Origin of the sequence: Brachybacterium sp. AOP25-B2-12 (genome assembly GCF_052378625.1) — a bacterium.
In the GTDB taxonomy this organism is placed as follows: domain Bacteria; phylum Actinomycetota; class Actinomycetes; order Actinomycetales; family Dermabacteraceae; genus Brachybacterium.
This window is the reverse complement of record NZ_JBQSXW010000007.1, coordinates 1-53,743: the sequence shown is the minus strand read 5'-3', so window position 1 is coordinate 53,743 and position 53,743 is coordinate 1. Positions and strand designations below refer to the sequence as shown.

Annotated in this window: 57 protein-coding genes, 1 tRNA gene and 2 pseudogenes (1 of these 60 cut by a window edge); 35 read left to right on the top strand and 25 right to left on the bottom strand. The window is 72.0% G+C overall.

Translation table 11 applies throughout. From position 1 onward, the window contains the following. Window positions 1-938, bottom strand: the 5' portion of a protein-coding gene (locus ACT3TZ_RS07045) for a permease prefix domain 1-containing protein (RefSeq protein WP_444582693.1). 130 nt of this gene lie to the left of the window's left edge; 938 of the gene's 1,068 nt are visible here — the first part of the coding sequence; the start codon lies at window positions 936-938; its stop codon lies beyond the left edge, outside the window. Next, window positions 935-1,270 (bottom strand): PadR family transcriptional regulator, encoded by a 336-nt coding sequence (locus ACT3TZ_RS07040; protein ID WP_444582692.1) that lies wholly within the window; start codon window positions 1,268-1,270, stop codon window positions 935-937. The genes ACT3TZ_RS07045 and ACT3TZ_RS07040 overlap by 4 nt, the downstream gene beginning before the upstream one ends. A 262-nt stretch (window positions 1,271-1,532) precedes the next feature. Between ACT3TZ_RS07040 and ACT3TZ_RS07035 the strand changes: the two genes are divergently transcribed. Both ACT3TZ_RS07035 and ACT3TZ_RS07030 read left to right on the top strand, forming a co-directional pair. Then, entirely contained in the window at window positions 1,533-1,898 is a 366-nt protein-coding gene (locus ACT3TZ_RS07035) for a DUF485 domain-containing protein (RefSeq protein ID WP_444582691.1), read from the top strand. Continuing rightward, window positions 1,895-3,481: a solute symporter family protein gene (locus ACT3TZ_RS07030; RefSeq protein ID WP_444582690.1), complete on the top strand. Its 1,587-nt coding sequence runs from the start codon at window positions 1,895-1,897 to the stop codon at window positions 3,479-3,481. Before ACT3TZ_RS07035 ends, ACT3TZ_RS07030 begins: the two co-directional genes overlap by 4 nt. 122 nt (window positions 3,482-3,603) lie before the next feature. Here ACT3TZ_RS07030 and ACT3TZ_RS07025 read toward each other — a convergent pair whose 3' ends face one another. The 3 genes and pseudogenes from ACT3TZ_RS07025 to ACT3TZ_RS07015 form a co-directional block, all read right to left on the bottom strand. Further along, window positions 3,604-4,923, bottom strand: coding sequence for a DUF418 domain-containing protein (locus ACT3TZ_RS07025; RefSeq protein WP_444582689.1), 1,320 nt, complete (start codon window positions 4,921-4,923; stop codon window positions 3,604-3,606). Between the two features lie 126 nt (window positions 4,924-5,049). Then, window positions 5,050-5,400, bottom strand: a pseudogene (locus ACT3TZ_RS07020) (NAD-binding protein); the annotation flags it as partial. 12 nt (window positions 5,401-5,412) lie between these two features. Next, window positions 5,413-5,976: an NAD(P)-dependent oxidoreductase gene (locus ACT3TZ_RS07015; RefSeq protein WP_444582688.1), complete on the bottom strand. Its 564-nt coding sequence runs from the start codon at window positions 5,974-5,976 to the stop codon at window positions 5,413-5,415. A gap of 112 nt (window positions 5,977-6,088) precedes the next feature. Here ACT3TZ_RS07015 and ACT3TZ_RS07010 point away from each other — a divergent pair, with 112 nt between their 5' ends. The 5 genes from ACT3TZ_RS07010 (at window position 6,089) to ACT3TZ_RS06990 (ending at window position 11,921) form a co-directional block, all read left to right on the top strand. Beyond that, window positions 6,089-7,183, top strand: coding sequence for a D-2-hydroxyacid dehydrogenase (locus ACT3TZ_RS07010; RefSeq protein WP_444582687.1), 1,095 nt, complete (start codon window positions 6,089-6,091; stop codon window positions 7,181-7,183). A 94-nt stretch (window positions 7,184-7,277) separates the two neighbouring features. Then, a complete protein-coding gene (locus tag ACT3TZ_RS07005) occupies window positions 7,278-8,090 on the top strand; it encodes an IclR family transcriptional regulator (protein ID WP_444582686.1) in 813 nt (270 codons plus the stop codon). A gap of 295 nt (window positions 8,091-8,385) precedes the next feature. Further along, window positions 8,386-9,837 (top strand): MFS transporter, encoded by a 1,452-nt coding sequence (locus tag ACT3TZ_RS07000; RefSeq protein ID WP_444582685.1) that lies wholly within the window; start codon window positions 8,386-8,388, stop codon window positions 9,835-9,837. Between the two features lie 2 nt (window positions 9,838-9,839). Next, a complete protein-coding gene (locus tag ACT3TZ_RS06995; RefSeq protein ID WP_444582684.1) occupies window positions 9,840-10,730 on the top strand; it encodes an SDR family oxidoreductase in 891 nt (296 codons plus the stop codon). A 102-nt stretch (window positions 10,731-10,832) separates the two neighbouring features. Continuing rightward, window positions 10,833-11,921, top strand: a complete 1,089-nt coding sequence (locus tag ACT3TZ_RS06990; RefSeq protein WP_444582683.1) for a zinc-binding dehydrogenase — start codon at window positions 10,833-10,835, stop codon at window positions 11,919-11,921. A gap of 10 nt (window positions 11,922-11,931) precedes the next feature. Here the strand turns inward: ACT3TZ_RS06990 and ACT3TZ_RS06985 are convergent, their stop codons facing one another. The 3 genes from ACT3TZ_RS06985 to ACT3TZ_RS06975 all read right to left on the bottom strand — a co-directional run bounded on the left by ACT3TZ_RS06985 (window position 11,932) and on the right by ACT3TZ_RS06975 (window position 14,644). Beyond that, window positions 11,932-12,327, bottom strand: coding sequence for a hypothetical protein (locus tag ACT3TZ_RS06985; RefSeq protein WP_444582682.1), 396 nt, complete (start codon window positions 12,325-12,327; stop codon window positions 11,932-11,934). 77 nt (window positions 12,328-12,404) lie between these two features. Beyond that, on the bottom strand, window positions 12,405-13,865 hold the full coding sequence (locus ACT3TZ_RS06980; RefSeq protein ID WP_444582681.1) for a PGAP1-like alpha/beta domain-containing protein: 1,461 nt from the start codon (window positions 13,863-13,865) through the stop codon (window positions 12,405-12,407). Next, complete coding sequence (locus ACT3TZ_RS06975) at window positions 13,862-14,644, bottom strand: hypothetical protein (protein WP_444582680.1); 783 nt, start codon at window positions 14,642-14,644, stop codon at window positions 13,862-13,864. The genes ACT3TZ_RS06980 and ACT3TZ_RS06975 overlap by 4 nt, the downstream gene beginning before the upstream one ends. A gap of 301 nt (window positions 14,645-14,945) precedes the next feature. On the opposite strand from ACT3TZ_RS06975, the gene nrdF reads away from it, so the two are divergent. The 5 genes from nrdF (at window position 14,946) to ACT3TZ_RS06950 (ending at window position 18,818) form a co-directional block, all read left to right on the top strand. After that, window positions 14,946-15,917 carry a class 1b ribonucleoside-diphosphate reductase subunit beta gene (gene nrdF, locus ACT3TZ_RS06970; RefSeq protein ID WP_444582679.1) on the top strand — a complete coding sequence of 324 codons (972 nt, stop codon included), beginning with the start codon at window positions 14,946-14,948 and terminating at the stop codon, window positions 15,915-15,917. Between the two features lie 218 nt (window positions 15,918-16,135). Then, window positions 16,136-16,717 (top strand): hypothetical protein, encoded by a 582-nt coding sequence (locus tag ACT3TZ_RS06965; protein ID WP_444582678.1) that lies wholly within the window; start codon window positions 16,136-16,138, stop codon window positions 16,715-16,717. 285 nt (window positions 16,718-17,002) lie between these two features. Further along, window positions 17,003-17,287 (top strand): GlsB/YeaQ/YmgE family stress response membrane protein, encoded by a 285-nt coding sequence (locus ACT3TZ_RS06960; protein WP_444582677.1) that lies wholly within the window; start codon window positions 17,003-17,005, stop codon window positions 17,285-17,287. A gap of 136 nt (window positions 17,288-17,423) precedes the next feature. Next, window positions 17,424-18,047, top strand: coding sequence for a hypothetical protein (locus ACT3TZ_RS06955; RefSeq protein ID WP_444582676.1), 624 nt, complete (start codon window positions 17,424-17,426; stop codon window positions 18,045-18,047). An 87-nt stretch (window positions 18,048-18,134) separates the two neighbouring features. Further along, on the top strand, window positions 18,135-18,818 hold the full coding sequence (locus ACT3TZ_RS06950) for a hypothetical protein (protein ID WP_444582675.1): 684 nt from the start codon (window positions 18,135-18,137) through the stop codon (window positions 18,816-18,818). Here ACT3TZ_RS06950 and ACT3TZ_RS06945 read toward each other — a convergent pair. From ACT3TZ_RS06945 to ACT3TZ_RS06930, 4 genes are all read right to left on the bottom strand, one after another. Next, window positions 18,728-19,432, bottom strand: a complete 705-nt coding sequence (locus tag ACT3TZ_RS06945) for a DUF3349 domain-containing protein (protein ID WP_444582674.1) — start codon at window positions 19,430-19,432, stop codon at window positions 18,728-18,730. The genes ACT3TZ_RS06950 and ACT3TZ_RS06945 overlap by 91 nt on opposite strands. 23 nt (window positions 19,433-19,455) lie before the next feature. Then, window positions 19,456-19,740, bottom strand: coding sequence for a hypothetical protein (locus ACT3TZ_RS06940; RefSeq protein WP_444582673.1), 285 nt, complete (start codon window positions 19,738-19,740; stop codon window positions 19,456-19,458). Between the two features lie 2 nt (window positions 19,741-19,742). Next, a complete protein-coding gene (locus tag ACT3TZ_RS06935; RefSeq protein WP_444582672.1) occupies window positions 19,743-20,960 on the bottom strand; it encodes an anion permease in 1,218 nt (405 codons plus the stop codon). A gap of 133 nt (window positions 20,961-21,093) precedes the next feature. After that, the gene (locus ACT3TZ_RS06930; protein ID WP_444582671.1) at window positions 21,094-21,753 is read right to left on the bottom strand and encodes an IMPACT family protein; all 660 of its coding nucleotides are present in this window, start codon (window positions 21,751-21,753) and stop codon (window positions 21,094-21,096) included. A gap of 100 nt (window positions 21,754-21,853) precedes the next feature. On the opposite strand from ACT3TZ_RS06930, the gene ACT3TZ_RS06925 reads away from it, so the two are divergent. From ACT3TZ_RS06925 to ACT3TZ_RS06915, 3 genes are all read left to right on the top strand, one after another. Next, window positions 21,854-21,926: transfer RNA gene (locus tag ACT3TZ_RS06925), tRNA-Lys, on the top strand. Between the two features lie 140 nt (window positions 21,927-22,066). Next, complete coding sequence (locus ACT3TZ_RS06920) at window positions 22,067-23,056, top strand: IS481 family transposase (protein ID WP_444582670.1); 990 nt, start codon at window positions 22,067-22,069, stop codon at window positions 23,054-23,056. Window positions 23,057-23,352: 296 nt separating this feature from the next. Next, window positions 23,353-24,135, top strand: coding sequence for a 4'-phosphopantetheinyl transferase family protein (locus ACT3TZ_RS06915; protein WP_444582669.1), 783 nt, complete (start codon window positions 23,353-23,355; stop codon window positions 24,133-24,135). Here ACT3TZ_RS06915 and ACT3TZ_RS06910 read toward each other — a convergent pair. The 3 genes from ACT3TZ_RS06910 to ACT3TZ_RS06900 all read right to left on the bottom strand — a co-directional run bounded on the left by ACT3TZ_RS06910 (window position 24,065) and on the right by ACT3TZ_RS06900 (window position 30,486). Beyond that, window positions 24,065-25,471, bottom strand: a complete 1,407-nt coding sequence (locus ACT3TZ_RS06910; RefSeq protein ID WP_444582668.1) for a M1 family metallopeptidase — start codon at window positions 25,469-25,471, stop codon at window positions 24,065-24,067. The genes ACT3TZ_RS06915 and ACT3TZ_RS06910 overlap by 71 nt on opposite strands. Then, window positions 25,468-29,460 carry a Pls/PosA family non-ribosomal peptide synthetase gene (locus tag ACT3TZ_RS06905; protein WP_444582667.1) on the bottom strand — a complete coding sequence of 1,331 codons (3,993 nt, stop codon included), beginning with the start codon at window positions 29,458-29,460 and terminating at the stop codon, window positions 25,468-25,470. Before ACT3TZ_RS06905 ends, ACT3TZ_RS06910 begins: the two co-directional genes overlap by 4 nt. 309 nt (window positions 29,461-29,769) lie before the next feature. After that, window positions 29,770-30,486 carry a MerR family transcriptional regulator gene (locus ACT3TZ_RS06900; protein WP_444582666.1) on the bottom strand — a complete coding sequence of 239 codons (717 nt, stop codon included), beginning with the start codon at window positions 30,484-30,486 and terminating at the stop codon, window positions 29,770-29,772. A gap of 163 nt (window positions 30,487-30,649) precedes the next feature. Between ACT3TZ_RS06900 and ACT3TZ_RS06895 the strand changes: the two genes are divergently transcribed. Beyond that, window positions 30,650-30,976, top strand: a complete 327-nt coding sequence (locus ACT3TZ_RS06895) for a hypothetical protein (RefSeq protein ID WP_444582665.1) — start codon at window positions 30,650-30,652, stop codon at window positions 30,974-30,976. Between the two features lie 192 nt (window positions 30,977-31,168). Then, a pseudogene (locus ACT3TZ_RS06890) lies at window positions 31,169-31,567 on the top strand (lysostaphin resistance A-like protein); the annotation flags it as partial. Window positions 31,568-31,594: 27 nt separating this feature from the next. On the opposite strand, the gene ACT3TZ_RS06885 reads toward ACT3TZ_RS06890, so the two are convergent. Then, entirely contained in the window at window positions 31,595-31,927 is a 333-nt protein-coding gene (locus ACT3TZ_RS06885) for a hypothetical protein (RefSeq protein ID WP_444582664.1), read from the bottom strand. Window positions 31,928-32,071: 144 nt separating this feature from the next. Between ACT3TZ_RS06885 and ACT3TZ_RS06880 the strand changes: the two genes are divergently transcribed. After that, window positions 32,072-32,881 carry a MerR family transcriptional regulator gene (locus tag ACT3TZ_RS06880; protein WP_444582663.1) on the top strand — a complete coding sequence of 270 codons (810 nt, stop codon included), beginning with the start codon at window positions 32,072-32,074 and terminating at the stop codon, window positions 32,879-32,881. A 47-nt stretch (window positions 32,882-32,928) separates the two neighbouring features. Next, a complete protein-coding gene (locus ACT3TZ_RS06875) occupies window positions 32,929-33,783 on the top strand; it encodes a lysostaphin resistance A-like protein (RefSeq protein WP_444582662.1) in 855 nt (284 codons plus the stop codon). Between the two features lie 60 nt (window positions 33,784-33,843). Here the strand turns inward: ACT3TZ_RS06875 and ACT3TZ_RS06870 are convergent, their stop codons facing one another. Together ACT3TZ_RS06870 and ACT3TZ_RS06865 are read right to left on the bottom strand one after the other, a co-directional pair. Beyond that, a complete protein-coding gene (locus tag ACT3TZ_RS06870) occupies window positions 33,844-34,320 on the bottom strand; it encodes a hypothetical protein (protein ID WP_444582661.1) in 477 nt (158 codons plus the stop codon). Between the two features lie 249 nt (window positions 34,321-34,569). After that, on the bottom strand, window positions 34,570-35,100 hold the full coding sequence (locus ACT3TZ_RS06865; protein WP_444582660.1) for a hypothetical protein: 531 nt from the start codon (window positions 35,098-35,100) through the stop codon (window positions 34,570-34,572). Between the two features lie 147 nt (window positions 35,101-35,247). Here ACT3TZ_RS06865 and ACT3TZ_RS06860 point away from each other — a divergent pair, with 147 nt between their 5' ends. Next, window positions 35,248-36,309, top strand: a complete 1,062-nt coding sequence (locus ACT3TZ_RS06860; RefSeq protein ID WP_444582659.1) for a WXG100 family type VII secretion target — start codon at window positions 35,248-35,250, stop codon at window positions 36,307-36,309. A gap of 19 nt (window positions 36,310-36,328) precedes the next feature. Here ACT3TZ_RS06860 and ACT3TZ_RS06855 read toward each other — a convergent pair whose 3' ends face one another. Continuing rightward, window positions 36,329-37,162, bottom strand: a complete 834-nt coding sequence (locus tag ACT3TZ_RS06855) for a hypothetical protein (protein WP_444582658.1) — start codon at window positions 37,160-37,162, stop codon at window positions 36,329-36,331. Window positions 37,163-37,391: 229 nt separating this feature from the next. Here ACT3TZ_RS06855 and ACT3TZ_RS06850 point away from each other — a divergent pair, with 229 nt between their 5' ends. From ACT3TZ_RS06850 to ACT3TZ_RS06840, 3 genes are read left to right on the top strand one after another with little or no spacing between them, the layout of a single operon-like run. Further along, window positions 37,392-38,606, top strand: coding sequence for an MFS transporter (locus tag ACT3TZ_RS06850; protein WP_444582657.1), 1,215 nt, complete (start codon window positions 37,392-37,394; stop codon window positions 38,604-38,606). A 47-nt stretch (window positions 38,607-38,653) separates the two neighbouring features. Next, window positions 38,654-39,286, top strand: coding sequence for an HAD family hydrolase (locus tag ACT3TZ_RS06845; RefSeq protein ID WP_444582656.1), 633 nt, complete (start codon window positions 38,654-38,656; stop codon window positions 39,284-39,286). A gap of 45 nt (window positions 39,287-39,331) precedes the next feature. Next, window positions 39,332-39,952, top strand: a complete 621-nt coding sequence (locus ACT3TZ_RS06840; protein ID WP_444582655.1) for a GNAT family N-acetyltransferase — start codon at window positions 39,332-39,334, stop codon at window positions 39,950-39,952. On the opposite strand, the gene ACT3TZ_RS06835 is transcribed toward ACT3TZ_RS06840, so the two are convergent. Continuing rightward, complete coding sequence (locus ACT3TZ_RS06835; RefSeq protein WP_444582654.1) at window positions 39,913-40,533, bottom strand: putative glycolipid-binding domain-containing protein; 621 nt, start codon at window positions 40,531-40,533, stop codon at window positions 39,913-39,915. The genes ACT3TZ_RS06840 and ACT3TZ_RS06835 overlap by 40 nt on opposite strands. Before the next feature lie 60 nt (window positions 40,534-40,593). On the opposite strand from ACT3TZ_RS06835, the gene ACT3TZ_RS06830 reads away from it, so the two are divergent. Genes ACT3TZ_RS06830 through ACT3TZ_RS06820 form a run of 3 tightly spaced genes read left to right on the top strand, consistent with a single transcriptional unit; the run spans window position 40,594 to window position 42,966 of the window. Further along, on the top strand, window positions 40,594-41,496 hold the full coding sequence (locus tag ACT3TZ_RS06830) for an SDR family oxidoreductase (protein ID WP_444582653.1): 903 nt from the start codon (window positions 40,594-40,596) through the stop codon (window positions 41,494-41,496). Window positions 41,497-41,536: 40 nt separating this feature from the next. After that, window positions 41,537-41,902 (top strand): PadR family transcriptional regulator, encoded by a 366-nt coding sequence (locus tag ACT3TZ_RS06825; RefSeq protein ID WP_444582652.1) that lies wholly within the window; start codon window positions 41,537-41,539, stop codon window positions 41,900-41,902. Beyond that, window positions 41,899-42,966, top strand: coding sequence for a hypothetical protein (locus ACT3TZ_RS06820; protein WP_444582651.1), 1,068 nt, complete (start codon window positions 41,899-41,901; stop codon window positions 42,964-42,966). The genes ACT3TZ_RS06825 and ACT3TZ_RS06820 overlap by 4 nt, the downstream gene beginning before the upstream one ends. Before the next feature lie 27 nt (window positions 42,967-42,993). Here ACT3TZ_RS06820 and ACT3TZ_RS06815 read toward each other — a convergent pair whose 3' ends face one another. Both ACT3TZ_RS06815 and ACT3TZ_RS06810 read right to left on the bottom strand, forming a co-directional pair. Further along, the gene (locus ACT3TZ_RS06815; protein ID WP_444582650.1) at window positions 42,994-43,320 is read right to left on the bottom strand and encodes a MazG nucleotide pyrophosphohydrolase domain-containing protein; all 327 of its coding nucleotides are present in this window, start codon (window positions 43,318-43,320) and stop codon (window positions 42,994-42,996) included. Window positions 43,321-43,526: 206 nt separating this feature from the next. Next, window positions 43,527-44,084, bottom strand: a complete 558-nt coding sequence (locus tag ACT3TZ_RS06810) for a GNAT family N-acetyltransferase (protein ID WP_444582649.1) — start codon at window positions 44,082-44,084, stop codon at window positions 43,527-43,529. 123 nt (window positions 44,085-44,207) lie between these two features. On the opposite strand from ACT3TZ_RS06810, the gene ACT3TZ_RS06805 reads away from it, so the two are divergent. After that, window positions 44,208-44,477, top strand: coding sequence for a DUF1272 domain-containing protein (locus tag ACT3TZ_RS06805; protein ID WP_444582648.1), 270 nt, complete (start codon window positions 44,208-44,210; stop codon window positions 44,475-44,477). A gap of 2 nt (window positions 44,478-44,479) precedes the next feature. Continuing rightward, entirely contained in the window at window positions 44,480-44,887 is a 408-nt protein-coding gene (locus tag ACT3TZ_RS06800; protein ID WP_444582777.1) for an NUDIX domain-containing protein, read from the top strand. Window positions 44,888-44,939: 52 nt separating this feature from the next. Here ACT3TZ_RS06800 and ACT3TZ_RS06795 read toward each other — a convergent pair whose 3' ends face one another. Continuing rightward, a complete protein-coding gene (locus tag ACT3TZ_RS06795) occupies window positions 44,940-45,320 on the bottom strand; it encodes an iron chaperone (protein WP_444582647.1) in 381 nt (126 codons plus the stop codon). A 62-nt stretch (window positions 45,321-45,382) separates the two neighbouring features. Between ACT3TZ_RS06795 and ACT3TZ_RS06790 the strand changes: the two genes are divergently transcribed. Continuing rightward, window positions 45,383-45,661: a putative quinol monooxygenase gene (locus ACT3TZ_RS06790; protein WP_444582646.1), complete on the top strand. Its 279-nt coding sequence runs from the start codon at window positions 45,383-45,385 to the stop codon at window positions 45,659-45,661. Between the two features lie 19 nt (window positions 45,662-45,680). On the opposite strand, the gene ACT3TZ_RS06785 is transcribed toward ACT3TZ_RS06790, so the two are convergent. Further along, window positions 45,681-45,941 (bottom strand): hypothetical protein, encoded by a 261-nt coding sequence (locus ACT3TZ_RS06785; protein WP_444582645.1) that lies wholly within the window; start codon window positions 45,939-45,941, stop codon window positions 45,681-45,683. Window positions 45,942-46,032: 91 nt separating this feature from the next. Here ACT3TZ_RS06785 and ACT3TZ_RS06780 point away from each other — a divergent pair, with 91 nt between their 5' ends. From ACT3TZ_RS06780 to ACT3TZ_RS06770, 3 genes are all read left to right on the top strand, one after another. Beyond that, complete coding sequence (locus ACT3TZ_RS06780) at window positions 46,033-46,692, top strand: hypothetical protein (RefSeq protein ID WP_444582644.1); 660 nt, start codon at window positions 46,033-46,035, stop codon at window positions 46,690-46,692. 207 nt (window positions 46,693-46,899) lie between these two features. Continuing rightward, entirely contained in the window at window positions 46,900-47,535 is a 636-nt protein-coding gene (locus ACT3TZ_RS06775; protein WP_444582643.1) for a copper chaperone PCu(A)C, read from the top strand. Further along, window positions 47,532-48,758, top strand: coding sequence for a Dyp-type peroxidase (locus ACT3TZ_RS06770; protein ID WP_444582642.1), 1,227 nt, complete (start codon window positions 47,532-47,534; stop codon window positions 48,756-48,758). The genes ACT3TZ_RS06775 and ACT3TZ_RS06770 overlap by 4 nt, the downstream gene beginning before the upstream one ends. Window positions 48,759-48,895: 137 nt before the next feature. On the opposite strand, the gene ACT3TZ_RS06765 is transcribed toward ACT3TZ_RS06770, so the two are convergent. Then, window positions 48,896-49,831, bottom strand: a complete 936-nt coding sequence (locus ACT3TZ_RS06765) for a LysR substrate-binding domain-containing protein (protein WP_444582641.1) — start codon at window positions 49,829-49,831, stop codon at window positions 48,896-48,898. An 85-nt stretch (window positions 49,832-49,916) separates the two neighbouring features. On the opposite strand from ACT3TZ_RS06765, the gene ACT3TZ_RS06760 reads away from it, so the two are divergent. The 3 genes from ACT3TZ_RS06760 (at window position 49,917) to ACT3TZ_RS06750 (ending at window position 53,605) form a co-directional block, all read left to right on the top strand. Continuing rightward, on the top strand, window positions 49,917-51,248 hold the full coding sequence (locus tag ACT3TZ_RS06760; RefSeq protein ID WP_444582640.1) for an aspartate aminotransferase family protein: 1,332 nt from the start codon (window positions 49,917-49,919) through the stop codon (window positions 51,246-51,248). A 63-nt stretch (window positions 51,249-51,311) separates the two neighbouring features. Then, a complete protein-coding gene (gene ald, locus ACT3TZ_RS06755) occupies window positions 51,312-52,424 on the top strand; it encodes an alanine dehydrogenase (protein ID WP_444582639.1) in 1,113 nt (370 codons plus the stop codon). 278 nt (window positions 52,425-52,702) lie between these two features. Beyond that, window positions 52,703-53,605: a MetQ/NlpA family ABC transporter substrate-binding protein gene (locus ACT3TZ_RS06750; RefSeq protein ID WP_444582638.1), complete on the top strand. Its 903-nt coding sequence runs from the start codon at window positions 52,703-52,705 to the stop codon at window positions 53,603-53,605. Window positions 53,606-53,743: the final 138 nt, after the last annotated feature.

Sequence of the window (53,743 nt, the reverse complement as noted above, 5' to 3'; positions counted from 1 at the left end):
AAGCTCCACGCCAGGAAGATCGCGACCATGACCGGCCAGTAGACGGCCATGACGACCCCGAAGACTGGATAGGTCGTGGACAGCCGGTCGTACTCGTCGTCCTCGTCCTCGCCGAGCAGGGATTCCTCGACGTGGTCGGCCCAGGCCGAACGGACCAGCAGCAGCACGCCGAACGCCACGAGCGCCAGCGTGATGCAGGTGCCCGCCAGCACGCCCGTGGCGCTCGAGGTGCCCAGGGCGCCCCAGGTGCCGTCGGTGCCGAGCACGGCGGGGATGATGATCGGGACCGGGCACAGGATGAACATGCCGATCGCGGCCCCGCGCTGCAGGGAGGTGCGGGCCTTGACCGTGCGCCGGAGGTCGGTGAGGTGACGCTGGGCGCCGGCGGTGAGGGTCACGCCCAGCTCATCGGCCACGGGATCGGAGCCGAACTCCTTGAGGCGCGCGCCGCGTCGGGTCACCACCAGCACCGCGAGGGCCACGATCACGAGCAGGACGGTGACGCCCACCGTGATCGCGATGCGCCGCCCGCCCTCGGCCATGTCCTGCGAGGCCGCGATGAGGCCCAGCAGCGGGATGGGGCTCGCGATGAACAGGGCCACGCCGAGGGCGTGCAGCGGCTGGGCGCGGCGCACCGCCTCGGCGTACTCCTGGACCTCGTCGACGTCGAGGCGGGGGCGCGGATCGGGCTCGGGGAGCGATGCGGCGGCGGTGCCGCGCACCTCGCCCTCGATGCCGAGCACCGGGGCGACCTCGTCGAGGGTGCCGAACTCGGCGATCACGCGGCCCAGGGCCTGGGACTCGGTGAGGCCCTCGCGCTGGAGGTCGGCGAGCTTGTCCTCCATCATCGCCGCGAGCTCGGCGCGCGCAGACCGCAGCCGCGGGGAGTCGGGGTATGGGGAGAACAGGGTCTCGAGGTAGGAGTCGATGACGGTCATGACAGGTCCGTTCCTTTCGCGAAGTGATCCACCAGGTCCCGGGTGGCGTGCCATTCGAGACGCAGGGCGGCGAGCTGATCGGCCCCCGCCGTCGTGAGGCTGTAGTAGGTGCGGGGGCGCCCCGTGTCCGAGGTCGACTCGTAGGAGTCGAGCAGTCCCTGGGACTCCAGGCGCTTGAGCGCGGTGTAGAGGGTCGTCTGCTTGATGGGGTACTGGCCCGAGGAGCCCTCGGCGATGTCGCGCGAGAGCGCGTAGGCGTAGGAGTCGCGGGTCTGGAGGATCGCCAGGACGATCAGGTCGATGTGGCCGCGGATCGCGTCGGCTCCGATCACGGGTGCCCTCCTGTCGTCGTTCGCTTTCGGCAACCGTAGTACGTCTGCCGTAGTACGGCAAGCGAATTGCGGAGGTGAACGCGCCCGGCTGCGGGCCGCCCGCGCCGGCGCGCAGCGCCCCGCGTGCTGTCCGGAGTGGCCGCATTCGCCGCCCGCGACGCGCCGACCTGCCACGATGTCGGTGTTGCGGGTCACATCGTTCGGTTAGGGTGCTCGAATCCCCGGTGACGACGGCGTCACCGACAGCGGCGAAGGAGCCCGCATGTCCCCCCACCCCGATTCCGTCGCGGACCGCAGTGTCGTGGTCCAGCGTTCCCCGGAGTTCCGCCAGCTCAAACGATCGTTCATGGGGTTCATCGCGCCCCTGACCGTTCTGTTCCTCCTGTGGTACATCGTCTACGTGATCCTCGCGGGCTGGGCCCCCGGCCTGTTCGCCGTGAAGGTGTTCGGATACGTCAACGTGGGCCTGCTGCTGGGTCTGGGCCAGGTCGTGACGACCTTCGTCATCACGATGCTCTACCGCTCCTGGGCCGACAAGAAATACGACCCCAGCGCCTCCCGGCTCCGCGAGGAGATGGAGCGCGGCGAGATCACCGGTCTCGACGAGGAGCAGGGGGCGGCGCGATGATCGACCAGATCAACCCCGTCATCAACATGATCGTCTTCGGGCTGTTCGTGGTGGTGACCCTCGTGATCGTCTTCCGGGTCTCGCGCCGCAAGGCCGGGGCCGATGAGTTCTACGCCGGCAGCAGGTCCTTCAGCGGACCCCAGAACGGCATCGCGATCGCGGGCGACTACCTCAGCGCCGCGAGCTTCCTGGGGATCTGCGGCGCGATCGCCGTCGCGGGCTACGACGGGTTCCTCTACTCGATCGGCTTCCTCGTGGCGTGGCTCGTCGCGCTGCTGCTCGTCGCCGAGCTCCTGCGCAACACCGGCAAGTTCACCATGGCCGACGTCCTGAGCTTCCGCCTGCGCCAGCGCCCCGTGCGGATGGCCGCCTCGCTGTCGACCCTGGCGGTGTGCTTCTTCTACCTCATCGCCCAGATGGCCGGCGCCGGCGGTCTCGTGGCGCTGCTGCTGGGCCTCGAGGGCAAGCTCCCCACCGCCATCACCGTGGCCGTCGTCGGCGCCCTGATGATCCTCTACGTGATCGTCGGCGGCATGAAGGGCACCACCTGGGTGCAGATCATCAAGGCCGTGCTGCTGGTGATCGGCGTCGGGATCCTCGCGATCATCGTGCTCGCGAAGTTCGGGTTCAACGTGTCCTCGCTGCTGGGTGCCGCGGTCGAGAAGTCCCCGGAGGGCGAGGCGATCCTCGCGCCGGGGCTGAAGTACCCCAACCCCCTGGACTTCTTCTCCCTAGGGCTCGCGCTGGTCCTGGGCACGGCGGGCCTGCCGCACGTGCTGATGCGCTTCTACACCGTGCCCACCGGCAAGGAGGCGCGGCGCAGCGTCGTCTGGGCCATCTGGATCATCGGCTCCTTCTACGTCATGACCCTGGTGCTGGGCTACGGCGCGGCGGCACTGGTGGGGCCCGAGATCCTCCAGGCGCCCACCACCCCGGGCGGGGAGAACGCGGCGGCGCCGCTGCTCGCGCTCGAGATCGGCGGCCCGGTGCTCATGGCCGTCGTCTCCGCGATCGCCTTCGCGACGATCCTCGCGGTGGTCGCGGGCCTGGCGATCACGGCGGCGACCTCCTTCGCGCACGATATCTACGCCTCGGTCATCAAGAACGGGGAGGTCGATCCGGACGACGAGGTGAAGGTCGCCCGCTGGACCGTGGTGGGGATCGGCGTTCTCGCGATCATCGGCGGGATCGTGGCGCTGGGCCAGAACGTCGCGTTCCTCGTGGCGCTGGCCTTCGCGGTCGCCGCGAGCGCCAACCTCCCCACGATCCTGTTCTCGCTGTTCTGGAAGCGGTTCAACACCGGGGGAGCGCTGTTCTCGATGATCGGCGGCCTCGTGTCCTGCCTGCTGCTCATCGTGCTCTCGCCCGCCGTCTCCGGCGGACCCAAGGCGATGTTCCCCGACCTGGACTTCGCGCTGTTCCCGCTGTCCAACCCGGGCATCGTGTCGATCCCGCTGGGTTTCCTGCTGGGCATCATCGGCACCCTCGTCACCAAGCCGTCGCCGGACCACGAGGTCAAGGCCGCGGAGATGGAGGTGCGGGCGTTCACGGGCGCCGGGGCGGAGAAGGCCTCGGAGCACTGAGCGTTCCACTCGCGCCGGGCCCGGTGCGAGTGCATCGGGCCTGCCGCGTGGGTGCCGAGTCCGGTGCGTGAGCATCGTGCCCGGCGCGTGGGCTGCGGATGGTGCGTCCGGGACGCCGCCGCTCAGGCGCCTGCGGGGGCGGGCCCGGGCGTGGCCCGCGGGGGTCGGCTCCGCGGGGTCAGCGGGTCGATCTTCCCGTAGGTGAGGCGGCGCAGCAGCGCCTCGGCAGGCCCCCGGCGGCCGCTGCGGTCCAGCCACACGGCCAGCGGGATCGACACCAGCCACACCAGCGCGGCGATCCCGAGGGCCTGGGCGGTGCTCAGGTGCGCCCCGAGCCCGAAGCCCCAGGCGCCGAGCAGCGGAGCCAGCACCACCGACTGGAACAGGTAGAAGGTCAGCGACCGCTGCCCCACGGCAGAGATCGCCCGGACGGCGGCGGGCGGGCTCGCCTGCCAGCGGGCGGCCAGCAGCGCGAAGGCCATCGCGTAGCCGATGCCGCCGGCGATGCCGGTCGTCGGGGTCAGGCCCGAGAAGATCCAGCTCGCCCCGGAGGGGATCGGGAGCACGCCGAGGTTCAGGAGAGCGGCGGGCACCCCGCCCAGCCAGCCCACGAGGATCCCGCCGACCGCGAGCCCCGTCACGAGGCGACGGTGGCGCCCCGGATCCTCGAGCAGGCGGTGCCGGGCGGCGAGCCAGCCCAGCAGGATGCACAGGGGGATCGCCCCGCCGATGAGCTGGCTCGGGGTGATGAACAGCCAGCCGATCACGCGGCCGATGGCCGAGGCCCAGTACGGCGAGGCGCCCGCGGTGAGTTCGCGTGCGAAGCCCATGTCGTAGGCGTCCGCCCCCGAGACCTCGGGCGGTGCGAAGAGCGTCATCATGACGCCCCCGAAGAGCGAGAGCACCGTCGAGATCAGCAGCAGCGCCGCGATCACGATGGCCCAGATCCTCAGGGTGCGATCCGTGCGGCGGAAGAACAGCCACACCAGCAGCAGGCCGGCGATCGCGTAGGCGCCCAGCACGTCGCCGGCGAACAGGAGCGCGGCGTGGCAGAAGCCCAGCGCCAGCATCCACCAGTGGCGTCGCCGGAGCATGCGGCGGGCGTCCACCTCGGGGACCCCCCGTGCCTGGCGGCTGCGCATGAACTGGACCATGCCGTAGCCGAAGAGGAAGGCGAACATGGGGTAGCTGCGGGCATCGACCGCGATGAGCATGATCGACTGCAGCACCTTGTCGAGGGTCGAACCCTCGAGGAGATGGACGCTCATGCCCGAGACGGGCCGGTCGTAGAGGTGCCACGACACGTTGGCGAGCACGATGAACAGCAGCATCATGCCGCGGGCGAGGTCGGGGGCCAGCGACCGCGGTGGACGCCCGGCGGACGTCGCCGGACCTCCCGGGGGCACGGCGTCCTGCGGCAGGGCGGGGGCGGTTCCGGTCACGTCGGCTCCTCGGGCTGGCGTCGGCACGGTGGCCACCATCCTAGGGACAGGACGGGTCGCCTCCCGGGACGGGTGCCGAGAACCCCGAGGACGTGCGTCGTGTGGTCGAGCGGGTCGCCGCGCGGCTCACCGCCCGGCCACGAAGCGGCGGGCGACCGCGAGATCGTCCTGCCCGAGGCCCTGGGCGACGAGCTCCTCGTACATCTCCCGCAGGCGGGGCAGCAGCGACGCGTGGGTCGAGGTCGCCGTGGCGACCTCGTCGGCGAAGCGCAGGTCCTTGGCCATGTAGGCGGCGATCCCGCCGGGGGTGACGTCGTCGGCCTCGAGGCGCCCGCGCTTGTCGTCGAGGAGCCGCGATCCGGCGTAGCCGCCCGCGATGGCCGTGAACAGGTCCCGCGGTGCGATCCCGGAACGCTCGGCGAGCACGGTCGCATCGGCCAGGGCCAGCATCGTGGCGCCGACGATCATCTGGTTGCAGGCCTTGGTGACCTACCCGGCGCCGAGCGGCCCCATCCGCCGCACGGTGCCGCACGGCGTGAGCACGCGGGCGGCGAGCGCGATGTCGTCGGGATCGCCCCCGGCCATGATGGTGAGCGTGCCCTGCTGGGCGCCGACCTCGCCGCCCGAGACGGGGGCGTCGACCATCCGCACCCGTCCGGCGGACTCCTCGGCCAGGCGCGCGGCGAAGTCGCGCACGTCGACGGGCGAGGACGTCGAGGAGACGATCACGAGGCGCTCGCCCGCCGCCGCGAGCAGGCCGTCGGGGCCCGCGAGCATCGGAGTGAGCTGGGGGAGGTCCGGCAGCATCACGAGGACCACGTCCGACGCCTCGGCGAGCTCCCGCGGCGTCGCCGCCCAGGCGGCGCCGAGGTCCTCGAGCGCGGGTCGTCGGGATCGCGAGTGGAGGGTGAGCGCGCCGTGGGCCGCGAGCAGCAGGCGGGCCATCGGCTCGCCCATCGCGCCCAGGCCGATCACCCCGACCCGTGCGGGGCTGCCGCCCGGGGCGGAGGCGGGGATGGGGCTGCCAGGGAGGGACGCGTCGTCGAGTGCCATGAGCACACCCTAGTCGCGGTCAGTATGTCGAATCGTGTTCAACACCATGAATCTCTCGTAGCATAGGTGCGTCCTCCGCCGCCCCGCGCGGCTTCCGAGCGAAGGAGCTCCCATGGTCCGGCCCTCACCCGACTCCCCGTCCGCCGCCGAGCCCGGTCCGGCCCGCAGGCCCCGCGTCGTCATCGCGGTCGACCTGCCCGAGGAGCAGATCCGCCGGATCGCGGAGGCGGAGCCCCGCGTCGAGGTGGTGCACGATGCGACCCTCGTCGCCCCGCGCCGATTCCCGGCCGATTGGGAGGGGGACCCGGCGTTCGCTCGCACCTCAGAGCAGCAGCGGCGCTACGACGCCCTGGTCGACTCGGCGGACGTGCTGTTCTCGATCCCCGACGTCGACCCCGCGGCGCTGGCCCGCACCGTGCGCGCGAACCCCCGCCTGGCATGGGTGATGACCATGGCCGCCGGCGGCGGCTCCCAGCTGCGTGCGGCCGGGCTCGATGCCCAGGAGCTGGCCCGGCTCACCGTCACCACGAGCGCCGGCGCCCACGGCGGGCCCCTCGCGGAGTTCGCGCTGTTCGGGGTGCTCGCCGGGGCCAAGGACCTCCCGCGCCTGCTGCGCCAGCAGCGCGAGCACGACTGGTCCGCGCGCTGGGAGATGCGGCACCTGGATGCGATGACCGTGCTGGTGGTGGGCCTGGGCGGGATCGGCGCCGCCTGTGCGACCGCGTTCTCCGCCCAGGGCGCGCGCGTCCTGGGGACCACCCGCTCCGGTGAGCCCGTGCCCGGCGTCGACGAGCTGGTCCCGATCGCGGACCTCGCCGCGGCGGCCGCCCGCGCCGACGCGATCGTCGCGACCCTCCCGGGCACCGCCGCGACCGAGGGGCTGATCGGCGCCGAGGTCCTCGCGGCGTGCCGTCCCGGCACGATCCTCGTCAACGTCGGCCGCGGCACCGTGGTCGACGAGTCCGCGCTGCTGGAGGCCCTCGACGCCGGGCGGATCGGCTTCGCCGCCCTCGACGTGGTGGCGCACGAGCCGCTGGCGGCCGAGAACCCGCTGTGGGACCACCCGCAGGTGCTCCTCAGCCCGCACACCGCCGCGCTCGACGCCCGCGAGGAGGAGAGGATCGTGGATCGCTTCATCGCGAATCTCCGCCGCTTCTGCGACGGCGAGGAGCTCCGGCATGTCGTCGACACCGTCGAGTTCTACTGAGCGCCCTCTGCGGGCCGCACCGCCGCGGGCCGCGCCGCGGCGTGCCGGGGCGCCCCGGTCCGGTCGCGCCCGAGGGACCCGGGATACTGCTGGGATGAGCGATGCCCCCGACGAGCCCACCGGCAAGGACCTCGCGCCCGCCGTCACCCGCGCGCTGAGGGTCCTGACCTTCCTGCAGGACGCCGGCGGCAGGCCGCTGAACCTGTCCGAGCTCGCGCGGGCGCTCGGCGCCGCGAAGTCCTCGACCTCCAACGTGTGCGCCGTGCTCGAGGACGGCGGCATGATCCGGCGCGCCGACGGCGGATACCTGCTGGGCCTGCGCACCGCCGAGCTCGGCGGGGCGTTCACGGCCGGCTTCAACCAGGTCCGCGAGTTCTACGCGGTCGTCGAGTCGATCCCGGCGCTGCGGCACGAGGTGGTGCAGATCGCCGTGCGCGACGGCCTGGACGCCCTGTACCTCGCGCGCCACGAGGGGCGCGAGAACCGTCTGGGCACACCCCTGGGCTCTCGCCTGCCGCTCATCCACTCCGGGACGGGCAGCGCCATCCTGTCGGCCCTCGGGGACGAGGAGGTCGAGGCCGTGCTCCGCGAGGCCGACTTCACGCCCACCACGGATCTGAGCGCCGGCACCCCAGAGCAGGTGCGCGCCAAGGTCGCCGAAGCCCGCGCGCGCGGCTACGCCCTGGACCGCGGGGAGTCCTTCCGGGGGATCCTCGGCGTCGCGGCGCCGCTCGCGCCGTGGCGCCCTTCGGACCCGCTCATGGCGATCGGGGTGGCGCTGCCGGTGCACGACGGCCTCGAGGTCCCCGAGGAGACCGTCGCCCGGATCGGCGCGGCGGTGCTCGAGGCCACCCGTCGCCTCACCAATCCCTTCGAGCGCGTCGTCCAGGAATCGCGCACCCGCTGAGCGGCAGCCGATCCGAGCGGCGCCCGCGCGACCGGCTCGATCCGCGTCGATGCTCGGCCCGGACCGCGGTCCCCGTCGGTCATCGGCCCGGACTGCGGTCCCCGACGGTTCTCGCGCACGGCCAGGGCCAACCGCGCCCGCCTCCTCATCCTGCGCAGGACCGCTCTGCACCGATTGCGTTCAAGGTGTTGCACTGCGTTCATCCCGTGGTACATACTCGGGTGATCGGCCACAGGATCCGGCGCAGCCGCGCTCGCCGGGCCGATCGACCCACCGTTGCATCAAGGGAGATGCCATGAGCGAGAACCACCCGTCCGCCGTGCCGAGCACGAGCACAGCACCCCACCCCGCGAACGCGGACGACGACTACGCCGCGAACCTCCGCCGCGCGACGCTGTCCTCGAGCGTCGGCAGCGCCCTGGAGTACTTCGACTTCGCGATGTACGGGCTGATGACCGCGCTCGTGTTCAACCGCCTGTTCTTCGACCAGTCCAACCCCGCGATCGCGCTGATCGCCGCGTTCGGCATCTACGGCGTGGGCTTCGCCGCCCGGCCCTTCGGCGGCCTGTTCTTCGGGACGATGGGGGACCGGATCGGCCGCAAGGGCGTCCTCATCGCCACGATCGTGCTCATGGGCGGCGCCTCGACCCTGATCGGCGTGCTGCCCACCTACAAGCAGGCGGGCGTCCTGGCTCCGATCCTGCTGGTGCTCCTGCGCCTGGCCCAGGGCTTCGGCGCCGGGGCCGAGCAGGCCGGCGCCACGGTCCTCATGGCCGAGTACGCACCGGTGCGCCGCCGCGGATTCTTCTCCGCGCTCCCGTTCATCGGGATCCAGGCCGGCACGCTGCTGGCGGCCGTGGTGTTCTTCCTGCTGAACCTCATGCCCGAGGACGCCTTCCTCTCCTGGGGCTGGCGCCTGCCGTTCCTGGCCTCCTTCGTGCTGATCCTCATCGCCCTGTGGATCCGCGCCCGGCTGCGCGAGACCCCCACCTTCGTCGAGCTCGAGAAGCACGAGCAGGTCCACGACCACGCGGTCAAGGAGATCTTCACCCGCGGGCGCGCCGGGGTCGTCGTGGGCATCGGCCTGCGGATGGCCGAGAACGGCGGCTCCTACATGTTCCAGTCGGTCGCGCTGGCGTTCGTCACCAGCGCCGCGATCGGCCTCGACAAGGGCGTCGCGACCTGGGGCGTGACCCTGGGCAGCCTGATCGGGATCTTCTCGGTGCCGCTCACCGGTGCGCTCTCGGACCGCTGGGGCCGGGTGCCGGTGTTCCGCTTCAGGGCCGTGTTCATGCTCCTGTACAGCTTCCCCGCCTGGTACCTGCTCTCGCTCGGCAATGCGACCGTGGCGATCATCGTCGTGGCCGTCGGGATCGGTGTCGCCGTCAACTCGATGCTCGGCCCCCAGTGCGCGATGCTCCCGGAGCTGTTCGGCAACAAGCACCGCTACCTCGGGGTCGCCATGTCCCGCGAGATCTCCGCCGTGCTCGCGGGCGGTCTCGCCGGGGTGCTCGGTGCGGCGCTGCTGGGATGGACCGACGGCAACTGGATCGTGCTGGCGATCTACATGACGGTGCTGGCCGCGATCACCACCGCCGCGACGTTCCTCGTGCCCGAGACCCGCGAGCGCAACCTGCTGCGCGTCGAGGACGCGATCCGCCTGTCCACCACCGAGGAGCATTCGGCGCTCACCGACCCGGGGCTCGCCGACATCTCACCCTCCATCGCCCAGAAGCTGAGGTCCTGACCATGCCGAGCGCATCGCGCACCCCCGCCCACGACGCCGTGCCCGCGGACGGCCCCGTCGTCGGGACCGGCCCAGGCGCGACGGCCCCGGAGGCGACCGTCCCCCTGACGTCCGCGCACGGCGGAGGCTCCCTGTTCGACCTCGCCGGCCGCACGGCGCTCGTGACCGGCTCGACCCGGGGGATCGGTCGCGCGCTCGCCGCGGGGCTGGCCCGGGCCGGAGCCCGCGTGGTGGTCCACGGCCGGGACCTGTCCGCCGCGGAGGCCGTCGCTGGGGAGCTCTCGACGCGCGGTGGCGGGGGAGCGCTCGCGGCGGCCTTCGACGTGACCGACGCGGAGTCCGTGGACGCCGGGTTCACCGCGGTCGAGGCGGAGCTCGGCGGGCCCCTCGACATCCTCGTCAACAACGCGGGCATCCAGCGCCGCGCCCCGATCGCAGAGTTCTCCGAGGCCGATTGGGACGACCTGCTGGCCACGAACCTCTCCGGTCCCTTCCACTGCGCGCGCCGCGTGGCCGGGGGCATGGCCGCGCGCGGCAGCGGGAAGATCGTGCAGATCGGCTCGGTGCAGTCGAGCCTCGCGCGGCCGTCGATCGCCCCCTACGGGGCGACGAAGGGCGGCGTCGTGATGCTCACCCAGGGCCTCGCCGCGGACCTCTCGCCGCGCGGCGTGCAGATCAACACCCTGGCCCCGGGGTACTTCGCGACCGAGCTCACGCAGGCCCTCGTGGACGACGAGGACTTCTCGGCCTGGGTGGCCGGGCGGACGCCCGCCGGCCGCTGGGGCCGCGTCGAGGAGCTCGTGGGGCCGCTGGTCTTCCTGTGCTCGGACGCGAGCGCCTTCGTGACCGGGCAGACGCTGTACGTCGACGGCGGCATGACCGCCGTGGTCTGAGCCCGGCGCCGGGGCCCTGACCGCATCCGGACCGCGCCCGGCGTCCCCCGACGCGACCTCCCGACCCTGCCCGACACCGCCGTCCATCCCAGGAGCAGCCCCGTGAGCACCCCCCGACAGACCCGTCCCGGCACGTCCGTACCCGCACCCTCGGACGCCGACCTCCCGAACCTCGCCGTCATCGCCCACGCCGCCGATGACCTCCGCGTCGAGCAGGTCCCCGAGCCCGAGCCCGCTCCCGACGAGGCCGTCGTCGCGATCGCCTACGGCGGCATCTGCGGCTCGGACCTGCACTACTGGACGCACGGCGCGGCCGGTCAGTCGATCCTGCGGGAACCCATGGTGCTGGGCCACGAGGTCGTGGGCACCGTCCTCGCGGCGGCCGCCGACGGCACCGGCCCCGCCGCCGGGACCCCCGTGGCCGTCCACCCCGCCACCGTGATCGACGACGGGGTGACCCCGTGGCCCCACGAGCGCCGCAACCTCTCCCCGGCGGGCACCTACCTGGGCTCGGCCGCCCGCACCCCGCACACCCAGGGCGCGTTCGCACGGCGCACGGCCCTGCCCGCCCGCATGCTGCGACCCCTGCCCGCCGGGCTGGAGCTGCGCCTGGCCGCGGCCGTGGAGCCCGCCTCCGTCGCCTGGCACGGCGTCGAGCGCGCCGGGAACGTGCGCGGAGTGCGGGCGCTGGTCATCGGGGCCGGCCCCATCGGCCTGCTCGCCGCCGCGGTGCTGGTCCACCACGGCGCGGCGGAGGTCGCCGTGTCCGACCTCGCCGAGGCACCGCTGGCGCGGGCCCGCGAGCTGGGGGCGAGCACCGTGTTCGATGCCCGGGACGCCGAGGGGGTCACCGCCTGGGCGCCCGAGGTGGTCATCGAGGCCTCCGGCTCCGTGCCGGGCCTGGCCACCGCGATCGCGGCCGCCCGCCGCGGCGGCACGGTGGTCATGCTCGGGCTGCAGCGCGCCGGGGAGGTGCCCGTGGAGATCGCCACCGCGATCACCCGGGAGCTGACCCTGGTGGGCTCGTTCCGCTTCGACGCCGAGATCGACTCCGTGATCGCCGCGATCGCCGACGGCTCCCTGGCCGTGGCGCCCGTGCTCACCGACGAGTTCCCCGCCGAGGACGCCCTGGCGGCCTTCGCCCGCGCCGCCGACGCGCAGGTGAGCTCCAAGGTGCTGCTGCGGTTCTGACCGGGAGCGGTCAGAGCTCTGCGCGGAGCTCGTCGATGGTGACGGTGTCCAGGCGGTCGCGGCCCAGGAGCTGGGGGGTGTTCAGGGCGATGCTGCGGTCCGGGTCCGCGAGCGCCTCGACCCGCACCGTGAAGCTGTGCTCGACCTCGAGCTCGTCCCACGCCCCCACCAGAGCCCGGGCACCGTCCCGGAAGATCTCGGCCACGCCGTCCGCGTCGGTGGCGTCCACGAGGAGACGGCCCCGGATCGTCCGACCGGTCTGGCGGTTGTCCTCGACGAGGATCTCACCGCCCGAGACGCCCGGCACGGCCCGGACGGCCGAGGTGAGCCGCGCCGCGGCGTCGTCGGTGTCGATCCGACGCGACGAGGGCAGGCAGCCGGCCAGCAGAGCGCTGAGAAGGCCCATGGCCACTCCTCCTGTCACGATGCGGCGTCGAGGGGGACGCATCCGGCCCCACGGCGATGTCGGCATGGATGCCTCCGTCAGTTCTCCCGGTGCAGCTCCGCAGTGTAGTGCTGCACCTGGGTGTCGTCCGAGGTGAGGAACGGGATCAGGCTCGGGTCCCGCTGGAGCTCGGCAAGCTGGGACGTCGGGATCGCGAGCTGGTCCGACACGCTCTGCACGTATCCGCCGCCGTCGTGATTGGCCCCGAGATCCCAGATGGGACCACGGTTGGGGAGCGTCACGGTGGTGGTGTTGCCGGAGCCGAAGTTGTGGTTGGCGAGCCCCTCCCGGATGCCCGACGGATCCAGTCCCGGCACGAGCTGCAGGCCCTGACCCTCGGCATCCAGTCGCGGAACGAGGTCCGCGGCGTGCTGGATGTTGATCACGTGCACGTCGGAGGGAACGGCATAGTTGTCCACGGGCGACCCGAACGTCATCACGTTGGTGACGTTGAACTCCGACATGAAATCGGGGTTGGCCGCCAGGCTCGTGGCGACCATGCCGCCCTGGGAGTGTCCGTTGAGCATCAGCGGGGTGCCGGGAGGGATGTTGTTGTCGGCATACAGCTGGCGGATCGCGTCCCCCGTGGCCTGCGAGCCCGCCGACCATCCGTTCGGACCTGCCTGGGCGACGTTCCCGGAGAGGTCCAGCGGGTTGTCCCCGGCGAACGGAGACCAGGGCTCGGTCCCGGGGATGTTCACGATGACGCCCGTGGGCGGGTCGCCGCCCACGACGGACATCGAGATCTCGCCGGTGTCCTTGGGGCCGTAGGAGGCGACGGAGTTGTCCATGATCTCCGCGAGATTCGCCGGCGCCCCGAACCTTCCGTCGCCGTCGGCCACGGGGACGGGGTGGTCGGCGTAGCCGGTCCCGTCGTCGAAGAGGTGCAGGTCGTACCCGGTGAGCAGGTGGAACGCCGTGTTGACGACATCGGCGGCGACGTCCACGACCCCGGCCAGGGTCGAGATCAGGCGCGGCCAATCACCGGTGACGATTGCCTCGAGCGTGTTCCAGACCAGTCCCGAGGCAGATCTCCACAGCTCCTGGATGTTGCCCCACGCCGTGCCGAGGTAGTCGACGAAGCCGTTCCAGAACTCGCCCGCCCGGTCGCCGATCCATGACAGGCCATCGCCGATGGCGTCGATGACCGTGCTTCCGACGTCGCCCAGCCAGTCGAGGAACCCGCTGCCGACGTCCCCGAGCCAGTCGAGGAAGCCGCCCCCACCGTCGTCGTCCCCGGAGGAGACCTGATCCTGCTCGTCGGCCTGGGCACCGAGCGCCTGTGCGGCGGCACGCAGCTCGTCACCGAGGGGCACGGCCGTCTGGCGGGTGCTGCCCCAGTGCTCACGGAAGCTGTCCGCATCCGGTCCCTGCCAGTCGACGGCCCCGACGGTCGCGTCCAGGTCGTCCAGGAGATCGCCCAGGCGGCCGGAGGCGGCCACGAGCTGGTCCGCGTGACCACGCGCCGCGTCCGTGTCCATCCCCAGGAAGCCGCTCATGCCGCACGCTCCTGCCCGGCCAGAGCCTTCTCGGTCTGGCGGATCGCGGTGACGAGGTCGGTCTTGAGCACCGTGGAGAACGCGCCGGCGAAGGCCGGTTCCAAGGTGACCGTCCCGTCGGTGCGGCAGAGCTCCGCCAGCACGTCGCCGTCGGCACCGAGCGCGTACCAGCTGTGATCACGGACCTCGGGCATCTCGGGCAGGGCGGCGCTCGTGACGAGGGCCTGCACCTCGGCGACGGCCGGTGCGTCGAGCAGCGCGGCCGGATCGAAGGCAGCCGGGGGAGCGCCTGCGGGCTCACGCCCCGGAGTGAGGAATGCCCGACGCCGCGGCACGAGCGCTTCGACCGTGGCACTGAACCAGGCGATGTCGGTGACCGCGAGAGTGACCGCGCTGCTGGCCCGACCCAGGTGCATCCTGTCCGCGCTCGCGGACGCCTCCCGGACGCGGTCGAGGATCACGAGACGCCGACCGGCGACGTACAGCGTCGTGATCCAGGCGTCGTCCCCGTCGACGCACACCAGGGCGATGCTCACCGGGGTCCGCAGGGCCGAGGCGATCGACGCGGCCCACTGCTCGTCGATGCCGTCGTCGTCGAGGATCCCGGCGACCACGAGATCATCGAGCGCCGGCTGCTCTGCCGGGGCCGGTGTCCCATCCGGCCCGCAGCTGTGACTGAGCCATTCCCACGATGCCGCGGAGATGCGGACGATCCGCGCGGGCCCTGGCAGCGACTGCACGCGTGGCGTGAGGTCGAGGTGTTCGAGGTTGTCCGGCATGCTCGTCTCCCCTGTGCGATGGCTGATGCCCGAGACTCTAGGAATCCATCCGATCTGCGTCGATGGGGACGACTCCCCATCGCTCCGGCGGGTCCTCGCCCGTGCGCCCGCGGCTGCCCGAGCCGGTGCCGGTGACCGTGAGGTGTCCGACGCCCCGTCGCGCACGAGGTCCCCCGATCGCAGCGCGGCGCGGCCCTAGACTGGACCCCGCGCCGCGGACCGGCAGAGCCCTTCAGCCGGCTCGCCCGCCCCTTGGTCCCGGCCCGTCCCTGTGCAGCTCCCAGCGAAACGTGAGGCCCCGGTGAACTCCGACCACCTAAAGCACTCGGTCCAGGCCATCAACTGGAACCGGCTCATCGACCCCAAGGACGACGAGGTCTGGGATCGCCTGACCGGCAACTTCTGGCTCCCCGAGAAGGTCCCGGTGTCCAACGACATCCCCTCCTGGGGCCGGCTCACCGAGCTCGAGCAGACGCTGACCATGCGCGTGTTCACGGGCCTGACGCTGCTGGACACCGTGCAGGGCACCGTGGGAGCCGTGTCGCTGATCCCCGATGCGATCACCCCGCACGAGGAGGCCGTCTACACGAACATCGCGTTCATGGAGAGCGTGCACGCGAAGTCCTACTCCTCGATCTTCTCGACGCTGTGCTCGACCAAGCAGATCGACGAGGCGTTCCGCTGGAGCGAGCACAACGGGCCGCTGCAGAAGAAGGCCCAGATCGTCATGGGCTACTACCAGGGGGACGACCCGGAGAAGCGCAAGGTCGCCTCGACGCTGCTGGAGTCCTTCCTGTTCTACTCCGGCTTCTACCTGCCGATGTACTGGTCCAGCCACGGCGAGCTGACCAACACCGCCGACGTGATCCGCCTGATCATCCGCGACGAGGCCGTGCACGGCTATTACATCGGCTACAAGTTCCAGAAGGCCATGGAGAAGGCCTCCCCGGAGCGTCGCCAGGAGCTCAAGGACTACACGTTCTCGCTGCTGCTGGACCTGTACGACAACGAGGAGGAGTACACCGAGGATCTCTACGACCCGGTGGGCTGGACCGAGGACGTCAAGGCGTTCCTGCGGTACAACGCCAACAAGGCGCTCATGAACCTGGGCTACGAGGGCATGTTCCCGGCCGACGCCACCGAGGTGAACCCGGCGATCCTCGCGGCGCTGTCCCCGAACGCCGACGAGAACCACGACTTCTTCTCCGGCAGCGGCTCCAGCTACGTCATGGGCAAGGCCGTCGAGACCGAGGACGACGACTGGGACTTCTGAACCCGCCTGCCGCGGGAACGGGACGATGCTCCTGTATCGCGGACCGGCCGGGTGCGGGAGGAGGCCGCCGGTCGGTCACGCGGTGATGTCCCGCCATGGGTGAACCTGCGCAGGCAGGGGCCTGAGGCGGAGGCCGCACCACTGGCGACCTGTGGGCCCATCACCTATCGTCGTGACGATCAGATCCCCGTCCGCCACGATCCTCCGGAGCCCGCCTCGTGAACACCCAGCACGATCCCTCCGGCACCAAGCGCCATCGCGCCGCGACCGCGCCGGGATGGTCCTTGCGCCGCGCCGGGAAGGTTCTGCTGATCCTCGGCCTCGTGGTCTTCGTGCCGAGCGCGGCCATCGGGACGCACCGGGCGGTCGACCTCCACGCGAAGATGGCGGTGGTGGAATCCGAGGGGGTTCCGTTCACGACGTCCACGCAGTTCGACCTCGCGGGAGGACAGGCGGTGGGCTTGTACCGTCCCGAGAGCGGGTCCATGGCGATCTGCGACATCGTCGACCCCCAGGGCCAGGATGTGGATGTCGTGCACGCCTCCGGTGTGACGGTGGGTGACTGGAGCCTGGAGTTCTCCTTCACCGCCCAGCACGCGGGCACCTACTCGATGAGCTGTGGGGACGGTGATTCCATGCTGATCGCCTCGCCGCTCACGCCTGCGTTCGTGGCGCTCTCGTGGATGGTGATCGTGCTGAGCATCGTGTTCGCGGCATGCGGCGTGCTCCTCGTGGTGTTGGGGCTGACCCTGGGCCTGGTGGGTCGGCGCAAGGCCGTGGGCCCGACCGCGGGCGGCTGACAGCCCCCTGATGCCGCGCGGGACCTGGGAGGCGTGCCCTGGGTGCGACGGTCGAAGCGGTGCCCATGCAGGCCCGAGCGACCCCACCGTCGGGCCGGATGGTGCGATGCGAGCAATGTGCCCGGTCCCTCACGCTCGACCACGCGGTCGGTCTGGGCGGAGCCCGTCCTACGCCTGACAGTGCCCTGAAAGCCCCGAGCGTGTATCTCCGCCCACGAATCGGTGATAGACCGGGGGCATAGGCGGCGAGATGCGCCGTCACGAACGTGAACAGGAGTGAGTGCAATGGGCTTCATCGGAGCACTGATCTCGTGGCTGATCATCGGGGCCGTCATCGGCCTCATCGCCCGAGCGATCATGCCGGGCAAGCAGGCGATGGGTCTGGGTTCGACCATCGTCCTGGGCGTCATCGGCGCCCTCGTCGGCGGCTTCATCGGCGGTCTCTTCGGGTCCAAGGGCGTCTCCGGCGTCTTCTCGGATCCGTGGAGCATCTGGACGATCGTCCTGTCGGTCGTCGGCGCGATCATCGTCATGGTGATCTACGGAGCGGTGACCAAGAACAAGGCCTGATCGGGCCTCGTCCCACCGTGCGGCACGCCGTCACCCCCCTCGGGGTGGCGGCGTGCCGTCGCGTTCGGGACCGGTGCCGTGCGTCCGTCGGGGGCCGTCCGTAGACTCGGGGTCGGCGACGTGGCGCGCGCGTCACGTGCCGAGACGTGCGGCCCACGACCGGGCCATCACGATCCTGGCCCGCGCACGGGCCACCACGATCCAGGGGGACACGATGACGACGCCGATGCGAGCACCGGGATCCGGGCTGATCCGAGCGGGCAGGATCCTGACCATCGTCGGAGGGATCATCCTGGTCCTGGGGATCGCGGCGGGCACGATCCTGTCCGTCGTCGGATTCAGCCAGGTCACGGGGGTCGTCGAGGACGGCACCCGGTTCACCGGCAGCACGGAGCTCACCCTCGAGACGGGGCAGCAGGTGCAGCTGTACGTGCACCGCAACGACGTGGCGCCGCTGTGCGAGGTGACCGACGAGAACGGTGACGAGCCCGTCGGCGGCCCCTCGCAGTCCAGCACGATCAACGGCTGGCGGTCCTTCGACATGTTCACCGCGACCAGGGCCGGCACCTACACGATCACCTGCAGCGACGAGACCGAGGTCCTCGCCGCCGAGCCCCTGTCCATCGGGGGGATCTTCTCCGCGGTCGGCGGGATCCTGATCGGCGTGTTCGTCGGCGGCCTTGGCCTGCTGCTCCTCGTCGTCGGCGTGATCCTGCTGCTGATCGGCCGCAGCCAGGCCAAGCGGACCCCAGGGTTCTGAGACCGGAGGGAGCGGGGGAGCGGCGATGACCGTCCCGGCACGGGTGCGAGGCGCCGGACTCGCAGATCCGGCTGGATCACCGCAGCCGTGGGCGCGGTGATCGTCCTGGTCTCCGGTGCCCTGGGTGCGATCCTCACCGTGTGCGGCGTCGAGAGCATCACCGACGTCGACGGGGACGGCATCCACTTCCGCGACAGCGTCGAGCTGACGCTCGGGGCCGAGCAGACCGTGCGGCTGTACAAGAGCGCCGGACGGCTCTCCCCGGATTGCTCCGTCACGCGGGACGGCCAGTATGTGCCCATCGACACCTGGGCCGCGCCGTCCTCCCTGCCCGACTGGGTCGCCTTCGCCGAGTTCACCGCCCCGCAGGCCGGCCGCTACACCGTGAGCTGCGTCGATGCCGACGACCTGGTGGCCGCCGAGCCCCGTTCGATCGGCGCCTGGATCGCGGCGATCCTCGGGATCGTGGTGCTCGTGATCGGCATCGGGGCCGGTCTGCTGGTCGCCCTGGTGGGCCTGATCCTGTGGGTCACAGGAGCGCTCTCGCGCAGGGACCGGCCAGACCTGTCGGGGACGCGCCCCGGCCCACCCACGGCGTGGCGCCTCGGCTCGGTGCCCTGGGTCGCACCAGAGGGGTGCGCGGGGGCCATGGGCGGGGCACCGAGGCCCCGCCCGGAGGATCAGCGCTGCGGCAGCAGCGGCCAGCCCTTGGCGGCGAGCTCGGATGCGACCCGTGAGAGATCGGTGTCGCTGGGCAGCTCGTCCGTGTAGCGGGTGATGAGGCTTCCGGCGTCGGCCCGCTGGATGCCGTCGCCGTGGGCGTTGCCCACGAGGCGCTCGGCGATCTCGGCGACCTCGGCATCGGTGAGGCGTCGCTCCAGGAGCGCCATGAGCGGCACCCGGTCCGTCGGGGGGATGCCCTCGGGGTAGCCGGCGGTGAGCCAGGCGAGGATGCGCTGGGCCAGGCCGTCGGGGGCGGGAACGGAGCCAGCGGGACTCGGGGCCGGCACGGCGCCGGGGGCATTCGGGGCGGTGCCGGCCGGCGACGCGGGGAGGTCCGCCGCCGGGGCGGGCTGCTCCGGGGTGGTGGGGTCCGGGGTGTCGCTGAGCGGCCACCCCACCGATGCGAGCCGTGCGGCGACCTTGCGGACGTCGGCGGACGTCACGGCATCGTCCTTGAGGCGTTCGATGACGCCCCGGACATCGGCCGGACCGAAGTCCCCATCAGGGTTCTCGCGGATCACGGTGGACGCGATCTGCTCGACCTCCTCGGGGCGCAGGGTGCGGGTGAGCAGGGCCAGGAGCGGGACGACGTCGGTGGCGGGGACCCCATCGGGGTAGCCGGCGCGCAACCAGTCGAGGACGCGGGTCAGGGGGCTGGGCATGAGGTTCCGTCCGGGGAGGAGGGTCAGAAGGGGAGGGTGATCCCGAGGTAGTGGTCGATGCTCTTGTGGGTCAGGAACAGCAGACCGTAGAGCACGATGAGGCCGACGGCCACGAAGATCGCCCAGGCGCCGAAGCGGGCCGCGGGGTTGGGCGCGGTGATGGTGCCGTCGCGGTGCTCGCCGCCGGCGCCCTTGTCCTGCAGGACGATCCCGAGGGAGAACAGCAGCGGCAGACCTGCGCCGAGCAGGACCCCGACGACGACGACGCTGAGGGTGCTGGATGCGATGGAGGCGAAGTCGATGCTCATGATCAGGCGCCCTTCGAGGTCGCGACCTCGACGTGAGCGGACCCTTCGGCCTGCTCCCCGTCCCAGTCGGCGTTGACGTTGTTGTGGTCCACCTTCTGCTGCTGGGACCGGTAGTAGATGAACCCGCCGGCCGCGAGCAGCAGCGCGAAGACCAGCAGGGCCCCGCCGACGCCGCCGACGAGATGGCCGATGACGTAGGTGATGGCGCCGACGATCGCGGCGGCAGGCAGCGTCAGCAGCCAGCCCACGACCATGCGCCCGGCCACGCCCCAACGCACCTTGGCGCCGGGGCGGCCCACACCGGAGCCGATGATGGAGCCGGTGGCCACGTGGGTGGTCGACAGGGCCATGCCCAGGTGGCTCGAGGTGAGGATGATCGCGGCCGAGGAGGCCTCGGCGGCCATGCCCTGCGGGGAGTCGAGCTCCACGAGGCCCTTGCCCAGGGTGCGGATGATCCGCCAGCCGCCCAGGTAGGTGCCCAGCGCGATCGCGCCGGCGCACAGGACGATGATCCACACGGGCAGGCCGTCGTCGAGGATCTGCTGGTCGGAGAGGGAGCCGTGGGCGATGAGGCCCAGGGCGATGACGCCCATGGTCTTCTGCGCGTCGCCGGTGCCGTGGGCCAGGGACACGAGGGAGGCCGTGGCGATCTGCCCGTACCGGAAGCCGCGCTCGCGGCGGGCCTCGCGGACGTTGCGGGTGACGCGGAACACCAGCCACACGCCGATCGCCGCGATGAGGCAGGCGATGAAGGGGGACAGCAGGGCGGGGATGACGACCTTGGAGGCCAGGCCGTCCCAGTTGATCCCGGAGACCCCGAGTGCCGCGAGGCCGGCGCCCAAGAGGCCGCCGAACAGGGCGTGGGAGGAGGAGGACGGCAGGCCGAACAGCCAGGTCGCGAGGTTCCAGAGGATGCCGCCGACGAGGCCGGCGAAGATGATGAACATCGCCGTCTCCGCGTCGAGGCCGGGTATCAGCGCCCCGGTGTCGGAGTTCTGGATCTTGAGCACCGCTGTGGTGACGGTGACGGCGACCTCGACGGAGAGGAAACCGCCGACGAGGTTGAGGGCCGCGGACAGCGCCACCGCGGTCTTGGGCTTGAGGGCACCCGTGGCGATCGACGTGGCCATGGCGTTCCCGGTGTCGTGGAAGCCGTTGGTGAAGTCGAACGCCACCGCGGTGACGATGAGGAGGAGGAGGATGACGAGCTCACCGGTCATGGCGACCAGGATGCTCCTGCTGGGGACGAAAGGATCCCTCGGGTCGGGGGAGTTCATCTGGCGTTCACCGGAGATGCGGGGGTTTCGTGCGTGGGAGGTGGTGGGGATCTCACCGTGCCTGGGCCGGGTGATCTCAGGCGTGCAGGGGGACGTCCGCGGTGGTGGTCCCTGCCCGCTCCAGGTGCGCCCTGCCGGAGGACCAGCGGGCGGTGTCGGACGCCAGCGCGTCGACGAGCTCGGGGTCGACGAGCACCGTGAGGACGGCGCCCCGTGCGCCGTACTCCGTGGGCTCGACGGTGGCGTCGTGGGCGTCGGCCCAGGTGCGGACGGCGTGCTCGGCGGTACCGGCGTCGGCGAGGGCCACCTCGATGCGGGCGACCGCCAGGGTGGCCCGGCGCAGGAGCGTCGCTGCGGAGATGGCGCGCTCGACGCTCGCGGTGTACGCCCGGACCAGGCCGCCCGCGCCGAGCTTGATCCCGCCGAAGTAGCGGATGGTGATGGCCAGGGTGTCGGTGAGGTGGGCGTGCAGGAGGGACTGCAGCATCGGGACGCCCGCGGTGCCGGAGGGTTCGCCGTCATCGCTGGACCGGTGCACGGGCGGGGCGTCGTCCGTGCCGCCGATGACCAGGGCCGTGCAGCGGTGGCGGGCGTCGGGGTGGTCGAGGCGGGCCTGGCGGAGGTGACGGTCGACGTCATCGAGGGAGGTCACGCGGTGCAAGCGGGTGTGGAAGCGGGAGCGCTTCTCGACGTGCTCGGCCTCGACGTCGGCGGCGAGGACGAGAGGGTCGGGCATGGGATGAGTCTAGGTGTGAGGGAGGTGCTGACCTGGTGGTGGTCTGGTGCGTGGGGGAGGGGCTGCGCCGGTAGCATGGGACGGCCCGCTCGGCGGGTCGGGGCCTCTAGCTCAGTCGGTAGAGCATCGGACTTTTAATCCGCGGGTCGTGGGTTCGATCCCCACGGGGCCCACCGCAGGTCAGACCGGGAAGGTTCCCCTAGGTGTTGCGGGTCATGACGTTGCAGTCACGGATCGGGGATGAAGGAACGGGTCCCTGACCGGCACGATGGGTGGTGCTGAAGCCATTCATCTGCTGGAAGAGACCCGTTCCATGACCCACCGTAATTCGCCGCTGACCCCTGCCGGAAGACTCCGCCTGGTCCAACGTGTCGAAGATGATGGCCGACCCATCGCCCACGTCGCCGCCGAAGCCGGCATCGCCCGCTCGACTCTGACGAAGTGGGTGCACCGCTACCGCGACGACGGCATCGAAGCTCTCCAGGACCGCACCAGCGCTCCGGCTCGCCGGCCCTCGCGACTGCCGATCGACGTCCTCGAGCTCATCGACGCCTGGCGACGAGACCGCAAATGGTCCGCCCGCCGCATCGCTCTCGAGCTCGCCAGCCGCGGCCACCACTACTGCGTCCGCACCATCGGCAGGTGGCTGCAGCGCCTCGGGATCTCCCGCCGCCGTGACCTCGACCCCACCGGCGAGAACAACCGCCACAGCGGGAAGATCATCGCCCGTTTCCCGGGCCACATGCTCCACCTGGACGTAAAGAAGGTCGGCCAGATCCCCGCCGGTGGCGGCTGGCGACTCCACGGCCGAGGCAGCACCCGAACACGTCACCAGCGCGTGGGCTACACCTACCTGCACTCCGCGATCGACGGCTACTCCCGCCTCGCCTACACCGAAGCCCTGGAGAACGAGACCGCGGCAACCACCATCGCCTTCTTCGCCCGGGCCAGGGCCTTCTTCGCCGCTCACGGCATCACTCGCCTGGTCCGGGTGGTCACCGACAACGGCTCCAACTACCGCGCGAAGACCTTCGTTCGCACTGTGACCGCGCACGCGTCGCGGCATCAAAGGACTCGGCCCTACACGCCCCGACACAACGGAAAAGTCGAGCGCTACCAGCGGATCCTCTCCGAGGAATGCCTCTACGCCCACGCCTTCTACTCCGAAGACGAACGGCGCGAAGCGATCAACATCTGGGTCCACCACTACAACTATCATCGGCCGCACACCGCCTGCGCCGATCAGCCCCCGGCCACCCGAGTCCACGAACGTGTCGACAACGTCATGACCTCATACAGCTAGCCTGAGCTCGTGCCGTCCGACCGTTGCTCGCGCGCAACGAACACACACCCTCCCGCGAGTCCTCCGATCGTCGTCATGGTCGGAACCCGCGGGGACCGGCCCGTCACGGATCAGCGCACGCGGCAGCAGAAGGAGGGACCTCGGGACGGCGCGAGGGACGATGACCGCCGGCGCGGCGTGCCCCGTCGGACCTCCTCCCGTCCGATGATGCTGCCGTCGCGGACGCCTCTATGCACGCGTCGGTGGGACCCGGCATCACGTGCGCGCGACGCAACGCGACCACCCAGGATGGCCCGATGACATCCCCGGACCCACTTTCCGCCGTCTCCGAGCCCGGGGTCCCCGATGCCCGGACGGCCCGTCTGCTGGGCACCCACCTGGACTGGGGCTCCGTCCATCCCGGCACGGACGACGCCCAGGACCCCGCCCTGACCGCCCGCATCGCGGCCCTGGGTCCCGAGACCCTCACCCGCTGGCGCGCCCTCCCCCCGGGCCGCGCGGCGCGCTTCGCCGCAGGGCGCCTGCTCCTAGCCGACCTCGCCGCATCCGTCCTGCCCGGTGCCACCCTGACGCTCAGCAGCCCCTGCATCCACTGCGGCGGCGTCCACGGCGCGGTCCGCGCGGAGCCGCCCTTCACCGTCAGCGTCTCCTACGCCGCAGACCTCGTGGTGGTGGCCCTGCGCGCGGACCGCACCGCGCCGCTCGGCGGCATCGGCGTGGACGTCGAACGGCTCGACCAGGACGCGGACGCCACCCTGGCCGACCGCCTCGCGCCGCTGTTCGCCCCGCATCCGGCGCCCGACCTCGCAGGATGGACGCGGATCGAGGCGGTCCTCAAGGCCGATGGTCGAGGGCTGCGGGTCCCGCCGGACCAGGTGGACATCGCGCCTGCAGGCCCCCGGGTGGATGGCGGCGCCCGGCGCTCCCCCGCACCGCATCTCGCCACGGTCCTCGACAGCCCGGCCCGCTGGCACGTGGCCACCACCTCTGCGGTCCCCGGGCACGTGGTCAGCCTCGCGGTGCCGGCACTCCCGGGTGCGGGACCGGCGGCAGCGCCGTCCGATCCAGCCACTGGGTGAACAGCTCCGCGACGTCCCAGCCGGTGACCTCGCGGACCAGCGCCGTGAAGTCCGCGGTGCGCACGCTGCGACCGCCGAAACGCTGCGTCCAGGTGTGCAGGAGACGGAAGAACGCCTCGTCACCCACCCGCAGCCGCAGCGCGTGCAGGGTGATCGCGCCGCGCTTGTAGACGCGGTCGTCGAACATGTCGGCCGGTCCCGGATCCCCGATCACGAGGTCCTGGCGCGCGGCGGCCAGGCCCGCGTGGTGCTTCTCGACGAGCGCCTGCACGCTGGGGCCGCCGGAGCCCTCGGACCACAGCCACTCGGCGTAGCAGGCGAAGCCCTCGTTGAGCCAGATGTCCTGCCAGCGGGCCAGGCCCACGCTGTTGCCGAACCACTGATGCGCCAGCTCATGGGCGATCAGCCGCTCGCTGCCGTGGTGGCCGTCGGTGTGGTTGGTGCCGAAGATGCCCATGGCCTGTGCCTCGACGGGGATCTCGAGCTCGTCGTCGCAGACCACCACGGAGTAGCCGTCGAAGGGATAGGGGCCGAACAGCCGCTCGAAGAGGGTGATCATGTCGCCCAGCTCGGCGAGGTCGTGCCGCACCCGTCGGCCGTGCACCCCCGGGAAGTACAGCCGTCCCGTCGTCGAACCCATCGGGCGGTCCTCGTGGTGGTACCGCCCCAGCTGCACGCTCACGAGGTAGCTGGCAGTGGGTCGGTCCAGCGCGAAGCTCCAGCAGGCACGGCCCTTGCGGCGGGTCCGTCGCGACGGCGCGCCGCTGATGACCGTGTACCCGGGGTCGGTGGCCACCGTGATCGCGTAGGTCGCCTTGTCGGAGGGCCGGTCGTTGCAGGGGAACCACGACGGCGCCCCGGTGGGCTGGGACGCGACGATCACCCCATCGGTCAGCTCCTCCCAGCCGATCGTCCCCCAGCGACTCCGGCGCGGGCGCGGGCTCCCCGCGTAGTCGATCTCCAGGGTGAACTGGTCCCCGGCGGCCAGCGGCGCGGGCAGCTGCACGTCGAGCGTGGATCCGACGTGCGCATGGCGGAGCTTCCCGCCGGAGCGCACCGAGGAGACCCGCAGGTTGCTCCCGAGGTCCACGGCGAGCGACGTCGTGTCCTGCAGGGCGTGGCCGTGCAGCGTGGCGGTGCCCTTGAGGCGGTTGCGGGACACCGTGTAGTCCAGGTCCAGCTCGTAGTGGTCCACGGCGTAGACGCTGCTGCCGCTGTGCGGGGTGTACGGATCCGCGGCGGGGATCGGATCGACCGTCCGGCGCGCGAGGTCGGCGGCGCCGGAGACGAGGTCCTCGACCGCGGCGCGAGGTCCGTCGGGGATCAGCTCGCTCATCGGCGGGGAGCCTGGTAGTCGCGGACTTTCACGGCGCGCCAGGGGCCGATCGGGTTGCCGCTCCAGCGGCTGCCCACGGGCACGTCCTCCCCGCGCATCACGAGGGAGGCGGGTCCCACGGTGGCGTGCGCGCCGATGCTCGCGGCCGGGAGGATCACGCTGTGCGGGCCCAGGGTCGCCCCCTCGTGGAGGGTGACGGTGTCGATGCTCATCACCCGATCATGGAACAGATGCGTCTGGACCACACAACCGCGGTTGACGGTGACACCGTCCCCCAAGGTCACGAGGTCGGGCTCGGGCAGCCAGTACGTGTCCGTCCACACACCGCGGCCGATCTTCACCCCCAGCGTGCGCAACCACAGCACCAGTGCCGGCGTGCCCGAGGCCGACGTCGCGAACCAGGGAGCGGCGACCATCTCGGTGAAGGTGTCAGCCACCTCGGTGCGCCACACGAAGTGGGACCACAGGGTGTGCTCCCCGGGGCGGATGGGGCCGACGAACACCCATTTGGCCGCGGTCGAGACGGCGGCGGCGACGACGCCCGCCGCGAGCATCACCGCGCCGGACAGGCACACGGCCAGGATCAGTCCCAGGTGCTCGACGAGCAGCGCGAGGACCGCCAGCACCGCCAGGCCCAGGCCGCAGGTGACGAACACGGGGACGATCCGGCAGGCCTCCCACAGCGCCCGTGCGCCCCGCAGCCGGGCGGCGGGGCGGTACGTGCGCGAGGGGTCCGCGTCGTTGACGACGCGGCGCAGCCGCACCGCGGGCGACCCCAGCCACGAGGAGCCGGCCTTGGCGGACTCGGGGGCCACCGACAGCACCGCGACCAGCGAGTTCTTGGGCACCCGGTGCCCTGCCGCGGCGAGCCCCGAGTTGCCCAGGAACGCGCGCTTGCCGATCTTGGCCGGGGCCAGGCGCATCCACCCGCCGCGCAGCTCATAGGTGGCGACCATGGTGTCGTCGGCCAGGAAGGCGCCGTCCTCGATCGTGGTCATCGAGGGGATCAGCAGCACCGTCGAGGCCTCGACGTTCTTGCCGACGGTCGCGCCCAGCAGGCGCAGCCAGGCGGCGGTGAACATCGAGGAGTAGATCGGGAAGCAGATGGTCCGGGCGGAGTCCAGCAGACGCTCGGTGGTCCACGCCTGCCAGGCGATGCGGCTGGTCACGGGGTGCTGTCCCTCGCGCAGGCCGAGCGCCAGCAGGCGCACCAGCACCACCACCAGCAGGCAGAACACCAGGCCCATCACGAGCACGGAGGGGATCAGGAGCGCGAACGCCCGCCCGAAGGCCCCGATGAGGGTGTCGGCGTGGCGCATGACGGCGAGCATCGGCAGGGCGCCGACGGCCATCGCGACGAACGGCAGCAGCCCGAGCGCCGCGGAGGACACCCCGTAGGCGATCTGCCAGCGGCGATGCACCGGTGCCGCACCGAGCTGCTCGGCGGCCCGGGTGCGGCCGATCCGCGCGGCCGGGGACCCGCCCCAGCGCTGGTGCGCCCTGACCCGGCCGAACACGGCCGAGGCCGGCGCGATCTCGGCGTGCTTGCCGATCCGGGTTCCCGGGGCGAGCGTCGACCGTGCGCCCACCGAGGCGTCGGCGCCGATCCTGATCCGGCCGATCCGCACGGTGTTGCCGTCGATCCAATAGCCGGACAGGTCCACCTCGGGCTCGATCGAGGCGCCGTCGCCGATCCGCAGCATCCCGGTCACGGGCGGCACGGAGTGCAGGGCGACGTTCTTGCCGATCCGGGCGCCGAGCGCCCGCGCGTACAGGCTCACCCAGGGGGCACCCGCCAGGCCGATGGGGTCGATCTGCCGCGCCACCTGCTCTGCCAACCAGAGCCGCAGGTGCACGCCGCCGCCGCGCGGGTGGTCGCCGGGCCTCACCCCCCGCAGCAGCAGGCGGGCGGCGACGGCGGAGATGCCCATCCGGCCCCACGGAGTGCAGAACAGGGCCAGGCCCACGAGGATCGCCCACCACGGCGCCTGCGGGAGCACCGCGAAGCCGTCGAGGTGCCCCAGGACCCAGCAGATCGCCAGCAGCAGCGTCACCCAGCGGGCGCCGTTGAGGATGAACAGCGGCACGCCCAGGACCATCTGCAGGATCTGCATGCGGCGCGGGGTGGGGCGGGCCGAGGTGTAGCGGCCGGCGGAGGCCTGGTCGAGGGATCCCTCGGTGGCGTCGTCGACGGCGGCGGCCATGCGGCGCAGGCGCGGCAGGTCGTAGACGTCGGCCATCGTGAACTCCGGCGCCCGGGCACGGATCCGGGAGACGAGCTGCGCGGCGGCGAGCGAGCCGCCGCCGAGCTGGAAGAAGTCGGCGTCCTCATCCTCGGGATGGACGCCCAGGACGGCCGCCCACTGCTCGCCCAGCCACGCGGCGGTGCCGGTCAGCGAGCTCTCGGCGCCCTCGGCCAGCGGCAGCGGCCAGGGCAGGGCCGCCTTGTCGACCTTCCCCGAGGTGCGCACGGGCAGGTCCTCGACGGTCGCGAGCATCGGCACCAGGGGTGCCGGCAGGGACTGCAGCAGCTCCTCGCGGACGCGCCCGCGATCGAACTCCTCGGTGGGCACGAGGTAGCCCACCAGCACGTTGACGCCGCCCTCGGTGCGCTGGACGACGACGGCCGAGGCCTGCACGCCGGTCACGGACTGCAGGGCCGCCTCGACCTCGCCCAGCTCGATGCGGCGCCCGCCGACCTTGACCTGGTCGTCGGCCCGGCCCACGAACACGAGGCCCTCGGGGTCGGCGCGGACCATGTCCCCGGAGCGGTAGGCGCGGTCCCAGCCGAGCGAGGGCATGGGGGCGTACTTCTCGGCGTCCTTGGCGGGATCGAGGTAGCGGGCCAGGCCCACGCCGCCGATGACGAGCTCCCCCTCGGCGCCCGGGGCCACCTCCTGGCCCTCCGTGTCGACCACGGCGAGCGCCCAGCCGTCCAGGGGCAGGCCGATCCGCACGGGCTCGCCCGCACGCATCAGGGCGGCGCAGGCCACGACGGTGGCCTCGGTGGGCCCGTAGGTGTTCCACACCTCGCGGTCCTCGTCGACCAGGCGCGCGACGAGCTCGGGCGGGCAGGCCTCGCCGCCGAAGATCAGCAGGCGCACCCGCTCGACGGTGTCCTTGGGCCACAGCGCCGCGAGGGTCGGGACGGTCGAGACGACGGTGATGGAGTGGCCCATGAGCCAGGGTCCGAGGTCCTCGCCGGAGCGCACGAGGGCGCGGGGCGCCGGCACCAGGCAGGCGCCGTAGCGCCAGGCCAGCCACATCTCCTCGCACGAGGCGTCGAAGGCGACCGACAGGCCCGCGAGCACGCGGTCCTCGGGGCCCAGCGGCCGGTCCTGGCAGAACAGCCGGGCCTCGGCGTCGACGAAGGCGGCGGCGTTGCGGTGGGTGACGGCCACGCCCTTGGGCACCCCGGTGGAGCCGGAGGTGAAGATGATCCAGGCGTCGTCCTCGATCCCGGGGGCCTGGTCGTCCCGGAGCGGGGCGGTGGTGACGGCGTCGTCGTGGGGGTCGCCGTCGTCGTCCGGCAGCGGCGTGTGGTCGACGGAGGGGTCCTGCGACGCGGGCGTCTCGTCGATGACGGGGCGGGTGGTGCAGCCCTCCGCAGAGGCCTCGAACAGGCCCGAGCCGGTGATGACGCCCGCGACCTGGGCCTCCCCGAACACCAGATCGGCCCGCTCCTGCGGGTCGTCGGCGTCGACGGGGACGTACGCGCACCCGGCCGCCAGCACCGCCAGGATTCCGATGTACAGCTCCCGCTGGCCCGACAGCATGCGGATCCCGACCCGCTGGCCGCGCCGGACGCCCGCGGCGTGCAGGGCACGGGCGGTGGCGTGGACCTCGCGCACGAGGTCCGCGTAGCTCAGGGCCCCGCGGGTGTCCTCGAGGGCGGAGGCGTCGGGGTGCAGGCGCGCGCTCTCGTGGAGGATGTCCACCAGGGTCCGCGGAGCGGCGGCCTGTGCTCGTCGGTCCCACACGTCAGGCATCGGGATTCGTCTGCTCCTCGTCTCGCTGTCCACCGCACGGATCCGCGGACGGGCGGCCGGTGTCGTCACCGTGGACCCGTGCGACGCACGTCCGGCGGCTCACGAGTCGTCCCGGACAGTGTGCACTGGGCTGGGCGACGCTGCCGCACCGTATCGACAGCTGGTGACGCGGAGGTGTCCGGGGGGCGACGGGCAGTGCCCACGTCGCGTCGCGCGATCCCATCCGGCGACGACCCATCCCGGCATGCGTGAGCAGGCCGGCGGTCACGGCGCGCGAGATGTCGACCGCTCCCGGGACCGCATACGTGGTCAGCCGGGGAAGCTATCGGACCGCGCGAGGCGGTCCGCCTCACGGAGCACGCGGACCTGGGCCGGGTTGTAGAGCTCCGTGAGGGAGCGTTCGAAGACCTGCATCATCTCGCGCACCCGGGCTCGGGGCGGGTGCGGCTGATGCCCCGGGTACTGATCGCGGATGATGCGCAGGATCCGCGAGAGCCTGAGCGCGACGGCCTGGACCGTCTGCTCCTCAGCATCGGCTGCGAGGTCCTCGAAACCGATGTCGGCACCGCCGTGGTCCGCGGTGATGTCCCGGAGGTCGCGCATCCCGCGACCATCGAGGTACAGGGCGATGATCGGGATGATCGACCTGTCCGCTTCGGACAGGCGTGGCGCGAGGTCCTCGAATCCGGCTGGCACGTCGGGGCCAGTGCCGTGCCCCAGCAGCTCGGCGAGATCGGTGCGGACGGCCTGCTGGTGCTCGATCGACTCGCGGAGCTGGTCGTCCAGCGCCTGGATGCTCGCCCGGAAGGTCTCGGGGTCGTGCGTGGCCGCGATCTCCGCGAGTCCCATCCCGAGGTCCCGGAGCCTCCGGATCTGCAACAGGCGCACGAGATGCGCGGTGCCGTACTCCTTGTATCCGTTGTCCGCGCGCTCGGGCTCGGTGAGCAGACCGATCGCGTGGTAGTGGCGGACGGTCTTGACCGTGGTGCCTGCGAGCTCCGCGAGGCGTCGAGTGCTCCAGGCCATCACGGACACGCCTGGGGGCCGATGCAGGACATCGCCCCATCCTCACAGCGACGAGGCACCGCGGGGAAGCCTGCAGCCCTTGACCGTGCTCCCGAGGCACACCGTGTCGTGGGGTCGTCCAGCACCCGCAGGCCATCTGCGCAGCATCCCAGAGGAGTCCGCCATGAGTCCACAGTCCGTTCCCGTCCTTCCCGGAGCTCCGCGAGAGGTGCCCGTCGACACTGCGAAGCCCTTCGGCGCGCACCTCTCGATGCGCTGGTGGATGCCCGTGGTCCTCACGATCGTCGTGGTCGTCGCGATCTCCACCCTCCAGCTGCTGCTGGTGTACGTCGCCGTGCTTCTCGAGGTCGGCCTCGTGAACAAGGACCCCGCCGACGGGTCGCTCACGCCGCTCACCTACCTTGCGACGAACGTCGCGATCGTGCTCGTGGCCCCCTGTCCCTGCTCCTCCTGGCGAGGCTCGCGCGGGTTCCGTGGCGATCCGCACTGAGCGTCGGGAGGACGTTCCGGTGGGGTCGTCTCGCGCGGTACGGCGGGCTCTTCGCGGGACTCATGGTGCTCACGAACATCGTGATCCAGATGATCTCCCCGTCGCCGCTGTCGCTGTTCGCCGTCTCAGGGACCACCGTCGCGCTGCTGGCCGTGGTCGTCCTGACCGTTCCGCTGCAGCGCGGCAGCCGAGGAGATCGCATTCCGAGGCGTCCTGACCGCGTCGTACGCGTCCTGGGTGCATTCGACGGCGCCTGGGCTGGCCCTGGGCATCAGTGGTTCGACCGTGCTGTTCGCCGCGGTGCACACCAGCCTGGATCCGTGGATGATCGTGAACTACCTGGGGCTGGGTGCGAGCGCAGCGCTGATGGTGATGCTCAGCCGTGGCCTCGAGGCCTCGATCGCCTTCCACGTCATGAACAACGTGTTCGCCATGGGGATCGGCGCGCTCTTCGCCGAGGGCGGCGGGATAGCCCAGGATCGCAGTGCCGGAGCGGGCGGACCGTACATGCTGGTATTCCTCGTCGCGCAGTCCGTTGCGGTCGCGATCGTGTGGCACCTCGAGACGCGGCGGCATGCGCGGGCGGCGTGAGCGTCTGGGCGACAGCACGTGACGGGGTCACGGCCCCGTCCCATACCGTCCGTCTCGTGCAGACGTGGCTCCATGCACGAGCGCGACCGACATCACTGGCAACCACAGATGCGTAGGCCGGAGCCCCGGTCGCTCCCGGAACACACCGAGTACCGGAACGTCGGCCGTGTCGACGACCATGGCACCGCTTCCGAGCAAGACGATGCCGACACCAGCGGTCGCGGCGGTGGTTCCCACCGCCAGATTCCACAAGCTCACCGGCACGAGCAATTGACCGAAGGGCATCGCCGCGAGCGGCTGCAGTCCCTCGACGGGTGGGAGGTCGGCGTCGGTGCCCACCGCAACGATCTCGGTGGCCATGCGGCGGGGTTCTCAGCGATCGAATCGCTCCGCCCGACCTCGATGCCCGCATGCGCCCTTCCCACGTCTGCACTGTCGACGCCACGCCGGAAGCGCAGGGGCCCGCGTTGACCGTGCCCCTCGGGCACGGTGTTCACTGCGGGAATGGACCAGGGAGACGACCTCCGCAGGGGCTGGAGCACTCGCCAGCTCGCCGAGATGACCGAGACCACCGTCAAGACCATCCGTCACTACCATCGCGTCGGAGTGCTCCCGGAGCCGCGCCGCCGGTCCAACGGGTACAAGGCCTACGGACCGGAGCACGCGATACGACTGCTTCAGATCCTGCGGATGCGGGAGGCCGGCCTGCCCGTCGCCCGCATCAGCGCCGCCTTCGAGGAAGGGGATCCCGCTCTGTACGAGACGAGCGATCTCATCGCCGTCGTCGACAGCTCGATACGACGCCTCGAGGGGATCCGTGACGACCTCGTGGCGGCGCGGGACGCCGAACACGACACGGGGCGCCCCATCGGCTCGGGTACAGAGCACACCGACCTCGAGGCGACGATGCCGTTGCTCATGTCCAGACACTTCACGCAGGGGGCGAGGATCGCGTTGCGATCGGCTCGGATCGAGCCGTCCCCGATCGATGCGGAGTTCGCGCGACTTCCGGTGGATGCGGACGCGGAGACGATCGACGACCTCGCGCGCCGCATGGCCCCGCACATCCGGCGAGCGCAGAGCGAGCACGCCCTGCCGGATCAGGTGGTCGACGGGGGTCGTGGCGCTGAAGGGCGTGCGGCCGCCGCGATCGGTCGATTGCTGAGCGAGTACTACAGCCCAGCCCAATTGGAGGTGATCTCCCGGGCGCTCTCCCTCGAGCACGACCCTCGTCAGCACCGGGGAGCGTGCGATCTCCCTGGCTCGCCGACGCCGGAGAGGTCCGACTCGATGGGACAGGAGCCGACGCCGTGAACCGAGCAGATCCCACGGGACCGACCACCAGCACCGAGTATCACCGCGTGTTGTCGCGGCCCACCCGACAGATAGGCCGCGGACTGCTCGCGATCTTGCTGGTGTTCGTGGGCCTCTTCGGGATCGGCGGCGCCGTGAGCTGGGCGGGCGCACAGCTCGATCTCGCCCTGGGACACCGCAGTCCCGCGATCGGAGGACACGACCACACCGTGGTGTTCCATGCCTCGAACACCCTCGGCATCGCGCTGCTGATCCCGTGGGTGTTCCTTGTCCAGCGATGGCTCTACGGTGTGCGTGGAAGGTCCCTGGTCTCGGTGTCGTTCCGTCTGCGGTTCGACCTGATCGGCCGTTGGCTGCTCCTCATCGGGCCGGTGTCGGTCGCGACGATGGCCGTGCTCGCGCTGATCACACCCGCTGAGATCACCAGCTGGTCGTCGGCCGAGCTGGTCGGCCTGATCACCGTCACTCTCCTGCTGACCCCCCTGCAGGCCGCCGCGGAGGAGATCGGCTTCCGAGGCCTCGTGCTCCGCGCCGCTGCGAACTGGGCCCACGGCCCCCGGGCCTCGCTGATCACCGGCATCGTGGTGTCGACCGTGCTGTTCATGGCGGCGCATCCGCCGACGAGCCCCTGGCTCGCCCTCTCCCAAGGTGGCCTCGCCGTGGGCGCCGCCCTCGTCACGTGGCGCACCGGTGGGCTGGAGGTCGCGATCCTCCTGCACGCCCTCAACAACGTCCTCAGCCAGTTGTACGCCCAGGCCCTGCACACCGACCTGGGGACACCGACGATCGAGCCGACCATCATTCTGACCCTGGTGCCGACAGCCGTTGCGACCACCGCCATCCTCCTCGGCGTACGACGGCGACAGGACACGGTGACGACCTCGACGCGGAAGACCGGCTGATCGGCCTCTCGGCCGCCGGGACCGCGCTGAGCACCGTCGCCCCCGGTCAGGACCGGGACTTCAGCTCAGCAGCTGCGCCACGTCCTGCCGGCCGATCAGCTCGCGGCACGTGCCGATTCCATCGCCTGCGACAGAGCGGTGGCTCGGCGGCAGCTGCGAACTCCGGACCACGAAGGGCATCAGGGTCGGGTCCCGCTCACGAGACGTGGTGGTGGACCGAAACCCCCTCACCTGCAGCTCGATGGTGCCGGTCGCGAAACGCAGCCTGAGCATCCGTGCGTGCTCCGGAGGGTGCCGCACCGTGTCCCCTCCCGCGAGGAACGCGGCGGCCGGATCCAGGTGACCGTCGAGAGCAAGGGTGCCGCGGTCGAAGTCCAGGACCTGTCGACGACGCCCCTGGACGGGGGCGATGGGGATCAGGACGGCATTGGCCGCGACCCTCAGCAGCTCCAGGGCGATCGAGTCCAGGCCGATCGGAAGCAGCAGGAGCAGGAACGTGATGGATCCCAGCAGCAGAAACACTGCCCCATCGACCACCCACAGCACCGTCAACCAGACGTTCTCGTTCTGAACATGTGACCGTCGCGATGCCTCGACGACCTCGCGTGGGTTGCACGCGTTCGACGACGGTGGTCCTACGGGATTCCCACCGCGTGCGGCCTCCCTGCTCGGTCCGCACGCAGGGGTCCGGGGGCCCCGTGGCAGCGGTCCTGGACGTCAGCGGATGAAGTCAAGGTTGCCGACCTCGCCGCGTGAACGATGGCGACATCGCCGCGCCCGCGCCTCTCAGCGCAGGTCGCCCCGCAACCAGCGGCGGTGTGCGTCGATCGCGGCGCGGGTCGGACGCGCCGGCTGCCGGAGGTCCTGGCCGTGGTCCATGGGGGACTCGCCGCGGTACACGGCGAAACGGGAGCCGGTGATCGCGCTGCGCACGCGGCTGCCGTCCCGTCGCACCACGACCGTCGCGCCACGGTTCATGAGGGCGGGGTCGATCTCGATCACCGAGACCTCCGGCCACGGGATCCGCCGGGTCCCGAGGTAGGTGCGATCCACGATCCCCGCGGCGGTGACCATGAACGCCGGTCGCAGGAGCCCGGCGATCGCCGCGCCGAGCACCATCAGCATGACCAGGCACACGATCGCGAGCAGCCAGTGCGGCCGGGCAGGCACGAGGAGCGCCAGGGCGATCGCACCGACCATCGCCGCGAGGAGCACGGCGAGCATGAACCCGACGACGACCCGGTAGAGGAGCCCGGGCCCGGCGCGATAGAGCACGACGCGCCAGGGGTCGGCCGCGGCGGGTGGTGATGGTGTCACGGGGAGCCTCCGGCGCAGGCGTCGAATGGAGCAGGAACATCCTAGGCACCGCGGGAGGGGGAGTTCTCCCCATCGTTCAGGTGACCGTGCACCTCTACGATCGGTCGCAGGCAGGGCCGACCCGCCGGGACCGAGAGGGGAACCACGATGAGCTTCCAGGGAGCCGACACCGAGCAGCTGCGCGAGCAGGCGGCATCCACCCGGCGCGGAGGCCAGCGTATCGAGGATCTCCTCACCACCCTCGACGGCGCGGTCCATGGCGCCGCATGGACCGGCCCGGATGCCGAGGAGTTCCGGCGGGCGTGGTCCGCGGACGCTGTGTCCGCCGCGCGCCATGCCTGCGACCTGCTCGACCAGAAGGCCTTGCAGCTCGACCAGGACGCCGACGAACAGGATCGGTGCAGTGAGGACGGCGCCGGATCCGGAGGCGACCGCGGCGGCCCTGGTGGCCAGGACGGCGGCCCCACCTCCCCGTGGGACGCCCTCCAGGACTGGCTCGACGAGTACGAGGCGAAGGAGAGCGACGGCTTCTTCGGCGACCTGCTGGGAGGGCCGGAATCCGGGTACTGGGGCAACCTGGGCTGGAGCGGCGTATCGATCGCCGGCGACATCGCAGGGCTCGTGCCCGAACCCACCGGAGTGGCGGCCGGACTGGGGCTCGCAGTCGACGTGGCGAGCATCGGCATCGGCCTGTATGACGCCGCGCAGTCCTTCCAGGACGGAGACCCCTTCGGCACGGTCGATGGTCTCGTGACAGCGGGCATCAACTACCTGGACGTCCCGGCAGGCATCCTGTCGATGGTCCCCGTGCCGCAGGTGAAGGTCGTCGGCGAAGCACTGGGGGCCGTGACCGGGGGACTCGACCTGGGCTGGTCCTCGCTGACGGCTCTCGCACAGGCATCAGCCATCGCGGGCGGGCCCGGGGAGGGCTCTGCGAGCCGCTTCATCGTCGAGGCGCCAGGCTGGGCGATCGAACAGGTCACCGGCAACAGCATCGTCTCCGACACCACCGACGCGGTGACGGGCTTCGCCGAGGACGGCTTCGGATGGGGCTCGAGCACGATCCGTGACGCGGTGCCGATCATCGACCCGGTCATCGACTCCTCCCAGATCCTCGTGGAGAACGTCATCCCCTCCGGCGTGCAGGAGGGGCTCGAGGGCTTCGCCGGAGAGGCGAACGACTGGATCCGCGACAAGATGCCTTGGTGACCGGCGCCCGTTCGGTCGCTCAGCCCAGCAGCTCGGCCAGCAGATCCTCCCTCTCGCCCGCGCCCAAGGAGGCGACTTCGAGGTCGTCGTGCTCGAGCGATGCCCGGCCGCCCTCCGAGGCTCCTCGCAGGGCGTGCACCGAGGACCCTTGGCGGAGCCACCACAGGGTCTCCTGAGCCCTGAGCGGTCGATCGTGGACGTCGATCCTCACCAGCAGGGCGGAGTCGTCGACGTCGAGGCGCTCACGGACCTCCCCCCAGCGGCCGGTCACCACGCGTGCCTCCGCCGGATCTGCCGAGAGTCCGGCGGCCTCGTCCGGGGGATCGAGCAGGCCGGAGATGGTGCGGCGCGCCGAGGCGGTGTCCTGCATGAGGAAATGGTGGAGACCGTTCTCCGAGACCTGTTCCTGGAGCACCGATCCATCGGCGTCGACGTGGAGGACGACGAATCGTGCGCCCTCGGGCTGTTCCGGACGCAGACTCACCCGACGCGGTGACAAAGCGCGCCTCGCGACGACCCCGGTCAGCAACAGGCTCGGACGGACGGTCTCGGGGTCGCCGATGACCGAACGTTCTTCGAGCCGGGCGAGCACCGCCTCCGGCGCGACCATGCCGCGCGCGAGCAGGATGCGGGACCCGGTCTGGACGGCGTCCTCGACCGTGTACTCGGGGAGGCGTGTGCGCAGCGCGTCCGTCCAGGGGAGCGCGGCCTCGTCCTCCTCCGGCCCGGCGAGCGCGAGCAGCTCCTCATCGGTGATGGTGACGAGCAGGCGGGGGGTCTCCGAGAGGTCGCTGGCGAGCGCCGCCGCAGCGAGCATCGCCCTCTCGTCCTTGGTGATCGTGACGTCGTCCATGTGCACGCTCCTGGATCGGGGTGGTGTCGCGAAGTCTATCCGGCGTTCCGAGAGGTCAGCGGGCTGCCGGTAGCGGTTCGATGCAGGCGAGGGTCCGCTCGCGCACAGCGTCAGCACGCTCGAGGAGCTACCGCTGCCCCGTGTGAGCTCACCCTTGGCCTTCGGCGTCCCGATCCTCACCGACGCGGGCCATCGGTCGGTTTCGCTCTCGTACCACTACGATCGCCGGATGCCAGGCTCCCCCGCCTCCCCCTGGACCCCCTCCTTCACCCGCTTCTTCACCGCCCAGAGCCTGTCGTGGCTGGGCAGCTCCATGACGCCCGTGGCGCTCGCCTTCGGCGTGCTCGAGGCGACCGGGGACCCGGGAGCCCTGGGCGCGGTCCTGGCCGCCCACAGCATCCCCATGCTCGTGTTCCTGCTGGTCGGCGGCGTCGTCGCGGACCGCATCCCGCGCAGCCGCCTGCTCGTGGCGACCCACGCGTTCTCGGCGGTGACGCAGCTGGCCACCGCGGTGTGGTTCTTCCGGGGTGACGCCCCGCTCGGTGCCCTGCTGGTGATCTCCGCCCTCAGCGGCGCCTCCTCCGCGATGACAGGTCCGGCGCTGCGCGGCGTGGTCACCGAGCTCGTCCCCCAGGAGGCGCTGCAGCGCGCCGCCTCGGCACGCGCGACGTCCCGCAATGCGTTCCGGCTGCTGGGCCCGAGCGTGGCCGGCGTGCTCGTGGCCGTCTCCGGGGCCCAGTGGGCGCTGCTGGTGGACGCCGTGTGCCTCGCGATCGCCGCGCTGCTGCTGGCCACGATCCGGTCCACCGCCGAGGTCGAGGCGTCGGGCAGCATCCTGGGCGATCTCCGCGACGGTTGGCGGGAGTTCGCCTCCCGCCGCTGGCTGTGGACGATCTCGGTGGCGTTCTTCGTCGTGAACCTCGCGCTCGCGGCTGTGTGGCTGGTCGCGGGCCCCGTGATCGCCGAGGGCACGATCGGTGCCGCAGGGTGGGGCATCGTGCTGGGGGTCCGTGCGGGCGGCCTGATGCTGGGCGGCGTCCTCGCCTACCGCTGGACGCCGAGCCGCCCCCTCGTGTGGGGCCAGCTGGCGGTGATCCCGCTCGCGCTGAGCTTCCTCGCCCTCGGTGCTGCCCTGCAGCTGCCGGTGCTCGTCGCGGTGGCGTTCCTTGCGGGCATCGGCGCCGCGATCGAGGGGATCCTGTGGGAGTCGACCCTGCAGCGGGAGATCCCCGCCCGTGCGCAGTCCCGGGTCGCGAGCTACGACATGCTCGGCTCCTTCGCCTCGGTGCCGCTGGGGCAGCTGCTGGCCCCCGTGCTCATCCTGGCGTGGGGCACGCGCCCGCTCGCGATCATCGGAGGGGCGGTGGTGCTCCTCGCAGGGCTCGCACCGCTGCTGTCGGCGCAGGTCCGGGACGTACGGTCCACGGATCGTCGGCCTTCCTGAACCGTCGTCGGCCCGGTGCCGATCAGGCGCGGACCTACAGTGACCGGATGCTCCTCCTCCTGGATCTCGACAACACCCTGGTCGACCGGGACGGTGCCTTCGAGCGCTGGGCGCGAGACCTCGTGGACCAGGTCGACGGGGATGCGGACGACCTCGCGTGGCTCCTGGACCTGGACGACCACGGATACGCGCCCCGCGTCGACCTCGCGGACGGGCTCCGGGACCGGCTCCGTCTCCCGAGCCCCCGGGAGGCCCTCGTCCACGATCTGCTGCGAGGGCACCTCCCGTTCATCCGGTGCTACGACGGGGTGCTCGATGCGCTGTCCGATCGGCGGGCGGCCGGCGATGAGCTCGTGATCCTCACCAACGGCACCGTCGATCAGCAGTCCCGCAAGCTCCACCACGCCGGACTCACGGAGGTCGTGGATCGCGTGGTGATCTCCGAGGCCGTCGGCGCGAAGAAGCCGGACCCGGAGATCTTCCGCGTGGCGATGGACGGTGCGGCGACCGCCTGGATGATCGGGGACCACGCGATCAACGACATCGGCGGGGGCTGGCGCGCCGGATGCCTCACCGGCTGGGTCTCCCAGGGCACGGTATGGCCGGGCGGCACGCCACCCACGGTCTCCGCGCCCACCACACGGGACGTGCTGGCGCAGGTGGCGGCGTACGACGCCTGAACCGCTGCGGCCGAGGTACCGCCCCTCGGGCTGTATCGTCGTCCCGTGGTCACCCTCGAGCCCCTGGATCCCGTGGCGCACCGTGATGCCGTCGTCGCCTTCCTGACCCACAACGCCTTCCCCTTCCACAGCGGCGGGACGCCGACGGCCTCCGAGGTCCTCGACCGGCTCGACGGCGAGGGATGGACGCACGCCTGGTGGGTCCGCACGGACCAGGGCGAGCGGGTCGGGATCGCACGCCTGGACGACATCGGCGTCGACGTGGTCCCGGACGAGACGCCGCTGTTCGACCTCCGTCTCGGCGAAGGTCATCGCGGCCGCGGGATCGGCCGCCTCGCGCTGCGGGCGCTCACCGACCAGGTGTTCACCCAGTTCCCGGTGCGCCGATTCGAAGGCTGCACCCGGGAGGACAACCTCGCGATGCGCCGGGTGCTCACCGCGTGCGGCTGGGTCAAGGAGGCGCACCACCGTGAGGCGTGGCCGGTCACGGGCGCGGAGCCGATGGACGCGGTGAACTACGCGGTCCTGCGCCGGGACTGGGAGTCCGGGACGATCACGCCGGTGCGGTTCGACGATCTCCCGACGTGGCGGAGCGGCGTCACGGACCTCGAGGACCGTGACGAGCCTCAGGACGGGTCGTGCACCCGCCGCGCCAGCCCCGGATAGTCCACGACCACCCCGTCGTCATCGACCTCGAGCTCGGTGCGCACGTCCCGGCTGTGGCTCGTGTAGCGGACCAGTCCGGGCGCGGATCCGCTGCCGTAGACCTGGTCGCTGCGCAGCACGCGCAAGGACGGCACGTCGATCCACGCCATCACCAGCGGCGTGTCCGGCACCGACCCGGCCAGGAGGCCCAGACGCCGGATGGGCATGACGTTGGTGAGCGGGCACAGCCCCAGGTCGCAGTCCAGGGCGCCGTCGAGATCCGTGCCCGGGACGATGCCCGGCGCGTCCAGGCCGGACCGGTCGGACCGGCCGGACCGGCCGAGGGCGGTCGCCTCCGACGTCCACTCCCCTGCCGAGGAACGGGCCAGGCCGAGGTGTCGGGACCAGTCCCTCCCGGACGCCACCACGTCGATGCGGCAGGTGCGCCAGTGCTCGTCGACGTCGAGGGTCCAGCCCGTCGTGTACGTCTCCGTGACGGAGGAGCCGGAGGCCCGCATGCCGCTCGTCTCGAACGACACCTGCACGACGTCGGTGCGCGAGGGATCGTCCACTCCGCTCCACTCGTACCGTCGCGTCCTCATGGCCCGAGTCTTCCACCCGGACGGGGTCCCATGCCGTCGTCGGCGGCGCACACTGAGCCCATGACCATCGCGATCACCGGCGGCACCGGGTTCGTCGGGCGCCACCTCGCCGCCCGCCGCTCCCCCGCGGACGCCCGCGCCCTCTCCCGTCGCACCGGGGTCGAGATCGATGATGTCGATGCTCTGACCAACGCCTTCGCAGGCGTCGACGCGGTCGCGCACTGCGCCGGGATCAACCGCGAGATCGGGGACCAGACGTACGAACGGGTCCACGTGCGCGGCACCGCCGCGGTGCTCGAGGCAGCCCGCCGGGCAGGGGTGCGCAAGGCGGTGCTGCTGAGCTTCCTGCGCGCCCGGCCCGGCACCGGATCCCCGTACCACTCCTCGAAGTGGGTGGCCGAGGAGATGGTGCGCGCCTCGGGCCTGGACTACACGATCCTCAAGGCCGGGATGATCTACGGGCGCGGCGACCACCTGGTGGACCACCTCAGCCGCACGGTGCAGACCATGCCCCTGTTCGCCTCGGTGGGCCTGCGCGAGAAGCCGATCGCCCCGATCCCCGTCGCCGAGCTCGTGGATGTGCTCGATGCCGCCCTCGGCGAGCGCCTGGCCCGCAGCACCGTGGACGTGCACGGCGCCGAGACCCTCATGCTGAGTGAGGCCGTGCGGCGCGTCGCCCACGTGCTGGGACGTCGGATCCACGTGGTCCCCGCCCCGGTCGCGTTCCACCGCGCGCTCGGGCACGTGCCCGAGTGGACGATGAAGGTGCCGCTCGTGGCGGCCTCGCAGGTGCGCATGCTCGCCGAGGGGGTCACGCAGGCCACCGGTCCCGCGAGCCGGCTCCCGGAGGATCTGCTCCCGCGGCTGAGGTTCACCGAGCAGCAGATCCGCGCCGCGCTGCCTGATCCCGGCGGGTTCGGCTGGCGGGATCTGCGGGGTCCGTCCTGGATCTCCCTCCGGTAGAGGTTGACCGCCTACCTAGATACACGGTGTACTGAGGCGCATGTCCGAGCACCCGCTGTGGCCGCCCGCGTGGACCCGTGCCGCCCTGGGCACGGCCGTGCTGGCCTGCCTCGAGCACGAGGACCTCCACGGCTACGGCATCGCGACGCGCCTCGCTGCACGGGGATTCGGCAGACCCAAGGGCGGTTCGCTGTACCCGCTGCTGTCCGCCCTCGAGCAGGACGGCGCCCTTCAGGCCACCTGGTCCGCGGGCGACGCCGGCCCGGGGCGTCGCACCTACCACCTCACCGACCACGGCCGTGCGCGGCTGCACGACGAGCGTCGCGACTGGGCGCGCCTGACGGCCGCCCTGGACGCCGCACCCGCCGGCGCGCACCCTGACCCGCACGGGAAGGACGATCGATGACCGACCTCCGCAACCCTGTGGACACGGCGGTGTTCCGCCTGGCCACCGCCCACCCCACCACCTCCGGCGACGACCGCGACTGGGCCGAGCGCGCGGCGGGCATCCTGCTGCTGGACGACGTGGATCCGCCCCGGGTCGCCGAGGCGATCACCGACGCCGCCTCCGAGGTCGAGCGCAGCGGCGCCTCGCCGACCGAGCTCTACGGGGATCCGACGGACTGGGTGCGCCACCAGCAGGAGAGCTGGCGCGAGCAGGGCATCGCCGTGAAGTCACCCCACCGGTACACGGCGCGGGACGTCGTCATCGAATCCCTCCTCATCGGATGCGTCTTCGCCGTCCTGTTCGCGATCGTGTTCCTGATCAGCCGGGCCTGGGATCAGCAGCTGACCCTGGCCCAGGCGCTCGCCCCGCTGGCCCTCGCCGTCGCGACGCGCGCCGTGGGCGTCGCCTTCGAGGCGGTACGGGCGCGGCGCTCGCAGACGGCGGGCGTGATCGCCGCCGCGGGCACGCTCGCCGTCGTCTCCCTCGCGTGCGTGGGGGTGTTCGCGGTGGGCAACGGGGTCCCCCTCGTGGGGACGACGGTGCTCGGCGTCCTCGGCACGGCCGTGCTGTGGGGCGTGCTCTGCTGGATCGTGGCGCGGGTGTGGCCCGAGCTTCCGGCATCCGCGGCCCCGGCGGACAGCGCCCGAGGGGCTCCCCGCGACGACGACGAGGCCTGGCTTCGCGACCTCGGGCAGGCCCTGCGTCGGCGGGGCGATGTGTCCGATGCCCGGGTCGGTTCCATCCAGGCCGAGGCCTTCGTGCACGCCCGCGAGGCGGGCAGGCCCCTGCGCGAGGAGTTCGGCGCACCGGTCGCGTACGCCGCGTCGTTCGGCACGGATCCCCTGGTCAGCAGCCGAAGGACGGCCTGGTGGGCGACCGCCGTCGCGCTCGGGGTGATCGGCTTCGCGGTCTGGTCGTCGGCAGATGCCGGGGCGCTGAACGGCTGGGGCGCGGCATGGGCCGCGCTGACCACGCTCGCGGCGCTGCTGGCGTGGCGGGAGGTCGTGCGGCACCGTCGATGAGGGGCGCGGGTGTTGCCGTCGACCGGCTCACCGCACCGCGTCACCCGGCGGTCGCTCATGGGGCAACCATTTCTCGGCCACCGCCGCCTCGACGTCGATCCCGGCCTGGCGCGCGAACACCAGGCACATGCCGATCACGTCGCCGAGCTCCGCGGCGACCTCCTGCCGCTGCTCCTCGGGGTCCAGTCCCCTGTCCTTGCTCTGCCCGGTGGCGGTGAGATGGGCCTGCGCCAGCTCGCCCACCTCCTCGGTCAGCTTGAGCAGCGCCCATTCGGGAGAGCGGCGGACGCCGTGGATCTCGGCGTAGCGCGCGGAGATGGCGTCGATGCGGGTCGCGAGCTCGTCGAGGTGCACGCTGGCGATGCTACCGAGGCGGACCACCCTGGACACCCCCACCGACCGCGACAGCTACGCCACCGGCGTCCAGGACCAGTTCACCCGGGCTCGCCGCCCGCCCGTGAATCGGGACGATCGGCGATTCCGCGGGCTGGCGAGACGGGCTGCGCGAATCTGCTGGGCAGAACGACGCACAGGTGACCAGGTCAGGTCACCTCGTCGCGTCAGGAACCCTGTGGGCACGTGACCGAGACCTCATGCACGATCTCCCACCCGTCCTCCTCGTCCCACTGCCTGCCGACGGCCACGAACCCGTGGGCCGTGGCCAGCGCCAGGGACGGGGCGTTGTCGGGGCTGATGCTCGCGCGGACGGTCCGCACGACGGGGTGGTCGCGGGCGACGGCCAGCATTGTCCTGAGCGCGCTGCGGGCGTAGCCGCGGCGGCGATGGGCGGGGTCCACGCGGTAGCCGACCTCCACCATCCCGGTGTCATCCGGGGCGCCGTGGAAACCTGCCACGCCCACGGCCACGGGGAGGTCGGGGTCGACGATGAGACGGGTGACCCAGTCGGTGTCGGCCGGGGTCTCGCGGAGTTGCCTGCTGCGTCGCCGCCAGAGCCCCGCGCATTCGGGTCCCGCGAGATATGGGGAGACGGGGGCGGGCAGCGGGTGGTCGATCCTGTCGGCGGCGAGCCGGTCCAGGAGGTCAGCGGGCATACGCTCCAGGCGGACGACGGGCTCGTCGGGCGCAGCGAGCTGCCAGGGGTCGCAGATGGTGGTCATCGTGCTCCAGCCTGCCGCACGCCGAGGCCCATCCGCGGCATCGACCCCCGTGGTGACGTGCGAGGACCTCAGCCCTCCCGGGAACCGCACGATGGCGTTCTCGCCCCCCTGTACTCTCGCCGCATGCTGGACCTGCGACCGAACTGCGAGTGCTGCGACCGGGACCTGCCCCCGAGCGCCGAGGCGTACATCTGCACGTTCGAGTGCACCTGGTGCACCGACTGCGTCGACCGGTTCCCGGGACGGGCATGCCCCAACTGTGGCGGTGACCTGCAGCGACGGCCCACGCGACCGGTGTCGCTGCTGGGGGAGAGCCCGGCCGGGACGCGACGCGTGGTGTCGGCGGACTGCCGGTCGAGGTACGCGGAGACGTCCGCAACTGGGACCGCGTGACGATGCATCGTGTGGTCGCCGGAGCGCTGACGGGACCCGGCGGCGTCCTGGTGGCCCATCGCAGGAGTGATCGGGCCTACTATCCCGACTGCTGGGACCTACCGGGTGGGCACGTCGAGCTGGGCGAATCCGCTCACGACGCCCTGGTCCGAGAGCTGCGGGAGGAGATCGGCGTGCGGGCATTCATGAGCGGGCCGCCGATCGCCACGATCACCTCGGAGGGCGATGACCCGATGCACCTCGACCTCTGGGTCATCTCCCGATGGGTCGGGGCGCCCCGCAATCTGGCACCGGAGGAGCACGACGAGCTGCGCTGGGCGACCGCCGATCAGCTCGCCGCCCTCGACCTGGCGCATCCCCGGTACTGCGCCCTGCTCACATCCCTCATCAAGAACGATCGGGCAGTGTGATCGGGCCCCGACAAGCCGCGTCGCAGAACAGCCCATCGGCACGGTGCCCGGCCTACGACCGCCGCCCCGCGTCGATATCCCGCACATGGATCCGCACGAGGTCCTCGACCAGATCGTCGGGCAGCGTGTGCTCCGGCGTGAAGCGGATGGTGTGCTCGGTGGTGCTGTAGACGGCCAGGCGGTCGGCCAGCTCCTCGATCGCCCAGGAGGACGGCATGAAGCTCAGGTGCTTCTTCGACGCCGTGAAGTGGACCAGCGCGCGACCGCCGTACGTCAGCGTCGGCATGCGATAGGCGATGGTCTCCTCGACACTCGGCTCGATCCGGTGCACCAGGGCGCGGATCCGTTCGAGCTCGGCGCGGAAGGCTGGGTCGACGGCGGCGAGGTAGGCGTCGATGGTGCGAGGCGTGTCGGGTGCGCTCTTCTCCGGCATGGTCCGCACGGTAGTCCCGGACGATGCTCCTGTCTGCTCGTCCCGGCACGGACAATGACGCGATGACTCCCGTCCACCTCACCGGTCTCCTCCGCTGCCGCGACGCCCGCGAGGCGGCGACGGTCGCCCAGCTCCTCCCGCGCCACGTCGAGCTCACCCGCGCAGAACCCGGCTGCGTGTCCTTCGCCGTCACGCGCGGCGAGGACCCGCTGGAGTGGGCCGTGGACGAGGTGTTCGAGGACGCGGAGGCGTTCGGCCGCCATCAGGACCGGGTGCGCGACAACGCGTGGGGGCGCGCCACCGCGCGGATCGTCCGGGAGTACGAGGTCACGGGGATCTGAGGAGCGACCCCAGCCGACGTCACCCCTCGGACGCGCCGTCCCGGTGGCGACGCTTCGCCTTCTCGAAGGACCGCTCCCCGACCACCGTGAGGACGGCCCAGACGGTGCCGAGCGCGAGCGCCGCCAGCACCCCGGGCAGCGTCAGCGAGCCGTCCAGGAGCAGCCACGCGCCCAGTCCCAGGAGCGACACGATCGCGCCGTGCAGGAGGGCTCGCGCCCACAGGGGAGCGCCATGGCGGCCCCGCATGGGCACATCGAAGCACACCGGGATCGAGTTCACGCCGCGAACGGCAGGGCGTGCGCCACACGCGGGCACATGGTGAGCGGCGCGCGACGACGTCCGACGCGGCGCACCGGGCACAATGGGACCCGTGCCCCCCGGTGACCGATCGCTCCGTGCCGTCCGCGGCGCGACCGCGGCGACCGTCACCTCGGCCGTGGCGCTGAGCGGTCACCTCCTCGGCGGCGGAACGATGCCCTCGTGGCTGGGGCTCGCCCTGCCGTGGTGGCTGTCGGTCGCCGTCTGCACGGTGCTCGCGGGCGCTCGGTTCTCCCGTCCCCGCATGATCGCAGCCGTGCTCACGGGCCAGGTGCTCTTCCACAGCCTGTTCTCCCTGGGCGTGGCCAGCGCGTCACCGATCGCGATGACCGACCCGCCCGGCGGTCACCTGGGCCATGGCACCCACCACGCCGTCGCCGTCGCGGCCTCCGCACCGAGCGGCCTCCCGGCGGCGGCCATGACCGACCATGCCGGCCACGGCGGTGCCGCCATGCTCCTCGGGCACGTCCTCGCGGCGCTGATCACGGCGCTGCTGCTGCACCACGGCGAGGCCGTGCTGTTCCGGTGCTTCGGGATCGTGCTGCGTGCGGCGCGACGCCTGCGGCGTCGTGCCGCCGGGCCCGGACCCGTCGTCCTCCCCCGGACCGCCCGGTGCGCTCCCCCACCGCGGCCCACCGACCTCCGTCGCGCCCAGCGCGCGGTCCTCGATCCTCAGCCGCATCGCGGTCCTCCGAGCCTGCGCCTCGCCTGAGCCGAGCCCCCACCGCTGCGACCTCGAGGTCGCTGCGGCGTCGTGCATCGTCCTGCTGACGCAGGCCTCAGGCGCTCGAAGACCCCCCACCACGCGCCGTCGACCACGGCACGTGCCCCCCTCCGGTCCCGCGCTCCTGTCGTGGCGGCGCGCCTCTGTGCGCCCACGACCTCTCGGCGCCGCCGGGCTCACACGAAGAGGATCACCATGTCCCGCACCATCTCGTCCCGTACCCCTGCGTCCCCCACCCCTGTCTCCCCCGCGACGCCGACCCGCCGGGCCGCGCTCCTGTCCGCCCTCGCCCTGCCGCTCACCGCCTGCACCGGCGGCCCCGCGGACAGGGCCACGAGCACCTCCACCGCCTCGGACTCCACGGCTTCGGACTCCGGCACCTCCGCCGGCCAGGTCACCGTGACCGACCCCTGGGTCAAGGCCGCCGAGACCGGCATGACCGCCGCCTTCGGCACCGTCGTCAACGGCACCGGCCGGGACCTGACCCTCGTCTCGGCGTCCACTCCTGCCTCCTCGGAGGTCCAGCTGCACGAGACCACCTCGGACGGCTCCGGGGGCATGAGCATGAAGGAGAAGGAGGGAGGCTTCGAGATCCCCGCCGGCGGGCAGCACGTGCTCGAGCCCGGCGGCGACCACATCATGCTCATGGCGCTCACCCGACCTCTGCTTCCCGGGGACGAGGTCGAGGTGACCCTGCAGTTCGACGACGGCACCTCGGCCCCGTTCACCGCGACCGTCAAGGACTTCACCGGGGCGCAGGAGCACTACGCGCCGGGCGAGGGCCACGCCTCTCCGACCGGCGACGACACGCACTCCGAGGCGTCACGGTGAGCCGCACGCGACGTCCCGACCGCCGCCAGGTGCTGCTCGCCGGGACGGCGGGCGCCGGGCTGCTCGGCGCCGGTGCCGCGGGCGCCGGGATCGACCGCGCACTGCGACGATCCGGGCCTCCGACGGAGGCGCCTCCCGCGCTGCACGGGGCCGAGGCCGTCCCGTTCCACGGCGTGCACCAGGCGGGCGTGGAGACGCCCGCGCAGGCCGCGGCGACGTTCCTCGCCCTCGACCTGCGCGCCGAGGTCGACCGCGCCGCGGTCCTGCGTCTGCTGCGCCTGCTCACCGACGACGCCGCCCGTCTGACGAGCGGTGAGGCCGCCCTGGCCGACACCGAGCCCGAGCTCGCGAGCGATCCCGCACGCCTGACCGTGACGTTCGGCTTCGGACCCGGGCTGTTCCAGCGGGCCGGGCGCACTCCGCCCGCCTGGCTCGCGCCCCTGCCCGCCTTCGCGATCGACGCCCTGCGGCCCGAGTTCAGCGACGGGGACCTGCTGCTGCAGGTCGCCGCGGACGATCCGCTGACCGTCGCCCACACGGCACGGATGCTGCTCAAGGACGCCCGGGCGTTCACGACCGTGCGGTGGGTCCAGCAGGGCTTCCGCCGGGCGCAGGGGACCCAGCGCCCCGACACCACCCAGCGCAACCTGTTCGGACAGCTCGACGGCAGCGCGAACGCCCGGCCCGGCGGCGAACGGTTCTCCCGTGTGGTCTGGATCGAGGACGGGGCATTCGCCGGCGGCACCTCGATGGTGGTGCGGCGGATCCGGATGGACCTCGACACCTGGGACGAGGCCGATCGGACGGCGCGCGAGCAGGCGACCGGCACGACCCTGTCCACGGGCGCGCCGCTGACGGGCACCGCGGAGACGGACACCCCCGACTTCGCCGCCATGTCCGCGCACGGGTTCCCGGTGATCCCGGAGTTCGCGCACATGCGGCGTGCCCGGGGCGTCGACGACGGCGAGCACCAGGAGATCTTCCGTCGGCCCTACAACTACGACGTCCCGCCGCCGGCGGGATCGGACCCGACGGTCTCGGAGTCCGGGCAGATCTTCGTGGCGTTCCAGGCCGATGTCCTGGGGCAGTTCGTGCCCATCCAGCAGCGGCTCTCGGACCTGGACCTGCTCAACCAGTGGACGACGCCGATCGGCTCGGCGGTGTTCGCCGTGCCACCGGGCTGCGCCGAGGGCGAGCACGTGGGCCAGCACGTCCTGGCCTGACCGCAGGAGGCGGGGCGCGCGGGCGGCCGTGCGCCCCGCCTGGCCAGTCCGATGTCTGCGACGGTCGCCGGTCGCGCAGGCCGCACCCCGTGTCACCGCCTCATGGCGGGCGACGCACCTCATCCCCCACTGTTGCCTCATCGAGGCGCCTGCGCCCCCCGACCACTGCCCCACGGCGGCGACATCTCCGTGGCGCCCGTCCGCAGCACGCCGATCACGGCACGCACGGCTGCCCGGGTCGTCGCCGCGCGACGTGCCACGATCTGGACGGTGCGCCGCAGCGGATCGGCCAGGGTGATGGCCCGCACGCCGGGACGATCGGCGACCGCCAGCTGCGGGAGCATCGTGACCGACAGTCCCGCCTCGACGTGCTGCAGGAGTGCCGCATAGCTGCTGAAGCGGCCCGTGACCTGTGGCTCGAATCCCGCCATGCGGCACAGCCGCTCCGCACGATCGGCGAGGTAGGTGCCCGAGGCCTCGAGCGCCCAGCGCTCCGTGGCGAGGTCCGCGAGGGCCAGGCCCGGGCCGAGGTCGGTGCGATCGGCGGCGGCCACGAGCACGAACTCGTCCTCGAACAGCGGCAGCCCCAGCAGCGCCGCATCGACCGGCACCTCACCGTCCCCGAAGTCCGCGGAGACCGCGAGGTCCAGCTCCCCGCGCTGGACGGCCGGCAGGCTCTGATGGGGCTCGGCCTCGAGGATCTCCAGCTCGATCGCGGGAAAGTCGCGCCGGATCGTCCCCGCCGCCGGGATCACGAACGCGCGCAGGGCGCTCGCGAAGGCGGCCAGGCGCACCGGCCCGGTGGGCTCGGCGTGCAGGTTCGCGACCTCGGACTCGACCGCCGCGTGATGGTCCAGGAGCTCCTCGGCCCGCACCGCGAGCATCACCCCCATCGGCGTCAGCGCGATCCGCCGCCCGGTGCGCTCGAACAGCTGGGTGCGGGTCTCCCGCTCCAGGGTGGCCAGCTGCGCCGAGACGCTGGACGGGCTCATGCGGCACACCTCGGCGACGGCGCGCACGGTGCCGCGCAGGTGCAGCTGATGGAGCAGGTGCAGTCTCCACGGGTCGAGCATCGTCGTCTCCTGTTCGCCTGATCCGCACAGGCTATGCGGAATCGTGTGCTGTACGCGCACAGTGCGGCGCTCGTAGGGTCGCGTCATGTCCGCCCCCACCGCGCAGCTTCCGGCCACCTCCGACGTGTGGGCCGAGGTCGACCAGCACCTCATCCGCTACGGCGGCACCTTCACCCCGGAGATCATCGACCGGGCCGAGGGCAGCTTCCTGCACACCGAGAGCGGTCGCCGGATCCTCGACTTCACCTCCGGGCAGATGAGCGCGATCCTGGGCCACTCCCACCCGGACGTCGTCGCGACGGTCCGCCGCCAGATCGGCACCCTGGACCACCTGTTCAGCGGCATGCTCTCGCGGCCCGTCGTGGACCTCGCGCGGCGCCTCACGCAGACGCTCCCGGCGCCGCTGGACACGGCGCTGCTGCTCACCACGGGGGCGGAGTCCAACGAGGCCGCGATCCGGATGGCCAAGCTCGTCACCGGCAAGCACGAGATCGTGTCGTTCGCCCGGTCCTGGCACGGCATGACCCAGGGCGCGGCCGCCGCGACCTACAGCTCGGGCCGCAAGGGCTACGGCCCGGTCTCCGCCGGGAACTTCGCGATCCCCGTGCCCAACGCGTACCGCCCCGACTTCCTCGACGCCGAGGGCGCCCTGGACTGGCGGCGGCAGCTGGACTTCTCCTTCGACCTCATCGACGCCCAGTCCGTCGGCGCCTTGGCCGCCTGCATCGTCGAGCCGATCCTGAGCTCCGGCGGCGTGATCGATCTGCCGCTCGGCTACCTCGCCGCCCTGCAGGCCAAGTGCCGCGAGCGCGGCATGCTGCTGATCCTCGACGAGGCCCAGACCGGGCTGTGCCGCACCGGCGCCTGGTACGCCTTCGAGCGCGACGGCGTGGTGCCCGACATCCTCACCCTGTCCAAGACCCTCGGGGCCGGGCTGCCGCTGGCCGCGGTCATCACCTCCCCCGAGATCGAGCAGGAGGCCCACGACCGCGGGTTCCTGTTCTTCACCACGCACGTCTCGGACCCGCTGGTGGCCGCCGTCGGCAACACCGTGCTGGACGTCCTGCAGCGCGACCGCCTCGACGTGCGGGCCGCCGAGCTCGGCCAGGTGCTCCGCGCCGGTCTGCTGGAGATCCAGGAGCGGCACGCCGTGGTCGGCGACGTCCGCGGACGCGGCCTCCTGCAGGGCCTCGAGCTGGTCCTGGACCGCGAGACCACGGAGGGCTCGGACGCCCTGGGGGCCGATGTCACCCGCCGCTGCCTGGACCTGGGCCTGCACATGAACGTCGTGCAGCTGCCGGGCATGGGCGGCACCTTCCGGATCGCGCCGGCCCTGACCAGCACCGAGGCCGAGATCCGGCTCGGTGTCGAGATCCTCGACGAGGCGATCGGCGCGGCCTCGGCCACGCTCGGCTGACCCCGTCGCCCACCCCAGACCCAGACCCATCGCAACCCCACCCCCGCGAGGAGAAGCACCCCTATGCGCATCGGCATCCCCACCGAGATCAAGAACACCGAGAACCGCGTCGCCATCACCCCCGCGGGCGTCCACGAGCTCGCGGCCCGCGGGCACGAGGTGCTGGTCGAGAGCGGCGCGGGGCGCGGCTCCGGCTTCACCGACGACGCCTACACGATCGCGGGCGCGCGCCTGGCCCCGACCGCCGAGCAGGTGTGGGCCGAGGCCGACATGATCGTCAAGGTCAAGGAGCCCATCGCGGCGGAGTACGGGCTGCTGCGGGCCGACCAGATCCTGTTCACCTACCTCCACCTCGCGGCGTCCCGGCCGTGCACCGAGGCGCTGCTGGACGCCGGGACCACGGCCATCGCCTACGAGACGGTGCAGCTGCCGGACCGCTCGCTGCCGCTGCTGTCACCGATGAGCGAGGTCGCCGGGCGCCTGTCCGTGCAGGTCGGCGCGTATCACCTGATGAGCGCCGCGGGCGGTCTCGGGACCCTGCTGGGCGGCGTCCCCGGGACGCCCCCGGCCAAGGTCGTCGTGATCGGCGGCGGGGTCGCGGGCGAGCAGGCCGCAGCGAACGCCGTCGGCATGGGCGCCGACGTCACCGTCATCGACCTGTCCCTGCCGCGCCTGCGCCAGCTCGAACGCACCTTCGCCGGCCGCATCCAGACCCGCGTGTCCACGCGCTACGAGATCGCCGAGCAGCTGGCGTCCGCGGACCTCGTCATCGGCTCGGTGCTCGTGCCCGGCGCACAGGCCCCCAAGCTGGTCACCGACCAGATGGTCTCGACGATGAAGCCCGGCTCCGTGCTCGTGGACATCGCGATCGACCAGGGCGGCTGCTTCGAGGGCTCGCACGCCACCACCCACGACGACCCCACGTACCGCGTGCACGACTCGATCTACTACTGCGTGGCCAACATGCCGGGCGCGGTCCCCGCGACGTCGACGCGGGCGCTGACCAACGCGACCCTGCCCTACGCGGTGGCACTCGCCGACAAGGGATGGCAGCGCGCCGTCCGCGAGGACACGGGCCTGGCCAAGGGCCTGAACACCCATGCCGGTCGCATCACCCACGCGGGCGTCGCGGCGGCGTTCGGGGCCGAGCTCGCGACCCTGGAGGAGATCGCCTGAGCCGGCGGCACCTCTGACGTCGTCGAAGCCGTCGGGCAGCGGCAGGGGGATCTCGGCGGTGATCTGCGCGGCGACAGGCGCGGGCGCCCCCCGTTCCCAGCGGGTCGACGTCGGCCAGGACGGCGAGGCGCTCGGGCCGGGGAGGTCCTTGGCCAGAGCTCCGCGCCGGGACCCGGGCGCCGACCCATCGGCATTGCTTATGCGTGTCCAAGCCACACGTTTTCACATGGCGTCACAGGGCTTGGCGCCGGATCCCCTCCGCCCCCACTGTCTGATCCATGATCACCCGCCGCACCGCCCTGTCCGCCGCCCTCCTCGCCGGCGTCGCCCTCCCCCTCGCCGCCTGCTCCTCCGGCGGCTCGTCCTCCTCGTCCGATGGCGGCGGCTCGGACCGCATCGTCATCGGGACCGATGACGGCAACGAGCCCCACTGGGAGATCCTCCGCAAGAAGCTCGCCGACGGAGGGATCGACCTCCAGGTGCAGACCATCGGCGACGGGGTCCAGCTGAACCAGGGCGTCCAGGACGGCACCCTGGACGTGAACCTCTTCCAGCACCTCATCTTCCTCTCGCAGTTCAATGTCAACAACGGCGGCACCCTGGTGCCCGTGGGCGCCACCGCGGTGTACCCGCTCGCGCTGTACTCCGACACGTACAAGAAGGTCGACGAGCTGCCCGCCGGGGCGAAGATCGCGATCCCCAACAACCCCACCAACCTCGCGCGCGGCCTGCTGAACCTCCAGAAGGCCGGCCTGCTGACCCTCAAGGACGGCGGCAACGCCCTGTCCACCCCGGACCAGATCACCGAGTCCACGATCGAGCTGCTGCCGGTGGACTCCAACCAGACGGTCACGGCCCTGAAGGACGGCAGCGCGCAGGCGGCGATCGTCAACAACACCCAGGCGCAGAAGGGCGGCCTCGGCGACGAGCTCATCATCTTCAAGGAGGACCTCGACAACCCCGACCTCGCGCCCTACATCAACGCCTTCGTCTCCCGCGAGGAGCTCAAGGACGACTCGCGCTGGCCCAAGCTCGTGGCCGCCTACCACTCCCCCGAGGTCGAGAAGGCCGTCACCGAGCTGAACCAGGGCAACCTCCAGTTCAAGACCGACTGGACCCCCGCCAAGCTCACCGAGGTCCTCACGGGCCTCGAGGACGACCTGCGCGCCTCCAAGGGCTGAGCCCACCACCTGCATCCGATCCACCGTCGGGGCGGCCCCGGCCCCCCCGGGCCCCCCCCGACCGCACGAGGGCGCGACCCGTCGCCCCGGACCCGAAGGGGACCTCATGGTGCCAGCAGTCATCTCCTTGCGAAACGG

Bases quoted from the DNA above. Each gene is read 5' to 3' on its own strand.
- ACT3TZ_RS06860 (WP_444582659.1), top strand. From the start codon at position 35,248: ATGAGCTTCCAGGGAGCCGACACCGAGCAGCTGCGCGAGCAGGCGGCA.
- ACT3TZ_RS06805 (WP_444582648.1), top strand. From the start codon at position 44,208: ATGCTGGACCTGCGACCGAACTGCGAGTGCTGCGACCGGGACCTGCCC.
- ACT3TZ_RS06885 (WP_444582664.1), bottom strand. From the start codon at position 31,927: ATGGCCACCGAGATCGTTGCGGTGGGCACCGACGCCGACCTCCCACCC.
- ACT3TZ_RS06800 (WP_444582777.1), top strand. From the start codon at position 44,480: ATGCATCGTGTGGTCGCCGGAGCGCTGACGGGACCCGGCGGCGTCCTG.
- ACT3TZ_RS06900 (WP_444582666.1), bottom strand. From the start codon at position 30,486: ATGGCCTGGAGCACTCGACGCCTCGCGGAGCTCGCAGGCACCACGGTC.
- ACT3TZ_RS06855 (WP_444582658.1), bottom strand. From the start codon at position 37,162: ATGGACGACGTCACGATCACCAAGGACGAGAGGGCGATGCTCGCTGCG.
- ACT3TZ_RS06960 (WP_444582677.1), top strand. From the start codon at position 17,003: ATGGGCTTCATCGGAGCACTGATCTCGTGGCTGATCATCGGGGCCGTC.
- ACT3TZ_RS06985 (WP_444582682.1), bottom strand. From the start codon at position 12,327: ATGGGCCTTCTCAGCGCTCTGCTGGCCGGCTGCCTGCCCTCGTCGCGT.
- ACT3TZ_RS06975 (WP_444582680.1), bottom strand. From the start codon at position 14,644: ATGCCGGACAACCTCGAACACCTCGACCTCACGCCACGCGTGCAGTCG.
- ACT3TZ_RS06845 (WP_444582656.1), top strand. From the start codon at position 38,654: ATGCTCCTCCTCCTGGATCTCGACAACACCCTGGTCGACCGGGACGGT.
- ACT3TZ_RS06880 (WP_444582663.1), top strand. From the start codon at position 32,072: ATGGACCAGGGAGACGACCTCCGCAGGGGCTGGAGCACTCGCCAGCTC.
- ACT3TZ_RS06895 (WP_444582665.1), top strand. From the start codon at position 30,650: ATGAGTCCACAGTCCGTTCCCGTCCTTCCCGGAGCTCCGCGAGAGGTG.
- ACT3TZ_RS06930 (WP_444582671.1), bottom strand. From the start codon at position 21,753: ATGCCCGACCCTCTCGTCCTCGCCGCCGACGTCGAGGCCGAGCACGTC.
- ACT3TZ_RS06820 (WP_444582651.1), top strand. From the start codon at position 41,899: ATGACCGACCTCCGCAACCCTGTGGACACGGCGGTGTTCCGCCTGGCC.
- ACT3TZ_RS06835 (WP_444582654.1), bottom strand. From the start codon at position 40,533: ATGAGGACGCGACGGTACGAGTGGAGCGGAGTGGACGATCCCTCGCGC.
- ACT3TZ_RS07035 (WP_444582691.1), top strand. From the start codon at position 1,533: ATGTCCCCCCACCCCGATTCCGTCGCGGACCGCAGTGTCGTGGTCCAG.
- ACT3TZ_RS06940 (WP_444582673.1), bottom strand. From the start codon at position 19,740: ATGAGCATCGACTTCGCCTCCATCGCATCCAGCACCCTCAGCGTCGTC.
- ACT3TZ_RS06850 (WP_444582657.1), top strand. From the start codon at position 37,392: ATGCCAGGCTCCCCCGCCTCCCCCTGGACCCCCTCCTTCACCCGCTTC.
- ACT3TZ_RS07005 (WP_444582686.1), top strand. From the start codon at position 7,278: ATGAGCGATGCCCCCGACGAGCCCACCGGCAAGGACCTCGCGCCCGCC.
- ACT3TZ_RS06910 (WP_444582668.1), bottom strand. From the start codon at position 25,471: ATGAGCGAGCTGATCCCCGACGGACCTCGCGCCGCGGTCGAGGACCTC.
- ACT3TZ_RS06935 (WP_444582672.1), bottom strand. From the start codon at position 20,960: ATGACCGGTGAGCTCGTCATCCTCCTCCTCCTCATCGTCACCGCGGTG.
- ACT3TZ_RS07000 (WP_444582685.1), top strand. From the start codon at position 8,386: ATGAGCGAGAACCACCCGTCCGCCGTGCCGAGCACGAGCACAGCACCC.
- ACT3TZ_RS06980 (WP_444582681.1), bottom strand. From the start codon at position 13,865: ATGAGCGGCTTCCTGGGGATGGACACGGACGCGGCGCGTGGTCACGCG.
- ACT3TZ_RS07015 (WP_444582688.1), bottom strand. From the start codon at position 5,976: ATGGCACTCGACGACGCGTCCCTCCCTGGCAGCCCCATCCCCGCCTCC.
- ACT3TZ_RS06915 (WP_444582669.1), top strand. From the start codon at position 23,353: ATGACATCCCCGGACCCACTTTCCGCCGTCTCCGAGCCCGGGGTCCCC.
- ACT3TZ_RS06810 (WP_444582649.1), bottom strand. From the start codon at position 44,084: ATGACCACCATCTGCGACCCCTGGCAGCTCGCTGCGCCCGACGAGCCC.
- ACT3TZ_RS06790 (WP_444582646.1), top strand. From the start codon at position 45,383: ATGACTCCCGTCCACCTCACCGGTCTCCTCCGCTGCCGCGACGCCCGC.
- ACT3TZ_RS06760 (WP_444582640.1), top strand. From the start codon at position 49,917: ATGTCCGCCCCCACCGCGCAGCTTCCGGCCACCTCCGACGTGTGGGCC.
- ACT3TZ_RS06825 (WP_444582652.1), top strand. From the start codon at position 41,537: ATGTCCGAGCACCCGCTGTGGCCGCCCGCGTGGACCCGTGCCGCCCTG.
- ACT3TZ_RS06920 (WP_444582670.1), top strand. From the start codon at position 22,067: ATGACCCACCGTAATTCGCCGCTGACCCCTGCCGGAAGACTCCGCCTG.
- ACT3TZ_RS07010 (WP_444582687.1), top strand. From the start codon at position 6,089: ATGGTCCGGCCCTCACCCGACTCCCCGTCCGCCGCCGAGCCCGGTCCG.
- ACT3TZ_RS06995 (WP_444582684.1), top strand. From the start codon at position 9,840: ATGCCGAGCGCATCGCGCACCCCCGCCCACGACGCCGTGCCCGCGGAC.
- ACT3TZ_RS06830 (WP_444582653.1), top strand. From the start codon at position 40,594: ATGACCATCGCGATCACCGGCGGCACCGGGTTCGTCGGGCGCCACCTC.
- ACT3TZ_RS06795 (WP_444582647.1), bottom strand. From the start codon at position 45,320: ATGCCGGAGAAGAGCGCACCCGACACGCCTCGCACCATCGACGCCTAC.
- ACT3TZ_RS06905 (WP_444582667.1), bottom strand. From the start codon at position 29,460: ATGCCTGACGTGTGGGACCGACGAGCACAGGCCGCCGCTCCGCGGACC.
- ACT3TZ_RS07030 (WP_444582690.1), top strand. From the start codon at position 1,895: ATGATCGACCAGATCAACCCCGTCATCAACATGATCGTCTTCGGGCTG.
- ACT3TZ_RS06765 (WP_444582641.1), bottom strand. From the start codon at position 49,831: ATGCTCGACCCGTGGAGACTGCACCTGCTCCATCAGCTGCACCTGCGC.
- ald (WP_444582639.1), top strand. From the start codon at position 51,312: ATGCGCATCGGCATCCCCACCGAGATCAAGAACACCGAGAACCGCGTC.
- ACT3TZ_RS06945 (WP_444582674.1), bottom strand. From the start codon at position 19,432: ATGCCCAGCCCCCTGACCCGCGTCCTCGACTGGTTGCGCGCCGGCTAC.
- ACT3TZ_RS06750 (WP_444582638.1), top strand. From the start codon at position 52,703: ATGATCACCCGCCGCACCGCCCTGTCCGCCGCCCTCCTCGCCGGCGTC.
- ACT3TZ_RS06775 (WP_444582643.1), top strand. From the start codon at position 46,900: ATGTCCCGCACCATCTCGTCCCGTACCCCTGCGTCCCCCACCCCTGTC.